This window comes from Faecalibacillus sp. (assembly GCF_047023275.1).
In the GTDB taxonomy this organism is placed as follows: Bacteria; Bacillota_I; Bacilli_A; order Erysipelotrichales; family Coprobacillaceae; genus Faecalibacillus.
On sequence record NZ_JBKYAR010000018.1, the window covers coordinates 1 to 57,671 of the forward strand.

At 28.6% G+C, this 57,671-nt stretch carries 53 protein-coding genes and 1 tRNA gene (1 of these 54 running past the window's edge); 40 read left to right on the top strand and 14 right to left on the bottom strand.

Features of this window, described 5'->3' with window-relative positions; all coding sequences use genetic code 11:
* The first annotated feature begins 173 nt into the window (after positions 1 to 173).
* From dnaE to pyk, 8 genes are all read left to right on the top strand, one after another.
* The gene (gene dnaE / locus ACLVEP_RS07525) at positions 174 to 3,239 is read left to right on the top strand and encodes a DNA polymerase III subunit alpha (RefSeq protein WP_412583929.1); all 3,066 of its coding nucleotides are present in this window, start codon (positions 174 to 176) and stop codon (positions 3,237 to 3,239) included.
* Between the two features lies 1 nt (position 3,240).
* Positions 3,241 to 5,853, top strand: coding sequence for a DNA polymerase I (gene polA, locus ACLVEP_RS07530; RefSeq protein WP_412583931.1), 2,613 nt, complete (start codon positions 3,241 to 3,243; stop codon positions 5,851 to 5,853).
* Between the two features lie 8 nt (positions 5,854 to 5,861).
* On the top strand, positions 5,862 to 6,671 hold the full coding sequence (gene mutM, locus ACLVEP_RS07535; RefSeq protein ID WP_412583933.1) for a DNA-formamidopyrimidine glycosylase: 810 nt from the start codon (positions 5,862 to 5,864) through the stop codon (positions 6,669 to 6,671).
* Positions 6,668 to 7,264, top strand: coding sequence for a dephospho-CoA kinase (gene coaE, locus ACLVEP_RS07540; protein WP_412583935.1), 597 nt, complete (start codon positions 6,668 to 6,670; stop codon positions 7,262 to 7,264). The genes mutM and coaE overlap by 4 nt, the downstream gene beginning before the upstream one ends.
* The gene (locus ACLVEP_RS07545; protein ID WP_320096941.1) at positions 7,242 to 8,495 is read left to right on the top strand and encodes a DnaD domain protein; all 1,254 of its coding nucleotides are present in this window, start codon (positions 7,242 to 7,244) and stop codon (positions 8,493 to 8,495) included. The genes coaE and ACLVEP_RS07545 overlap by 23 nt, the downstream gene beginning before the upstream one ends.
* Before the next feature lie 11 nt (positions 8,496 to 8,506).
* Positions 8,507 to 9,394: an ATP-binding protein gene (locus tag ACLVEP_RS07550; protein ID WP_412583938.1), complete on the top strand. Its 888-nt coding sequence runs from the start codon at positions 8,507 to 8,509 to the stop codon at positions 9,392 to 9,394.
* 98 nt (positions 9,395 to 9,492) lie between these two features.
* Entirely contained in the window at positions 9,493 to 10,452 is a 960-nt protein-coding gene (gene pfkA / locus ACLVEP_RS07555) for a 6-phosphofructokinase (protein WP_022002930.1), read from the top strand.
* Between the two features lie 39 nt (positions 10,453 to 10,491).
* Positions 10,492 to 11,925 carry a pyruvate kinase gene (pyk, locus tag ACLVEP_RS07560; protein ID WP_412583940.1) on the top strand — a complete coding sequence of 478 codons (1,434 nt, stop codon included), beginning with the start codon at positions 10,492 to 10,494 and terminating at the stop codon, positions 11,923 to 11,925.
* A gap of 41 nt (positions 11,926 to 11,966) precedes the next feature.
* Here pyk and ACLVEP_RS07565 read toward each other — a convergent pair whose 3' ends face one another.
* The gene (locus ACLVEP_RS07565; protein WP_318000978.1) at positions 11,967 to 12,590 is read right to left on the bottom strand and encodes a LexA family protein; all 624 of its coding nucleotides are present in this window, start codon (positions 12,588 to 12,590) and stop codon (positions 11,967 to 11,969) included.
* Between the two features lie 377 nt (positions 12,591 to 12,967).
* Between ACLVEP_RS07565 and ACLVEP_RS07570 the strand changes: the two genes are divergently transcribed.
* Positions 12,968 to 13,831: a DegV family protein gene (locus ACLVEP_RS07570; protein WP_320096954.1), complete on the top strand. Its 864-nt coding sequence runs from the start codon at positions 12,968 to 12,970 to the stop codon at positions 13,829 to 13,831.
* 33 nt (positions 13,832 to 13,864) lie between these two features.
* Here ACLVEP_RS07570 and ACLVEP_RS07575 read toward each other — a convergent pair whose 3' ends face one another.
* Positions 13,865 to 14,458 carry an AAA family ATPase gene (locus ACLVEP_RS07575; protein ID WP_412583942.1) on the bottom strand — a complete coding sequence of 198 codons (594 nt, stop codon included), beginning with the start codon at positions 14,456 to 14,458 and terminating at the stop codon, positions 13,865 to 13,867.
* Positions 14,459 to 14,558: 100 nt separating this feature from the next.
* Here ACLVEP_RS07575 and ACLVEP_RS07580 point away from each other — a divergent pair, with 100 nt between their 5' ends.
* Together ACLVEP_RS07580 and ACLVEP_RS07585 are read left to right on the top strand one after the other, a co-directional pair.
* Complete coding sequence (locus ACLVEP_RS07580) at positions 14,559 to 15,848, top strand: alpha-amylase family glycosyl hydrolase (protein ID WP_412583943.1); 1,290 nt, start codon at positions 14,559 to 14,561, stop codon at positions 15,846 to 15,848.
* A gap of 180 nt (positions 15,849 to 16,028) precedes the next feature.
* A complete protein-coding gene (locus ACLVEP_RS07585) occupies positions 16,029 to 17,336 on the top strand; it encodes an IS4 family transposase (protein ID WP_412583945.1) in 1,308 nt (435 codons plus the stop codon).
* 178 nt (positions 17,337 to 17,514) lie between these two features.
* Here the strand turns inward: ACLVEP_RS07585 and def are convergent, their stop codons facing one another.
* Positions 17,515 to 18,084, bottom strand: coding sequence for a peptide deformylase (def, locus tag ACLVEP_RS07590; RefSeq protein WP_412583947.1), 570 nt, complete (start codon positions 18,082 to 18,084; stop codon positions 17,515 to 17,517).
* Between the two features lie 53 nt (positions 18,085 to 18,137).
* Entirely contained in the window at positions 18,138 to 18,326 is a 189-nt protein-coding gene (locus ACLVEP_RS07595) for a hypothetical protein (RefSeq protein ID WP_022002922.1), read from the bottom strand.
* A gap of 124 nt (positions 18,327 to 18,450) precedes the next feature.
* On the opposite strand from ACLVEP_RS07595, the gene ACLVEP_RS07600 reads away from it, so the two are divergent.
* From ACLVEP_RS07600 to coaD, 7 genes are read left to right on the top strand one after another with little or no spacing between them, the layout of a single operon-like run.
* Positions 18,451 to 18,711, top strand: coding sequence for a UPF0223 family protein (locus ACLVEP_RS07600; protein ID WP_412583948.1), 261 nt, complete (start codon positions 18,451 to 18,453; stop codon positions 18,709 to 18,711).
* Positions 18,711 to 19,937 (top strand): FtsW/RodA/SpoVE family cell cycle protein, encoded by a 1,227-nt coding sequence (locus tag ACLVEP_RS07605; protein WP_412583950.1) that lies wholly within the window; start codon positions 18,711 to 18,713, stop codon positions 19,935 to 19,937. The genes ACLVEP_RS07600 and ACLVEP_RS07605 overlap by 1 nt, the downstream gene beginning before the upstream one ends.
* Positions 19,938 to 19,966: 29 nt before the next feature.
* Positions 19,967 to 20,257, top strand: coding sequence for a spore coat protein YlbD (ylbD, locus tag ACLVEP_RS07610; protein ID WP_412583952.1), 291 nt, complete (start codon positions 19,967 to 19,969; stop codon positions 20,255 to 20,257).
* Entirely contained in the window at positions 20,254 to 20,433 is a 180-nt protein-coding gene (locus ACLVEP_RS07615; RefSeq protein WP_412583953.1) for a YlbE-like family protein, read from the top strand. Before ylbD ends, ACLVEP_RS07615 begins: the two co-directional genes overlap by 4 nt.
* Entirely contained in the window at positions 20,430 to 20,777 is a 348-nt protein-coding gene (locus ACLVEP_RS07620; RefSeq protein ID WP_320096955.1) for a YlbF family regulator, read from the top strand. Before ACLVEP_RS07615 ends, ACLVEP_RS07620 begins: the two co-directional genes overlap by 4 nt.
* A complete protein-coding gene (rsmD, locus tag ACLVEP_RS07625) occupies positions 20,774 to 21,322 on the top strand; it encodes a 16S rRNA (guanine(966)-N(2))-methyltransferase RsmD (RefSeq protein WP_412583954.1) in 549 nt (182 codons plus the stop codon). The genes ACLVEP_RS07620 and rsmD overlap by 4 nt, the downstream gene beginning before the upstream one ends.
* 3 nt (positions 21,323 to 21,325) lie before the next feature.
* Positions 21,326 to 21,811 (top strand): pantetheine-phosphate adenylyltransferase, encoded by a 486-nt coding sequence (gene coaD, locus ACLVEP_RS07630; protein WP_318000264.1) that lies wholly within the window; start codon positions 21,326 to 21,328, stop codon positions 21,809 to 21,811.
* Between the two features lie 277 nt (positions 21,812 to 22,088).
* Here coaD and tnpC read toward each other — a convergent pair whose 3' ends face one another.
* From tnpC to ACLVEP_RS07650, 4 genes are all read right to left on the bottom strand, one after another.
* Positions 22,089 to 23,654 (bottom strand): IS66 family transposase, encoded by a 1,566-nt coding sequence (tnpC, locus tag ACLVEP_RS07635; RefSeq protein ID WP_270470625.1) that lies wholly within the window; start codon positions 23,652 to 23,654, stop codon positions 22,089 to 22,091.
* A 44-nt stretch (positions 23,655 to 23,698) separates the two neighbouring features.
* Positions 23,699 to 24,058 carry an IS66 family insertion sequence element accessory protein TnpB gene (gene tnpB / locus ACLVEP_RS07640; protein WP_270470626.1) on the bottom strand — a complete coding sequence of 120 codons (360 nt, stop codon included), beginning with the start codon at positions 24,056 to 24,058 and terminating at the stop codon, positions 23,699 to 23,701.
* Positions 24,055 to 24,318 (bottom strand): IS66 family insertion sequence element accessory protein TnpA, encoded by a 264-nt coding sequence (gene tnpA, locus ACLVEP_RS07645; protein WP_270470627.1) that lies wholly within the window; start codon positions 24,316 to 24,318, stop codon positions 24,055 to 24,057. The genes tnpB and tnpA overlap by 4 nt, the downstream gene beginning before the upstream one ends.
* 94 nt (positions 24,319 to 24,412) lie before the next feature.
* Positions 24,413 to 25,819, bottom strand: a complete 1,407-nt coding sequence (locus ACLVEP_RS07650) for an ISL3 family transposase (protein ID WP_412582684.1) — start codon at positions 25,817 to 25,819, stop codon at positions 24,413 to 24,415.
* Positions 25,820 to 26,086: 267 nt separating this feature from the next.
* On the opposite strand from ACLVEP_RS07650, the gene ACLVEP_RS07655 reads away from it, so the two are divergent.
* The 7 genes from ACLVEP_RS07655 to ACLVEP_RS07685 all read left to right on the top strand — a co-directional run bounded on the left by ACLVEP_RS07655 (position 26,087) and on the right by ACLVEP_RS07685 (position 33,683).
* Positions 26,087 to 26,767, top strand: coding sequence for a LytR/AlgR family response regulator transcription factor (locus ACLVEP_RS07655; RefSeq protein WP_412583956.1), 681 nt, complete (start codon positions 26,087 to 26,089; stop codon positions 26,765 to 26,767).
* A gap of 69 nt (positions 26,768 to 26,836) precedes the next feature.
* Positions 26,837 to 27,952, top strand: coding sequence for a DEAD/DEAH box helicase (locus tag ACLVEP_RS07660; protein WP_412583958.1), 1,116 nt, complete (start codon positions 26,837 to 26,839; stop codon positions 27,950 to 27,952).
* The gene (locus ACLVEP_RS07665) at positions 27,901 to 28,530 is read left to right on the top strand and encodes a ComF family protein (protein ID WP_412583959.1); all 630 of its coding nucleotides are present in this window, start codon (positions 27,901 to 27,903) and stop codon (positions 28,528 to 28,530) included. Before ACLVEP_RS07660 ends, ACLVEP_RS07665 begins: the two co-directional genes overlap by 52 nt.
* A 232-nt stretch (positions 28,531 to 28,762) precedes the next feature.
* Positions 28,763 to 28,966, top strand: a complete 204-nt coding sequence (locus tag ACLVEP_RS07670; protein ID WP_318000268.1) for a cold shock domain-containing protein — start codon at positions 28,763 to 28,765, stop codon at positions 28,964 to 28,966.
* A gap of 112 nt (positions 28,967 to 29,078) precedes the next feature.
* Positions 29,079 to 31,712: a preprotein translocase subunit SecA gene (secA, locus tag ACLVEP_RS07675; RefSeq protein ID WP_412583961.1), complete on the top strand. Its 2,634-nt coding sequence runs from the start codon at positions 29,079 to 29,081 to the stop codon at positions 31,710 to 31,712.
* Positions 31,712 to 32,830: a peptide chain release factor 2 gene (prfB, locus tag ACLVEP_RS07680; protein WP_412583963.1), complete on the top strand. Its 1,119-nt coding sequence runs from the start codon at positions 31,712 to 31,714 to the stop codon at positions 32,828 to 32,830. The genes secA and prfB overlap by 1 nt, the downstream gene beginning before the upstream one ends.
* Complete coding sequence (locus tag ACLVEP_RS07685; protein WP_412583965.1) at positions 32,820 to 33,683, top strand: YitT family protein; 864 nt, start codon at positions 32,820 to 32,822, stop codon at positions 33,681 to 33,683. The genes prfB and ACLVEP_RS07685 overlap by 11 nt, the downstream gene beginning before the upstream one ends.
* A gap of 8 nt (positions 33,684 to 33,691) precedes the next feature.
* Here ACLVEP_RS07685 and ACLVEP_RS07690 read toward each other — a convergent pair whose 3' ends face one another.
* On the bottom strand, positions 33,692 to 34,129 hold the full coding sequence (locus ACLVEP_RS07690; RefSeq protein ID WP_412583967.1) for a hypothetical protein: 438 nt from the start codon (positions 34,127 to 34,129) through the stop codon (positions 33,692 to 33,694).
* 113 nt (positions 34,130 to 34,242) lie between these two features.
* Between ACLVEP_RS07690 and ftsE the strand changes: the two genes are divergently transcribed.
* The 7 genes from ftsE (at position 34,243) to ACLVEP_RS07725 (ending at position 40,509) form a co-directional block, all read left to right on the top strand.
* On the top strand, positions 34,243 to 34,926 hold the full coding sequence (gene ftsE, locus ACLVEP_RS07695) for a cell division ATP-binding protein FtsE (RefSeq protein WP_318000273.1): 684 nt from the start codon (positions 34,243 to 34,245) through the stop codon (positions 34,924 to 34,926).
* A complete protein-coding gene (ftsX, locus tag ACLVEP_RS07700; RefSeq protein WP_412583969.1) occupies positions 34,926 to 35,837 on the top strand; it encodes a permease-like cell division protein FtsX in 912 nt (303 codons plus the stop codon). The genes ftsE and ftsX overlap by 1 nt, the downstream gene beginning before the upstream one ends.
* Positions 35,838 to 35,912: 75 nt before the next feature.
* A complete protein-coding gene (locus tag ACLVEP_RS07705; RefSeq protein WP_412583970.1) occupies positions 35,913 to 37,157 on the top strand; it encodes a deoxyguanosinetriphosphate triphosphohydrolase family protein in 1,245 nt (414 codons plus the stop codon).
* A 15-nt stretch (positions 37,158 to 37,172) separates the two neighbouring features.
* Complete coding sequence (metA, locus tag ACLVEP_RS07710; RefSeq protein ID WP_318001300.1) at positions 37,173 to 38,117, top strand: homoserine O-acetyltransferase MetA; 945 nt, start codon at positions 37,173 to 37,175, stop codon at positions 38,115 to 38,117.
* Positions 38,118 to 38,164: 47 nt separating this feature from the next.
* Positions 38,165 to 38,249, top strand: a tRNA-Leu gene (locus ACLVEP_RS07715).
* Positions 38,250 to 38,301: 52 nt separating this feature from the next.
* Positions 38,302 to 38,577, top strand: coding sequence for a metal-sensing transcriptional repressor (locus tag ACLVEP_RS07720; RefSeq protein WP_318001301.1), 276 nt, complete (start codon positions 38,302 to 38,304; stop codon positions 38,575 to 38,577).
* A 90-nt stretch (positions 38,578 to 38,667) separates the two neighbouring features.
* Positions 38,668 to 40,509 (top strand): heavy metal translocating P-type ATPase, encoded by a 1,842-nt coding sequence (locus tag ACLVEP_RS07725; protein WP_412583973.1) that lies wholly within the window; start codon positions 38,668 to 38,670, stop codon positions 40,507 to 40,509.
* 38 nt (positions 40,510 to 40,547) lie between these two features.
* On the opposite strand, the gene pepV is transcribed toward ACLVEP_RS07725, so the two are convergent.
* Positions 40,548 to 41,915 (bottom strand): dipeptidase PepV, encoded by a 1,368-nt coding sequence (gene pepV, locus ACLVEP_RS07730; RefSeq protein WP_318001344.1) that lies wholly within the window; start codon positions 41,913 to 41,915, stop codon positions 40,548 to 40,550.
* Between the two features lie 101 nt (positions 41,916 to 42,016).
* Here pepV and ACLVEP_RS07735 point away from each other — a divergent pair, with 101 nt between their 5' ends.
* From ACLVEP_RS07735 to ACLVEP_RS07755, 5 genes are all read left to right on the top strand, one after another.
* On the top strand, positions 42,017 to 42,427 hold the full coding sequence (locus ACLVEP_RS07735; RefSeq protein ID WP_318001118.1) for an NUDIX hydrolase: 411 nt from the start codon (positions 42,017 to 42,019) through the stop codon (positions 42,425 to 42,427).
* Positions 42,428 to 42,437: 10 nt separating this feature from the next.
* On the top strand, positions 42,438 to 44,576 hold the full coding sequence (locus ACLVEP_RS07740) for a Tex family protein (protein WP_412583976.1): 2,139 nt from the start codon (positions 42,438 to 42,440) through the stop codon (positions 44,574 to 44,576).
* A gap of 8 nt (positions 44,577 to 44,584) precedes the next feature.
* Complete coding sequence (locus tag ACLVEP_RS07745; RefSeq protein WP_412583978.1) at positions 44,585 to 45,256, top strand: YiiX/YebB-like N1pC/P60 family cysteine hydrolase; 672 nt, start codon at positions 44,585 to 44,587, stop codon at positions 45,254 to 45,256.
* A gap of 68 nt (positions 45,257 to 45,324) precedes the next feature.
* A complete protein-coding gene (locus tag ACLVEP_RS07750) occupies positions 45,325 to 45,534 on the top strand; it encodes a cold-shock protein (RefSeq protein WP_022002898.1) in 210 nt (69 codons plus the stop codon).
* 39 nt (positions 45,535 to 45,573) lie between these two features.
* The gene (locus tag ACLVEP_RS07755; protein WP_412583980.1) at positions 45,574 to 46,431 is read left to right on the top strand and encodes a DMT family transporter; all 858 of its coding nucleotides are present in this window, start codon (positions 45,574 to 45,576) and stop codon (positions 46,429 to 46,431) included.
* Here the strand turns inward: ACLVEP_RS07755 and ACLVEP_RS07760 are convergent.
* The 4 genes from ACLVEP_RS07760 to ACLVEP_RS07775 all read right to left on the bottom strand — a co-directional run bounded on the left by ACLVEP_RS07760 (position 46,428) and on the right by ACLVEP_RS07775 (position 55,947).
* The gene (locus ACLVEP_RS07760; protein WP_412583982.1) at positions 46,428 to 47,558 is read right to left on the bottom strand and encodes a glycerate kinase; all 1,131 of its coding nucleotides are present in this window, start codon (positions 47,556 to 47,558) and stop codon (positions 46,428 to 46,430) included. The two genes, ACLVEP_RS07755 and ACLVEP_RS07760, sit on opposite strands and share 4 nt — an antisense overlap.
* 9 nt (positions 47,559 to 47,567) lie before the next feature.
* Complete coding sequence (locus tag ACLVEP_RS07765) at positions 47,568 to 51,164, bottom strand: UvrD-helicase domain-containing protein (protein WP_412583984.1); 3,597 nt, start codon at positions 51,162 to 51,164, stop codon at positions 47,568 to 47,570.
* The gene (locus ACLVEP_RS07770) at positions 51,151 to 53,934 is read right to left on the bottom strand and encodes a PD-(D/E)XK nuclease family protein (RefSeq protein WP_412583986.1); all 2,784 of its coding nucleotides are present in this window, start codon (positions 53,932 to 53,934) and stop codon (positions 51,151 to 51,153) included. The genes ACLVEP_RS07765 and ACLVEP_RS07770 overlap by 14 nt, the downstream gene beginning before the upstream one ends.
* Positions 53,935 to 54,042: 108 nt before the next feature.
* On the bottom strand, positions 54,043 to 55,947 hold the full coding sequence (locus ACLVEP_RS07775; RefSeq protein WP_412583988.1) for an NAD(+) synthase: 1,905 nt from the start codon (positions 55,945 to 55,947) through the stop codon (positions 54,043 to 54,045).
* Positions 55,948 to 56,050: 103 nt separating this feature from the next.
* On the opposite strand from ACLVEP_RS07775, the gene ACLVEP_RS07780 reads away from it, so the two are divergent.
* From ACLVEP_RS07780 to ACLVEP_RS07790, 3 genes are all read left to right on the top strand, one after another.
* Positions 56,051 to 56,836 carry a ZIP family metal transporter gene (locus tag ACLVEP_RS07780; protein ID WP_412583990.1) on the top strand — a complete coding sequence of 262 codons (786 nt, stop codon included), beginning with the start codon at positions 56,051 to 56,053 and terminating at the stop codon, positions 56,834 to 56,836.
* 12 nt (positions 56,837 to 56,848) lie between these two features.
* Positions 56,849 to 57,064 (top strand): hypothetical protein, encoded by a 216-nt coding sequence (locus ACLVEP_RS07785; RefSeq protein ID WP_412583992.1) that lies wholly within the window; start codon positions 56,849 to 56,851, stop codon positions 57,062 to 57,064.
* A gap of 86 nt (positions 57,065 to 57,150) precedes the next feature.
* Positions 57,151 to 57,671: the 5' portion of a helix-turn-helix domain-containing protein gene (locus tag ACLVEP_RS07790; protein WP_412583994.1), read on the top strand. 442 nt of this gene lie beyond the right edge of the window; only the first 521 of its 963 coding nucleotides appear in the window; it begins with the start codon at positions 57,151 to 57,153; its stop codon lies off the right edge, out of view.

Consider the following 57,671-nt stretch of genomic DNA (forward strand, 5'->3'; position numbering starts at 1 on the left):
TTTATAGATTGTTTGTAATGATTATTTTAACGTATTCTTTTTTTGAAATGTTGTATTTGTTTTTAACGTTATATGTTGGTCTAATCTTAATTTTATTATCTTTGAAAACATTTTTGTAATTCTTTTAATCAAAGATGATTTAGCGTATAATATGGAAAAAAGGTGGTGGCAATATGATTGGTGAATTGAATGTCTATAGTTGTTATAGTTTTCAAAATAGTACGATTTTAATTCAAGATTTATGTAAAAGAGCGAAAGAATTGCACATGGAAGCGTTAGCTTTAACAGATATCAATAATATGTATGGTGCAATTGAGTTTTCTAATGCTTGTCATCATTATGGGATAAAACCTATTTTTGGGATGCAAGGGGATGTACTCATTGATCAAGAGGTTTATCCTTTTTTATTCTATGCAAAAGATCAAATTGGTTATCATGATTTAATGAAAATATGTAGTGATATTAATTTAAGTGAACAAAAGGCGATTGAATTAGAAAGATTATCTTTATATCATGAACATTTATTTATCATTTCTGGATGTAAAGAAGGTATTGTTGAAAGATTAGTTTTAAAAGAATTAGAATCTGAAGCTTTAAAGTATATCGCTTTATTTAAAAAAATGTTTAAAGACAATTATTATATTTGTATTCAAGATCATCATTTAAAAATGCAAACATTTTTAAATGAGCGCTTAAAAGCACTTGCCACTTTACAAGAAGTAAAAGTTTGTGCTTCGAATGAAGTGCGTTATTTATATCCACAAGATGCTTTAGCTATTGATTTAATGCAAGCAAGTATCCATGGAGAAAAAATTGATCGAAATTATAAAGTACAAACAAATCAGCTGTATTTAAAAGATGCTTATGAAATGTCTTTATTATTTGATCGTGAGATAATAGAAAATACAAATGATATTTTAAGAAGATGCAATGTCACTATAGAAACTAATAAAATGCATCTACCACATTATCCTTTACCTGAAAATGTAACAAGTCAAAATTATTTACAACAGCTTTGTATTGTTGGTTTAAAGAAAAGATTTAAAGGAAAAGAAGTTCCTAGAAGCTATATAGAACGTTTAAAAAAAGAATTAAAGGTCATTGCTAAAATGGGATTCAATGATTATTTTTTGATTGTTTTTGATTATGTAAGATTTGCGAAAACACATGATATTCAAGTGGGTCCAGGAAGAGGAAGTGCTGCTGGAAGTTTAGTGAGTTATGTTTTAGGAATCACGAATATTGATCCTTTAAAATATGATTTAATATTTGAACGTTTTTTAAATGAAGAGCGTGTTTCCATGCCTGATATTGATATTGATTTTCAAGATGATAAAAGGGATGAAGTTGTTAAATATGTTACAGAAAAGTATGGACAAGAACATGTTGGACAAATTGTTACTTTTGCCACCTATGGACCTAAGGTTGCTTTAAGAGATTTAGGAAAAGTTGTTTCAGTTCCTTTACCTAAATTAGAAATGATGTCAAAGTATATTCCAACACAAGGAAAAAATAGAAAAACAGTGAAAGAAGTTTATGAATCTTCCTATGCTTTTGCAAGTATGGTCAATCAAGAAGAGATGTTACGAAAAATTTTACCAGCAATCTATCTTGTAGAACGTTTGCCACGTAATATTTCAATGCATGCTGCAGGGGTCGTTTTATCAGGAGATTGTTTAAATGAAGTGGTTCCTCTAACAAAAGGTCCTAATCAAAATGTATTGACACAGTACTCTAAAAATTATATTGAGAGTGTTGGTTTATTAAAAATGGATTTTTTAGGATTGAAGAATTTAACTGTGATTTCTGATATTTTAAAAAATATTGAAAAGTATGAGGGTATTCATTTAAATTTAAATACGATTCCTTTAAATGATGAAAAAACATTTAAGATGTTATCAAATGGAGATACGTTAGGAGTTTTCCAATTAGAATCACCAGGAATGAAGAATTTGTTTAGAAGATTGAAACCAAGCAGTATTGAAGATATTGGGGCAGCCAATGCTTTATATAGACCAGGTCCAATGTCACAAATTCCTCATTATATTGCTAGAAAATTTCATCAAGAAAAAGTAGAGTACCCACATGATGATTTAAAAGATATTTTAAAATCAACGTATGGTATTATTATTTATCAAGAACAATTAATGCAAGTTGCACAAAAGATTGCTGGTTTTTCACTAGCTAAAGCAGATATATTAAGACAAGCAACTTCTAAAAAGACACTTGGATTAATGGAATCGATGAAAGAGGACTTTATAAATGGTGCTTTAAAAAATGATTATGAAAAAAATCAGGCTGAATATATCTTTGGATTAATTGAAAAGTTTGCAGATTATGGTTTTAATAAAGCTCATGCGATTGCCTATGGTTTAATTGGTTATCAACTTGCGTATTTAAAAGCCAATTATCCATTATCTTTTTATGGGGCAATTCTTTCTAATGAACAAAATAGTGATGTTCATAAAATGGAATATATTGCAGAAGCTAAAAAATATCAAATTAGAATTTTACCGCCATCCATTAATTATTCTGAACATTATTTTAAACAAGTAGAAGGTGATTTACGTTTTTCATTGCTAGCTATTAAAAATGTTGGACAAGCAGGTTATCTAGCAATTGTTGAAGAAAGACAAAAGAATGGCTTGTTTAAAGATATTTTTGATTTTGTTTCGCGAATGGAAGGAAAGAAAATCACGAGTTTAATGTTAGAAAGTTTAATTGATGCGGGTGCTTTTGATGAATTTGGACTTAATCGTGCGACTTTAAAAGCTAATTTAGAAAAGATTACAGAGTATGCACATTTAAAAAATATGATTGGTATTGATGAACCACCTATTTTAGAAATTATTAAAGAAAATAAAATGGTGCGTTTAGAATTAGAAAAGAAAGCGTTAGGTGTATATTTAACACAACATCCTTTAGCTTATATGAAACAAAAAATCAATCAACCAATTCTTGCAGTCGCAAATTTAAATGAATATGTTTCAAAAAATGTGAGAGTGTTATTATCTTTATCAAGGGTCAAAGTGATTGTTGATAAAAAAGGAAATGAAATGTGTTTTATTGAAGGATTTGATGAAACTGGAAATGTTGAGGGAGTTGCTTTTTCTTCAACGTATCAAAGATATAAGACATTATTAGAAAAAAATAAGATTGTATGTATTGAAGGAAAGATGAACTATCGAGATAAGCTTTCTTTGGTGGTACAAAATGTTAAAGAAGTGAATGAGGTATAAAATGGAAAAAATAGTTGTAATAGATGGAAATTTTTGGTTATTTAGTTGTTATTATGCAACAGCTGCAATGGGAAATTTAATGGTCAATAAAGATGGTGTACCAACAAATGCTGTTTATGGTTTTGCTAATAGATTAGAAAGTTTGTTAAAACAAAATCCAGAGTACATTGTGGTTGCTTTTGATGCTAAAGGGAAGACTTTTAGAAGTGAGTTATTAGAAGAGTACAAAGGGACAAGAAAGCCAACGCCTGATGAACTTATTTGTCAGTTTTCAATGGTTAGAGAATATTTAGAGGCTCATCATATTCCTTATATTGAAAAAGAAGGATATGAAGGTGATGATATTATTGGAACAATTTCTAAAAAGGCATCAAATCAAGGCATGGAAGTGGCTATTTATACAAATGATAAAGATATGATGCAACTGATCAACCCACAAGTTAAACAATATAAGAAGCCACAAAGAACAAATGATTATGAAATTATTACTGTTGAAAGTTTTAAAGAAAAATATAATTTAGAGCCTGATCAAATGAGAGATCTTTTAGGGCTTATGGGCGACAGTGCTGATAATATTCCTGGAATTCCAGGAATTGGCGAAAAAACAGCTTTAAAGTTATTAAACCAATATGGGACAATTGAAAATCTCAAGGAACATATGGATGAATTAAAAGGCAAAATGGGTGAAAAAGTGAGAACGAATATTGATTTAGGTCTTTTATCTAAAAAAATTGCCACAATCATGACAGATGCACCTGTTGACTTAGATTTAGAAGCTTGGAAATATGAAGGACAAGAATATAATGATGATCTTGCAGAGTTCTATAGACGTTATGATATGAATTCTTTACTTAAAAGAATGTCTTTATCTACAGAAAATAAACAAAGTAAACCTTTAGAATACAAAATTGTTGAAAACTTACCAGTTATTAAAAAAAATACAGCTGTAGTTGTAGGTGTCTATGATACTAATTATCATAAATCTGCTATTTTAGGATTTGGTCTTTATAATGAAGATGAAGCTTATTATATTTCTTTAGAAAATGCTATGCATGATGATAACTTTAAGTCTTTCTTAAAAGATGAAAAGATTGAAAAATATGGTTATGATATAAAAAAATGTATGAATGCTTGTCGTTGGCATGGATTAGAAGTTAAGGGATATACTTTTGATTTACAGCTTGCTTCTTATATTTTAAATCCTTCTTTGAAAGATGAAATTAAAATTGTTTGTGATTATTATCAATATTTTGACTTACAATTTGATGAGGAAGTTTTTGGTAAAGGAGCTAAAAAACATGTACCAGAAGAAGATATTCTTTCTAAACATTATCTTTTACAAGCAAAAGCAATTTATGAATTAAAAAATGAAGCAGAACAAAGATTGAAAAAAGATCAACAATTTGATTTATACAAAAATGTTGAAATGCCTGTAGCGTATATTTTAGCGGATATGGAATTTCAAGGAGCTAAAATGGATAAAGATGTTTTAAAACAATTGGGAAATACATTTAAAGGTCAAATTGATCAATTAGAAAAAGAAATTTATTTATTAGCACATAAAGAATTTAATATTTCATCACCTAAACAATTAGGAGAAGTTTTATTTGAAGATTTAGGATTACCTAATGGTAAGAAAACAAAAACTGGTTATTCTACATCAGTAGATGTTTTAAATAAATTAAAAAATGTTCATCCAATTATTGATAAAGTCTTAAATTATCGTACTTTAAGCAAACTTTATTCAACTTATATTATTGGTTTGCAAGAACAAATTTTTATTGATGGAAAGACACATACCATTTATAACCAAGCTTTAACACAAACAGGGCGTTTATCATCAACTGATCCTAACTTACAAAATATACCGGTTAAAACAGAAGAAGGAAAACTTATTAGAAAAGCGTTTGTTCCTGAATATGATTATTTAATATCTTTTGATTATTCACAAATTGAATTACGTGTACTTGCCCATCTAGCCAATGTTACAAGCTTAATAGAGGCATTTAATCATAATAAAGATATTCATCGTCATACAGCAAGTGTTGTTTTTGGCGTAAGTGAAGATGAAGTTACATCATCAATGCGAAGAAATGCAAAAGCTGTTAATTTTGGAATTATTTATGGAATGTCTGATTATGGTTTGGCTGAACAATTAGGTGTCAGTGTTAAAGAAGCTAAATCTTTTATTCAAAAATATTTTGAACAATATAGTGAGATTCAAGATTATATGAATAAAAATATTGCTTTTGGAAAAGAAAATGGTTATGTTTCAACTGTTTTAAATAGAAAAAGATATATTCCAGAAATTAATGAAAAAAATTATATGAGACAAGAATTTGGTAAAAGATTAGCAATGAATTCTCCAATTCAAGGATCAGCTGCTGATATTATTAAACTTGCAATGATCAAAGTGGATCAATTATTAAAAGAAAATCATATGAAATCAAAGATGATTTTACAAGTACACGATGAATTGATTTTTGATGTTTATCAAGATGAATTAGAAAAAATGATGAAACTTGTAAAAGAAGGTATGGAAAGTGCTTATCAAATGAAAGTTGAATTAAAAGCTGAAGGTACTTACGCTAAAAATTGGTATGAGTTGAAGTAGGTGAAAAAATGCCAGAGTTACCAGAAGTAGAAACGGTTCGTCGAACGTTAGAAAATTTTATTTTAAATAAAAAGATTAAAAATATAAAAATTTTATATCCTAAAATCATTGAAGATGATCAAGAAGAATTTATAAAAGTTTTAAAAAATAAAACTTTTAAAGAAATTGATCGTGTGGGAAAGTATTTGATTTTTAAATTAGAGGATGTTGCTTTTGTTTCCCATCTTAGAATGGAAGGAAAGTATCAAATATGTAAGATAGGTGATGCGCTTTCTAAACATGATCATGTTATCTTTGTTTTAGATGATGGCATAGAGTTAAGATATAATGATGTTAGAAAGTTTGGAAGAATGAAATTAGTGGATCTTGATAATTATAAAAATCAGCTACCTTTAAGCAAATTAGGGCCTGAGCCTTTTGAAATAGATTATTTAGAGCTTTATCAAAAACTAAAAAAGAAAAATAAGGCGATTAAAACAGTTCTTTTGGATCAAACAATCATGACAGGGATAGGAAATATATATGCTAATGAAATTTGTTATCAAATGCATTTAAATCCTTATACAAAGGCAAATGTTTTAAGTAAAAAAAGGGTTAAAGAATTAGTGGATGTAGCTTGTGAAATTTTAAATGAGGCGATTTTACAAGGTGGAACAACAATTCATTCATTTAGTGCAAACGGGATAGATGGTTTATTTCAAGTACAATTAAAAGTGCATATGCAAAAGCATTGTCCATTAGGACATGAGATAAAAAAGGTAATGATTAATGAAAGAGGGACATATTATTGTCCAATATGTCAAAAGGCAAAAAGATGAAAGTATATGGGATAACAGGAAGTATTGCGTGTGGAAAGTCTACAGTAACACGTTATTTAGTTGAAAAAGGATATAAAGTTGTTGATGCAGATCAACTTTCTAGAGATGCTTTAACAATTGATCAAGAAAGTATTTTGAAAGTTCAAAATTTATTTGGTTGTGTAAATGAGGGTATTGTTGATCGAAAGGCATTAGGAAAGATTGTTTTTCATGATACAAAAGCTAAAAGACAATTAGAGGGGATTATACATCCTTATGTTATTTCTAAGATGAAAGAAGAAATTGAAAAAAATAAAGATAAGGATTGTATCTTCTTAGATATTCCTTTATTATATGAATCTCATTTGGAATATTTATGTGATGAAATTATTGTTGTTTATTTAAATGAAAAAAAACAAGTTCAAAGATTAATGACAAGAGATCATATTGATGAAAAATATGCTTATACGATTATGAATAATCAAATTTCTTCTTTAAAGAAAAAAGAAATGGCGGATATTGTTTTTGATAATAATCAAGAAGTAGAAGATTTATATAAACAAATCGATGAATTTATAGAAAGGATCAGTCATGAAAGAATTATTAACGAGTGATATTTATCAAGTAAGAAGTAGTTATATGTTAGATGTAATAGGGTATAAAACGTTATTACAACTTTATCAACCATTATTAGGAATGGAAGCTACTGCTCTCTATTTGACACTCAATAGTGAATTAGATCAAATGACACTGACAAAAAGTCCTGCCTTGATTTCTAGATTATGTAAGATATGTGGTTTTTCATTGAATTCTTTACAAGATGCATTTAATAAATTAGAAGCAGTAGGACTTGTTTGTTCATATGTTAAACAAAAAAATGATAATCGTTATCTCTTTGATTTGCAAATGCCTTTATCACCTCAAGAATTTATGAATCATCGTATTCTAAATAGTTTATTAAAAGAAAGATTGAAAGATGAATATGAAAAGACAGTTGCAACTTTTCAAGTGTATAATGTTAATTTAAATGATTATCAAGAGATCACATCATCGTTTACAGATGTTTTTGAAATTCATTTACATGATAAAAATGTTTTACAAAATAAAAAATATAAACAAAAGATACACCAATCTATCGAAAATAATTATGATTTAACTTTATTTTATCAAGGTTTAGAAAACTTACAGTTATCAAAGAAAATGTTTACAGCTGATGATGAAAAAGTAATTCAACAACTAGGAATTTTATATCATGTTAACGCTTTAGATATGCAAGATCTTGTTAAACAGTCAATGGTTGATCAACATTTAAATAGTCGACTTTTAGCGCAAAATTGTAGAAATTACTATGATTTGAAAACACCAGAGAAATTTACAGAGGTCTTTCATAAACAATCTCCTTTACTTCAAAGTGAAAAACAGGGAGACTCTTCTTTGCAACAACATATTTATTATTTAGAAAACATTTCACCTTATGATTTATTAAAAGATAAAATGGGTGGTAAAGAACCTCTTAAAAGAGATCTTCAGGTAATTGAATCTGCTTTATCAACATTGCAATTAGAACCTGGTGTAGTTAATGTTTTAATAGAAACAACATTACAAAAATGTGATCAGTCATTACCTAAGAATTTTATTGAAGCATTAGGTAGTCAATGGAAAAGAAAGAAAATTAAAACAGTACAAGAAGCTATTGAAGAAGGAAAAGCGTATTTGAAATATCAAAATCAAAAACATCATGATTGGGATGATTTTACAAAAAATATTCAAATTGTTTCTCAAGAAAAATCATCACAAGAAGAAGTTGATGAGGATGCTTTAGCGATGTTAGAAAAATATGACTAGGAGGAAATAAAATGCAAAATTTACAAGATTTACATCTATTTGATGATAATCAAAGCTTTCAAAAACAAAAAGAAGAAAGTATTAATGAACTCATGAATGATCCATATATTATGAAAGTTTTATCTGATGGTAAAGTTGGACGTGATTTTGTAGAAGATAATTGGGTAGAATTTTTGGATTTTCAAGAAGATATGCAAAAGTGTAAAAATTGCACTGGACTTCATCAATGTCATAAGGTTTCTAAGGGAATGAAACAAGCAGTAAATGTAGAAAATCAACATTTAAAAACAGTTCTTTTACCTTGCAAGTATGGTAAAGAAATATTAGAAAAGCAAAATATATTAAGTCATATTACTGTTTCAAATGTGAGTGATGATTTATTGTTGTCTGATTTAAAATCAATTAAGGATATTATGAATAAAGAGCTTGCAAGTACAATTGATCATTTCTTATCAAATACTTCAAAAAAAGGGTTGTTTATTTATGGACCATCAGGTTGTGGAAAATCTACATTAGCTGGTTTTTTAACGAGATCACTTGCTAAACAAGGATATCGTTTAGGATATATTCATTTTCCTACATATTTAATAGATTTGAAGAATTCTTTTAGTGAATTTGGAAATGATAATAATATAGAGGAACTTCGTAATGTAGATTATTTAGTGATTGATGATCTAGGTGGAGAAAATGTGACGAGTTGGTCAAGAGATGAGGTATTATCTGCGGTCTTGACTTATCGTAGTCAGAATAAAAAAATCACATTATTTACAAGTCAATATGGGCAAGATGATTTAATAAAAATTTATACTTTGAAAAAAGATGCACGTGAAAAAATAAAAGTAGAGCGCTTACTTAACACAATATTTACAATGAGTATGCCAATTATGATAAAACAATAAGATTTAGCATAATAAATGTGTAAAAATTCTTGTAGAAAAGTCATGATTTGTGCTAAAATCACTATGTATGAAATGTTATGAAATAGGGAGTGAACATTATGGTTAAATGTATAGGAGTTTTAACTTCTGGAGGAGATGCTCCAGGAATGAACGCTGCTGTTCGTGCAGTAGCGCGTACATGCTTAAATAAAGGAATTGAAGTTTATGGTGTAAAACTTGGTTATAAAGGTTTACATGATGGAGAATTTATTAAGTTTGATCGTCATAGTACACGTAATATCATCAATATCGGTGGTACTATGTTAAAATCAGCAAGATTTCCTGAATTCAAAGATCCTGAAGTAAGAAAAGAAGCAATTGAAAAAATGAAAGAAGTAGGAATGGAAGCTTTAGTTGTTATCGGTGGTGACGGAAGTTACAATGGTGCATTAAAGTTAACTGAAATGGGAATCAATTGTATTGGTATTCCAGGAACAATTGATAATGATATTCCTGATACTGATCATACAATTGGATTTGATACTGCATTAAATACAATTGTTGATGCATTAGATAAATTAAGAGATACATCAAGTTCTCATCAAAGATGTACAATCCTTGAAGTTATGGGACGTAGATGTGGAGATTTAGCTATCAATGCTGGTATTGCTGATGGTGCTGAAATGGTTATCACTAGTGAAATCGGTTTTGATGAAAATAAAGTAATTGAAGTATTAAAAGCTTCAAAAGCATCTGATAAAAAACATGCAATTGTTGTTATTACAGAACATATTACAGATGTACATGAATTAGCTAAAAAAGTTGAAGCTGCAACTGGTTTTGAAACTCGTGCAAACGTTTTAGGACATATGCAACGTGGTGGTAGACCATCTGCAAGAGATAGAGTTCTTGCTTCAAGAATGGGTGTTTATGCCGTTGAATTACTTGAAGCTGGAAAAGGTGGTTTATGTGTAAGTGAAGTAAATGGTCAAATCAAAGGATTACCAATTACTGAAGTATTAGGACATAAACGTGAAACTGATTTTAGTATTTACGAAGATGCTATTAAACTTCGTTAATATAAACTTAAATGAAAATATGATTGTGAGGATATTAGGATGGTATTAGAAAAAGAAAGAAAAAAGAAAACACGTATTGTGTGTACAATTGGACCAGCTTCTGAAGATAAAAAAGTCTTAACTAAATTAGTTCAAGCTGGTATGAATGTAATGAGATTAAACTTCTCTCATGGTGATTTCGAAGAACATGGGGGAAGAATTAAAACTTTAAGAGAAATCAACAAAGAATTAAACAAAAACGTAGCTATCTTATTAGATACTAAAGGACCTGAAATTAGAACTGGTGATTTCGTTGATGGAAAAACTGAATTCAAAAAAGGTCAAGTTTCTACTATCTGTGTTGAAGATATCGTAGGTACAAGTGAAAGATTCACTATCACTTATAAAGATTTATATAAAGATGTTAAACCAGGTGGTTTCATCTTAGTAAATGATGGTCAAGTAGAATTATTAGTTGATCATGTTGAAGGTACTGATATCGTATGTATCTGTGCTAACGATGGTGTTGTTAAAAACAAACGTGGAATCAACGTTCCAGGAATCAAATTAGGATTCGATTACTTATCAGAAAAAGATATCGGAGATTTAACTTTCGGTTGTCAACAAGGTGTTGATTTCATTGCTGCATCATTTGTAAGACGTCCACAAGATGTTTTAGATGTTAAAAAATTATTAATTGAAAATGGTCGTCCTGAAATTCAAATCATTGCTAAAATCGAAAACAGCGAAGGTGTTGAAAACATGGATGACATCTTAAAAGTTGCTGACGGTATCATGGTTGCTCGTGGTGACTTAGGTGTAGAAATTCCTGCTGAAGATGTACCTTTAATTCAAAAAGAATTAATCAACAAATGTCGTGCTGCTGGTAAAATTGTTATCACTGCAACTCAAATGTTAGACAGTATGCAAGAAAACCCAAGACCAACACGTGCTGAAGTATCTGACGTTGCTAACGCAATCTATGATGGTACAGATGCAATCATGTTATCTGGTGAATCTGCTCAAGGTAAATATCCAGTAGAAGCTGTTGAAACTATGACTAAAATTGCTTTAAAAACTGAAGGAACTTTAGATTATGCTTCATTACAAAGAAAAGCAATCAGAACTGCTCCATTAGATCAAAGTGAAGCTATCTGTATGTCAGTTGCTGAAATTGCATCTAAATTCAATGTTGCTGCAATTATCGCTTTCACTGATTCAGGATTCACAGCTAGAAAAATGTCTAGATATCGTACAAAATCTATGATTATTGCTGCTACTCCAAATGAACAAACTACAAGAGCATTAGCTATCAACTGGGGTGTTAAATCAGTATTATGTAAACAAATGGATACAAGAGCTGCTATGATTGAATATGCTCAAGTTATCGCTAAAGAAAACTTAGTTGAACCAGGTGAACAAATTATTGTTACTGCTGGTACACCAGGTGTTGCTGGAACTACTTCTTACTTAGAATTAATTACAGTAAAATAATTGAATAAAAAAATTCTCCGTTTCAAATGAAACGGAGTTTTTTAATTTCTTTTAGAAATAACAAGAGACAATTTACCAATAATTTTAAATTCATGATAATTATACTCGTTAATTATGATTGGTGAATATTTATCATTTGCAGGTTGTAAAATGATACAATTTTGCTTAGAATCATTAAAATACTTTTTACATGTTGCAATATTATCTTCAATTCCAAAACAACCTATATCACCATTATTTAATTGATTAGTTTTTTCAAAAATAATTAAATCACCAGAATGAATATTTTCATCCTCCATACTATCTCCATCAGCATATTGACAAAAATATTCTTTTCTTGAACTTAATAAAGATTCAGGTAATGAAATATATTCCTCAATATTATCATCTACAAAAATTCCATCTCCACAACAGACATCACTATATAAAGGAATATCTATATTATGGCTATGATGTAAAGGTAATATTTCATCAATCCCAAGTAAATAGTTAGGACTTACATTAAAAATTTCTGCCAGTTTTGTAATTGTTTCCTTTTTCAAATTAGGAACTCTACCATTTTCATATTTTGCAATTGCTGATTTTTGAACGCCTAATAATTCACCGAGTTGTTGTTGAGTTAGACCTTTTTCTTTTCTTAATTTTTTTATTCTTTCGCCAGTCATTAAATCACTCCTTGTGTCTTAATATTACCATATAATCATATAAATAGTAAATAAAATATCTAAAAAAGACACAAATACATTGACAGAGATAAGAATAAGGTTTATATTAAAAATGTCTTAAAAAGAAACAACAAAGATAAATAATGTTAAAAGTTGAAATTAAGGAAACAAAGGAGGAACTATTATGGAAAATTTATCAAATAAAGGGTTAGTGACAATCATTGTTGGAGCATTAATGGTGGGATCAATAGTAGTTCAATGTGTTTCACATATTATAGATGCAATCATTATTTTTTAAAAAATATTGCATTTTATGAATATATAGTTATAATTAGCTCTATTAGTATGAAGTTCAAAGTAAATTTAAGGAGATATTAATGGAAAAAGTAGCGATTATAACAGATTCATGTAGTGATATAAAAAAAGAATATAGAGAATTGTATGATATACATATTTTACCAATACAAATTCAATATGACGGAAAGTGTTATAGAGATGGTATAGATATTACTTCTAAGGATATATATGCTATTCAAGATGAAAAATTAATTAAAACTTCTTCACCAGTTGGAGAGGATTTATTCAGTTTGTTAGATCAACTTAAAGAAAAGGGATATACACATCTTATTGGTTTATTTTTATCTGGTGGTATTTCAGGGACAAGTAATCAAATGAGATTGTTTTGTCAAACTTATGATAGGTTGACATGCCATGTTGTTGATAGTCAAAGTGCTTCTGTAGGTTTGGGTATTATTGCAATAGCACTTGCAAAATATAGAGAAGAAGGAAGATCTTTTGAAGAACTCGTTAGAATAGCTGATGAATTATGTCATCAAAATTATGCGTATTTTTCAATTGATGATTTAAATTATCTTCAAAAAGGTGGACGTATTGGTAAAGCTTCAGCCTTTTTGGGAACAACCTTAAAAATTAAACCAATCTTATCTTTTGAAAAAGAAAAGGGAGAAATTTATATTCCATCTAAAGTAAGAGGTTCAAAAAAAGTAAAATCTAAACTTATTGATTTAATAGAAAATCAGGTTAAAGAGAATCCTCATCAAAAGTTTGCTCTTGCGATAGCAGATGCTGATAATTTAGAAGAAAGAAACGAATTAGAAAAAATGTTAAAAGAACATTTTCCTCAATTGACATATATAATTGATGGTCATGTTGGTGCTGCATTATCTTGTTATTTAGGTTCAGGACTTTTAGGTGTAGCAATTCAATTTTTACCAGAATAAAAAACATTCAGGATACCCCTGAATGTCTTTTTATTATTTCCATAATTTTCCATTTTGATAAACTTTTACAATTAATTGGGCAATTTCATCTATTCCCATATCACTATTGATGCATAAATCATAATCTTTCATATTTGCCCATGTATTTGTTGTGTAGTAGTTATAATAGCTTTTTCTTTGTTTATCTCTTTTTTGTACATACTTTTTAGTATTTTCATGTTCTTCTTTATAATCATTTTCTACACGATTAATTCTTGATTCTAAAGGTGCATAAACGAATATTCTTAAAACATGAGGATAATCTTCTAAAATGTAGTTTGCACATCCATTTACGATGATACAATCTTCTTTTTCTGCAAGATGTTTAATGATTTTTGCTTGTGTTGCATAAACTTGATCATTAATTGGTAAAACGAGAGGACCATTATTGAGTGAGTAAGCAAAGCTTGATGATTTTTCTTGAGATGCTTTACGAATAGTATCAATATCGATACCTAGTTGTCGAGCTGTTTCATCAATAAGTTCATTATCATAGAAAGCAATATTTAATGCTTCTGCTACTTTTTTAGCAATCAGTCTTCCTCCAGAACCATATTCTCTTGTAATAGTAATAATTTTTTGAGTCATAATAAGAACCTCCTTATATAGTATATTATAGCATATTTTTTTAATAACTCTATCTAAATAGTGTATAATAATAGATAGATGTATAAGGAGGTTTTTTATAATGTGGTTTAATGAAAGTGTATTTTATCAAGTTTATACTCTAAATTTTTGTGGAGCACCTTTTGATAATGATGGGGTTGTAGAACATCGTATTTTAAGATTGAATGATTTTATGGATTATTTTGAAGATTTAGGAATAAATGCTATTTATTTTAATCCTGTGTTTTCTAGTGATCATCATGGGTATGATACAAGAGATTATTGTAAGATTGATGAACGTTTAGGTACGAATGATGATTTTGCAATGGTTTGTAAAAATTTGCATGATAGAGGTATTAGAGTTGTTTTAGATGGTGTTTTTAATCATGTAGGAAGAGGTTTTTTTGCTTTTCAAGATGTTTTAAATCATAGAGAAAATAGTCAATATAGAGATTGGTTCAGAATTGATTTTAATGGTAATTCACCTTATAATGATGGTTTTTATTATGAAGGATGGGAAGGACATTATGAATTAGTTAAATTAAATTTAGATCATCCAGATGTTCAAAATTATTTATTAAAAGCTGTTGATTATTGGATAGATGCCTTTGATATTGATGGTATTCGTTTAGATGTGGCTTATAGTTTACCAAGATGGTTTATGGCAATGTTGAAAGATCATTGCAGACAAAGAAAAGCAGACTTTTTCTTGTTGGGAGAAGTATTAGGTGATAATGCGGGTTATATGTTTAGTGAAGCTCATTTAGATAGTATTACAGATTATCCTGGGTTTAAAGGATTATGGTCGTCATTTAATTCTTTAAATATGTTTGAAATGGCACATACAATAAAGCGTAATTATGGAGAAATGTACAGAGGACAAACATTATTTAGTTTTGTAGATAATCACGATGTAGAAAGAATTGCTTCAAAATTAACAGATTTAGATAAGTTACCACTTATTTATGGCATGTTATTTTCTTTACCTGGAATCCCATGTATTTACTATGGAAGTGAATGGGGACAAACGGGAAAAAAAGAACAAGGAAGTGATAATTCTTTAAGACCAGAGTTTACAAAACCAATGCCTAATGAATTAACAGAATATATTAAAAAATTGATTTCTATTAGAAATCAATCATCAGCTTTACAAAAGGGTGATTTTAAAGAGCTTGTTTTAACAAATAAACAATTTGTTTTTGAACGATTTGATCAACAAGAAAGAATTATTGTTGCTTTGAATTTGGATGAACAAGAATATACACTTTCTTTAAATGAAAATCTTTTCTCATTAATAGATCAACAAGAAATTAATAATCAAGGTCAAATAATATTAAAACCAAAGACAATTCAATATTTTAAAGTAAAATAAAAGGTTCTAAGTGACAATGTCATTAAGTTAAGACTTGATGACTATAGGAGGTTTACATAAAAAGGTAGACCTCTTTTTTATTTTTGATATTGACAACACAATAAATGTATGCGGCCTATTATCAATTTCTTTTATTGATAATAGGCCTATTGTTTATAGATATCGTCGGAGGTACTTATTATGGACAACTATAAACATTTAAAAAATATTTTATATCACATCATTGATGATATGAATAATTCACGTTCTCTTTTTTGTGAAAACCCTGATACTGATTTTATTCGTTCTCGTAAACTTGATTTCAAAACAACCATCTCTTCTATCCTTTGTATGGAAAATGGTTCTTTAAAAGATGAACTCTATAAATTTTTTGATTACTCTTTGACTACTCCTACTTCTTCTGCCTTTGTACAATCTCGAAGCAAAATTAAAATGGAAGCTTTTCTTCATATCTTCAATACCTTCAATACTGAAACATATGATGAAAAGCTCTTTAAAGGTTATCGCCTTTTAGCTGTCGATGGAAGTGAACTTCCTATCGATAATACTTTTCAAGACGGTGAAACAACTGTTAGAAACTGTAATAAATATGGCAAATCATATAGTGCTTTTCATTTAAATGCTTCCTATGATTTGTTGGAATGCACTTATGATGACCTTATCATACAAGGTCAGGTTAAAATGGATGAAAACGATGCCTTCTGTCAAATCGTTGATCGTTATCGAGGTAATAAAGCTATCTTTATCGCCGACAGAGGTTATGAATCCTATAATGGTTTTGAACATGTTGTAAAGTCCAATAATAAATATCTGATCAGGGTAAAAGATATTCATTCAAAAACAAGTATGGTCAGATCATTAGGACCATTTCCTGATGAAGAATTTGACTTAGATGTAAGCAGGGTCCTTACATTAAAAAATACAAAGATGGTAATGGCATGTCCTCATTACTACAAATGGTGTCCTAAAAATATGAGATTTGATTATATGTCCAAGGATAATCCATGGTATGAATTCAATTGCAGAATTGCAAGATTTAAAATCACTGAAAATACATATGAATGCATCATTACTAATCTGGACAGAGATGAATTTCCTATAGATGATATCAAAGAACTCTACAATAAACGTTGGGGGATTGAAACATCTTTCAGACAGGTGAAGTATGCCATTGGATTGAACGCACTTCATTCAAAGAAAAGAAAACTTGTCCAGCAAGAAATCTATGCTCGACTTACACTTTACAATTTAACACAAAGAATTGTTCAAAAAATAAAGATACCAAAGAAAAAAAGAAAATATACATATCAGGTAAACTTTACAAGAGTATGCCATTTGATAAGAAAATTTCTAAACAAAAAAGATGGAAAGAATCCATCTTTAGAGAATCTGATAGTTAAAGAGATCCTGCCAATCCGACCCGGTAGATCCCACGAGCGAAATGTCAAATCAAAAACATTTGTCCATTTTAACTACAGATTTGACTAGTCGAAAAGATTATATAACAATAATGCAATAAAAACGAGAATATTTTTAAAAAGTCATGAAAATGACACTTTTTTAGCTACAACAAAATAAAAATCAGAAGAATCTATCTGATTGATATTTCTTCTGATTGAATTTATGTCATATTAACTTAATGACATTGTCTAAGTGAACCTTTTATTTATTCAATAACCATAGCATTTTCAATTGGTACTAATGGATATTCTTTATTAATATGATCATAATATAAAACACCATCGAAATGATCAAGTTCGTGTTGTAAACAAATAGCTAAGAATCCACGAGCAACAATTTTTACATCTTTTTTTGTAAGAGCATCAAACCCTTCAACAGTAATTTTTGCATGACGTGGGACATATCCTTTAACATCATCAGGAACTGAAAGGCATGCTTCACCAGTTTTTAAATAAGATTGTTTTGGTGTATAAGAAACAATCTTAGGATTTGCTAGAGCATAATCAGTAGATTTTGTTACATTTCCATCTTCATCATAATCTAAAACATGAATAGCACACATTCTTTTTGGAATACCAAGTTGAATTGCGGCAATACCAACAGCGGGTCTTAAATCATATTTTTCAGAAAGTTCTTCGTCTTGGCTTGCTACTAAAAATTCATGCATTTTCATGAGTAAATCATGATTTTCTTGAGATAAAGGAAGTTCTACCTCTTTTGATACAGTTCTAATTAATTCATTTGAATCATCTATAATATCTTTCATTAATAACATTTTTTTCACCTCATTCGTGGTTATTATAACATATTTTGAGGTGATTGAAATATCTAAGGTCTAATTCTTGAATTACCACAAATGATTAACAATAAAAAAACGACTAAAACAATCGCAAACCAGCTACATCCTGTATTATTGCAACCGAATCCACCCATGATAGGTGTATAGCCACATGTGTTACATCCGCCACATCCAAATGGATTATTAACATATCCATTACAGTTATAATCACAGTTCATTGTTTATCCCTCCTTTACTATTACCATATTATGTTTTCAAATAATTGTATGGGGGATTTATCATAAGTCATTTATTTTTATAGTTTTTTAAGTTATAATGTTTTACTGAAATGAGGTGTAAATAATGGACTATAATTATCCACTAGACTATACATGGTCAACAGAAGATATTATTGATGTTATGTCTTTATATAATGCAGTAGAAAAAGCTTATGAAGAAGGAATAAGTAAAGCTGATTTTTTAAATGCATATAGAAAATTTAAAAATGTTGTTGGAACAAAAAGTGAAGAAAAACAAATTGATAAAGAATTTCAAAATATTTCTGGATATTCTATTTATAAAGTATTTAAAGCAAGTCAAGAAAACGATTGGATTAAATTATAATGACTAGAAAAATAAAAGCTTTTTTTAGAAAAAAAGGGGCTGATAAGCCAATCTTTTTTGCAGTTTTTGTGTTAATTTGTTTAGGAATCGTAATGATTGGTTCTGCATCTATTGGTGCAGTTTCTTCAAAAGGGACAGCATTTGCAATAAAAAATATGATTACACAATCTATTTATGTTGCTATAGGTCTTTTTGTAATGATGATTCTTACAAAGGGTTTTAAATTAAAAATGATCAATTATAGAAGTTCTATAGCTATCTATATTGTAGGAATTATTTCAATGTGTTGTTGTGTTTTTTGGACGACAAAAGGATCTCATGCTTGGATTCATTTAGGACCTTTTACTGTTCAACCTGCTGAATTTATGAAAGTTGCGATGGTTCTTATTTTATCTTATATGCTTACTGAAACAGATTCAGCCTTTGTTGTAAAAGGAAAATTTAGAACGGCTGAATTAAAAAGTAAATTTTATAAAGATAAATTTAAAAAATGTGTATTGTTACCACTTGCTTTAATGATTTTTGCTTTTGGTATAGGAGTATTTGTTCAAAAAGATTTAGGAAGTTCGCTTATTTTAGCAATTATTTGTTTTATTTGTTTTATGTCAACACCAAGAGATTATTATAAAAAATATAAAAAACTAGTTTGGATTGCATTAGCAGTATCAGTTGTTATTTTAGGATTTTTAATTACTGCTGTTTTACAAAGCTATCAGTTACAACGTATTAATTCTTGGTTAAAGCCTTTAGAAATAAAAAATATTTATAGTAGTTCATGGCAACTTGTCAATTCATTGATTGCTTTTGCTGATGGTGGTATTTTTGGTTTAGGGTTGGGAAATTCTATTCAAAAATATGATTATATTCCAGAAGCACATAATGACTTTATCGGTGCTATTATCTATGAAGAATTAGGTGTTTTTGGTTTGGCTTTGATCATTATTCCTACAGCAATTATTATTTTTAGATTATTAAAATATGCTGATCAAATTCAAGATAATAAATCTAGAGTTATTTTAATAGGAATTTCTTCTTATTTTATGTTACATTTACTTGTTAATTTAGGTGGTGTTTCAGGATTGATTCCTATGACAGGTGTTCCACTTTTGCTTATTTCAGCTGGTGGTTCTTCTACGATTGCTTCATTAATGGCTATCGGTATTGCCCAGGCAATTATTTCTAAATTTAATAAGGAACAATTAGAAAAAACTGACACGCATTCATAAATATGTCATAAGATATATTAGGTGATTTGATGGATAATTTAAAAGAGTTTAAAGCTTTTTTAAAGACAATACCAAGTATTAAAGAGGATGTGTTAAATCATCGTTATACTTGGCAGGAAATATATGAAATCTATACGATGTATGGAGAAAATGACGCCTTTTTTAAACCATATAAAGAACATCCTATAGAAAATATGAATGTTTTAGAAATTATCAAGAATCTAGATTTAGAAGCTTTATCTTCATCTTTACAATCAATAGAAAAAGTTTTGGGAATTGTTTCTAATTTATTAGATAAAAATAAAGAAGGAAAATTATGAAACAAGATGTTCTCGAATATATTCGCAAACATCCAAACTGGTATGTTATATTATGCCAATATCCAGAAAGGTATGATGATTTATTAGATGAGATACATCAAAAAAAACAAAGTACAGTTTTAGAAAAGTTAGAAAGAATATCGATACTTATGAGTATGTTGGAGATGTTACAATGAATGAAACAGTGTACGATTTAATAGACGCTATTAAAGATGATAGGCGTTATATCCAATTTAAAGAACAATCTTTAAAATTATTAGATCAAGAAACAAAAGAATTGTTAGAAAATTATCAAAATCTTTTAAAAGAATTGGATGATTTAAAAAAATATGAAAAATATATTGATTTATCAGAAAAAAAACAAGAATTAAATGAAATAAGAAAAAGAATGTCTCAAAATGAAAACATTCAAAAATATTATCAAAGTTATTATAAAATTAATGAATTATTTGATGAAGTAACAAAAATAGTTTTTGAAAATATTAGTGATTCATTAGATACATCAGGGTATAAATTATGAGAGTGATTGCAGGAAAATATAAAAAAAGACAATTAAAAGTACCTAAAAGTCAATTAACAAGACCGACAACTGATAAAAATAAGGAAAATTTGTTTAATATGATTGGTCCTTATTTTCAAGGAGGAACTGTTTTAGACTTGTTTGGGGGAAGTGGTGGACTAGGTATTGAAGCCATTTCTAGAGGATGTGATGTACTTTATAGTGTAGATCATCAATATGAAGCATTTAAAACAATTAAAGAAAATTTTTCACTTTTGAAGTTAGAAAATTGTTTTCCATTAAAAATGGATTATAAAAAAGCATTGAAATACTTATTTGAAAAAGGAATAAAATTTGATTATGTTTTTTTAGATCCTCCTTATGGAAAAGGACTTGTTGATGATATTCTTCAATATTTAGTGGATCAACAAATGTTGAATCCACAAGCATGTGTTGTTGTTGAAGAATTAAAAGAAGTAGAATTTAAAGAAATAAGTGGTTTGGAATTAAATAGAAGAAAAGAGTATGGTATTACAGCTCTTAATATCTTTTACTATGAGGTTTAAATAATGAAAAAAATAGCTGTATATAATGGATCGTTTGATCCAGTAACTAATGGACATTTAGATATTATTGAACGTGCTGCTAAGATATTTGATGTTTTATATGTCACAATAGCAATTCATCCTACAAAAGTAGGACTGTTTACAATTGAACAAAGAAAAGAATTATTAAAAGAAGCAACTGCTCATTTAAAAAATGTAATTGTAGATTCAACAGATGAATTGTTTATGGATTATGTCAAAAAAGTAAATGGTCAAGTTCTTATTCGTGGATTACGTTCGACAACAGACTTTGATTATGAATTACAATATGCACAATCAAATCAATATTTAAATAGTCAAATTGAAATTATGTATTTAATGACTAAACCTTCACATTCTTTTATTTCATCTTCAGTTGTTAAAGAAATAGCAAGCTATCATAAACCATTAACAGGTCTTGTACCTGAATGTGTAGAAAAAGCATTAAAAGAAGTATATCAAAATCAATAAAAGGGTAACCAAATAATTTAGGGGGAAAGCCAAATTATTTAGGGGACAACTTTAGAGGTTTTAAGAAAACCCTGTTGAAAGTTAGGGGGCACTTTAGGGGGCAACCTAAAAATTCATAGAAAATAAGTTTAAAGGAACAATCAAATAGGTTGTTCCTTTAATTTTGTCTAGATACATTTAACGTAAGCGTCAAATAACGAGCATAAAAAGTACTGGATGAAAACCAACCAGATAGGATCATTCTGTTTTTTAATTGATGCTCAAAAAGGACATATCGCTATGCCTTTTTGTCCCTATATAATGTTTTTGGTAATTTCTTTGACCATGGCATGATTTCTTCCAGCATGTTTTCTGTTAATTTATTTCCTGCCATTTTTGTAAGTATGTATTCTATGTAGTCATAAGGTTTTAACTTGTTCATTTTTGCACTTTCAATAATGCTGTATGCCGCACCACTTGCCTTGGCTCCATTGATACTGTTACTGAATAGAAAGTTCTTTCTTCCTATGACAAAGACTTTACAACATCTTTCCGCTGAGTTGTTAGAAATTTCAACACGTCCATCTTCTATGTAATATCTTAAATATTTTTCATTGTTGATGGCATAGGTCAAAGCAGTATGCAAATGTGTTTTCTCAACTGAATGAGGATAGACAGCTTTGACTTTTTGATAGAACTCATCAAGAACTGGCAATGAATTCTTTTTTCTTTCCTCAGTTATACGATCAAAATCATTTCTGTATTTTTTATCATATACCTTTTCCAGGTGGAACAGTTTGTTAAGCATCTGATACATTTTATATGTTTCTGTTTCTTTTATTTCTGTTCCTTTTGGTGCTACATCCATGACTTCTACAAACTTCCTTCTAAGATGTGCAAAGCATCCCATGTTTTTTACATCTTCCACATTTGAATATGCCTTATAGCCATCACTTTGTATAATTCCCTGATATCCTTCTAAGAAGTTGCTCGCTCTTTCATGTTTTCTGTCATTTTCAAACTGATAGAGAACCATTTGCTTTTCTTCGCTTCTTCCTGTTTTATAAACCCATACGTAGCTGTCCTGTCTTCCTTCACTTTTTTTAAGTTCCAGTACTTCCAGGGTTGTTTCATCTGCATTGATATAGCTGCATTTGAGAAGTTCCTTATGCATATAGTCAACAAATGTCTGAAAATAAAGATCATAGAGCTTTATGATCCAGTTGGACATTGTCTGTCTTGACAGCGTGATTCCAACTCTTTCAAGTGCCTTTTCCTGTCTGTATAGCGGCAATGACAGATTGAACTTTTTATCCAGAATAGATGCAAGCAGTGATGGTGATGCAAAGCTCTTTGGAATAACAGATGCTGGCACATCACCCTTATACATTGGAGTTGTTTCTATTTCTTCATCATAATCTGCACTGTAGACATACTGAACATGTCTGATGACTTCATAGTATTCCTTATGATGAACAAGTTCTTTTCTTTCATTCGTTCCAATAAGTCTTAATGGTTTCCCTGTTCGAGGGTCAGTTTTATCTTCTATATCATGTTCAACAACTGTTTCAGGAAGATCATCAATATTTCTTTTTCTTGATTTCTTTCTTGAATGTGATGACACCCTTACCTGAAGTTCAGGTTCTGCTTTTATGGGTGTTTCTTCAGTTTCAGCTTCATTAAAAATATTGAGTGTCAACTGATTAGGAATTTCAGTCTTTTCAGTTCTTGAGCCATAGAGAGTCTTTTTATAAAGTACAAGCTGTTCATGAATATAATTCAGTTCCTGTTTGAGACTTTCTATGACATTGTTTTTAGCTTCAAGTTCTGCTTCTAGCTGACTGATTCTTTCTTCATTTTTCATTGATCATCACATCCTTAAAACACAAAAGATTATACCATAAAATACTAGACAATAATACGATTGGAAACCGTATTTTCACATATCATGTCTTCAAATTCCAACCCTTCAATCAGCCAGTTGAGCTGTTGAGGAGTAATCATCAGAACACCAGATTCTTCATGCATTTTAAGTTTAAATTTTCCATTTTCCAGTCTTCTGGTAAAAAGCCAGAATCCATTGGCTTCATAATAGAGCATCTTGATTCGATTGCGTGAAGCATTGGTAAAGATAAACAGACTGTGATCAAGAACATTCATCTTAAATTCGGATGTGACAATCAATGAAAGACCCGCAATCTGTTTTCTCATATCACAGTATTTTTTGGAAACATAGATATTTTTGATCTCATCGGTATTGATAATCATAGCAGACTCTCCAATATTACTCTGACATGTTGCTTTGAACACGAAATATGATGATGATCAATTTCAAAATCAATCATTTCATCATCTTTATCAACAACGACAGGAAGAAAAGAAGATTCTTCTTTAATAATCAGTGACTTATATTTATAGAAACTGGAAACACAGATATGGCTCTGTTGACAGTATTTTTCTATTGACAGTCCACTTGCTTTTTGATCTTCTATAACTTCTTTCCATTGTTCCCTGGTCTTTTTCATCATAAAGATGCACCTCCTTGTTTAGTACATCCTTATTGTATTGAATTATTCTATTATTTATAAGTGCTTAATTATTTGTCGCTTACCATTTAACAAGTTATTTTTTAAATTTATATACTTCTTTTTTTGATTTAGGAGTGGCTAAAATAGGTTCGTTTTTCCTGTTAGCCCAAATCAATCTACTTCTTGCATATTCAAAATTGCTTAATCCTCTTGAATTTCTTTTGAAATCTTTAGGAGTCCTATTATATCCTTCCATAGGCCCGTTAGATAGTCTTCGTTCATTTCCATTATTATCAGTTATATAAATAAATGAATTGATGATTTCTTGTTTATGATCTTTTAATAATTCAGGAAATTCTTTAAACATGATTAATGTTGAATGAGAATAACAATCAATAATATAGCTTAAGAGAGTATTGATTTTTTCTAGATTCCTTTCTTTGGTTTTATTAAACTCGATATATTTTTCTTTTAGACGTCTGATTTGTATAAGATTATCGTCCAATTGGAAAAACATTTTTTCATAGTCATAAGTATTTAAATAAGCTTTTAATTTGTGGTTGTATCTAACATTACTTTGATAGTCTATATTTTCTACATTTTGTAATATGAGCCATTTAAAATTATTAAGAAGATAGACCTCTTTAGATGTTGGCATATTTTTAAAATCTATAGGTTTATTATTTTTTATACAAGTGTCTTCGTAAAGCTTTTTATCTCTTATTTGGAATTTCTTTTTTAGATCGTTGATATAGTTATTTATCTTTCTTATGATCCAAGAAACAACATGAAAGCTGTCAATGATAGCAATACTGTTAGGAAAATAGCGTTTTGTATAGTTGATATAGGGGTTATACATATCACATATAAGGTATTTAACGTTTTTTCGTTCTTCCAATGGAATGGATAAAAAGTAGGCATTTGTTGTTTCCTCCCATCTGTTGGGAAGGATATCAACGATTTCTAGAGTATTGAAATCCATAATGACCAGAGCATAACGATGCTTATAGTCAATATCTAAAAATACTTCGTCGACAGAAATTATTTCAGGTAAAGGAAGACGTTTTATGTTCAAATATTGTAGAAATATATAATGTACGGAAGTATCAGAAATATTATATTTTCTAGCGACATCTGCAGTAGTGATATGTATATTCTTCATTTCATTAAGGATCATATAAGGAGTAATATTAGATGACTGTTTATATTTACTAATAAAGTTAAACTGATCATTGAAGTAAAGATTACATTGAGGGTTGGTACATCTCCATTTTCTTTGAGTTACAATAAGTTTTAATTGATAGCCATCCTGTAGGATAGGATGATTTATTTTTCTAATATATTTTCCTTTTGAATGCATTCTAGAAGAACAGGCAGGGCAATATTCGACTTTGAGAGTCTTTTCTAAATAAATTATCTTAGTATTTCCATCAATTAAAATCTTAGAGATAATTATGTCTTTATCTTCAATGTTTAAAAATTTCATGATATCATTATTCATATAGTTCCTTTCATAGTATCTAGACAATATAAATGATAAATGAACTATAAAAAGAAACAACAGCCAGAATCCTAGCTGTTGTTTTTCAATGGCAATTATTAGAAGTTCATCCCCCTAAAGTTGCCCCCTAAAGTAGACCCCCAAAGTTGAGGCCCCTAAATTATTTGAATAGCCCAATAAAATCGCTTAGGCGATTTTTTTAGTCCAATTTGTTCTAAAAGACAAACTTATTAAAGAATTCATATAAACTAATAAAGAGGTGGTAAAATGAATATCTTTATAGGTGAAAATAACTTAAAGGACTACTTGGCTTTAAAAATAATTATTGAAAAATGGAGTAAACGTAATCAACAAAAAGTACATTTTTATTGGTATAAAGAACTTTATTATCAATTACCAAAATGTTTAAAAATATGTGATATTGTTTTTTTAGAATTGGATATAAGTATTAATGGTTTTGAGTTTTCTAAAATACTTAGAAAAAATGATGCTAGAATTCCCATTGTTTTTCAAACAAGAAATATTCATTATGGAATAGCAAGTTATCAAGTAAAAGCAACACATTATTTATTAAAACCGGTTAATGATCAAGAAATATATAAAATACTTGATCAAATTTATCTTCAGCAATGTCAAAAAAATATTATTTATCAATTTAAAAAACAAATTCAAAAAATACCCTTTGAAGAGATTATTTACATAGAGGCTTATCAACATCATATTATGATTCATCAAAAGCATACTTCTAAAAGGAATCCTATGAGTTTAAAAGAAATTTCTTTTAAACTAGATAGTTCTTTTTATCGTTGTCATAGAAGTTATATTGTCAATTTAAAACATATTGATCATATTGAAGGAATGAATTGCATTATGATTAATCAACAAGTTATTCCAATTTCTAAAAATTGTATAAATGAATTTACTAAAAAAGTTTTAGGACAAATATGAAACAAATATGACACAAATTTGAGACAAAAAATCACTTGAAATATATTAAAATAAGTGTGGGTGAAGAAGATGAAATGTGAAAGATGTCAAAATGAAGATGAAAGTTTTTTCTTTGAATGTAATGGACGAATCTATTGTCGAAAATGTATTGCCTTTTCGACAAAAACAGTAAAGATGCCACCTATAAATAATGAAAGAAAAATATACTATCATTTAAATTATTCATTAAACTTAGAACAAGAAAATACTTCAAAAATACTTATTGAAAGGTATAAAAATCATCAAAATACAATATTGAAGGCTGTTACAGGAGCAGGAAAGACAGAAATGATATATGGTGTTATTGAATATGCATTAAATTTAGGACATCATGTGTGTTTGACAATGCCAAGAAAGGAATTGGTTATTGAATTAGCAAAGAGAATTCAAAAACAATTTTTAAATATTAAACCTACAGTTGTTTATGGAGGACATAGTAGACAATTAGATGGACAGTTTATTATTTGTACAACACATCAACTGTACCGTTATCCTCAAACTTTTGATTTATTGATTTTAGATGAATATGATGCTTTTCCATATTATCATAATGAAGTTTTAGAAAATATATTAATGAATAGTATAAAAGGAAATTATGTATTGATGTCAGCAACGGTTGAAAAAGGTGATGTAGAAATTTTAAAAAGATTTCATCAACAACCTTTACCATTGCCAAAATGTAAAGTAATGACAAATTCAATGATTTTATGTCATCTCATTTATCAATTAAAAAAGTATCAAAAAGAAAAAAAGCCGGTATTTCTTTTTGTTGCGAGTATAGAAAAGACAAGACAAATACAAAAATATCTCCAGTTATTTTTCATTAAAAGTCAGTGTGCAACATCTAAAGACAAGAATATTCAACATTCTCTAGAAAAACTACAAACCCATGAAATAGATGTTATTGTATGTACAACAGTTTTAGAAAGAGGAATGACTGTTGAAAATGTACAAGTTATTATTTTACATGGAGAACATCCTCTTTTTGATAAAGAAACTCTTATTCAAATTGCTGGTCGAGCAGGTCGAAAAATACCTTATACTAGTGGAAATATTCTTATTTATACAAATAGGCAAACAAGAGCTATTAAACAGTGTATAGAGGATATCAAGCGAAGCAATGCCGCATATGCCATGAAGAGTTAAATCAAAAACAAGATCTTTTTCACTTAGTGAATGAATCTGCTATTTGTATAAAATGCATAAAGAAATTCCAAATAATTGACGAGGATGTAAAAATTAAAGGATATAGCGTTAAAATACTCTATGAATATAATGATTTCTTTAGACAATTACTTTATCAATATAAAGCATTAGGGGATTATGCTTTAAAAGATTGCTTTATTGAACAATTTCAAGAGTTAAAAAGACTATATAAAAATTATATAATCGTTGTTATTCCTAGTAGTCAAAAAGATAATGAAAGAAGAGGCTTTTGTCCAAATGTAGAAATTGCAAAGATATTTTCTCAACATGTTTTTACAGGTTTGTATAAAAAAGTAGAATACAAACAAACAAAACAAAGCGATCGAAGTCAAATAAAAAAAGTATTATCTATCAAAGATGGGACATTTCTTTTTAAAAAGAATGTTTTAATATTTGATGATGTTATAACATCATCAAATACTTTACAAGCAGCATTTCAACAAGTAGAAAGATATCATCCTAAAAAAATAAAAGCATTGGTACTAGCTTGCCCACATCTTGATTATTTCAAAGAATAATCTTGCTATTGTAGACACCCAAGAAACCACTAACCAATAGCAGGGTAAGCTTTTATTGATGCTAAAAATGTTTTTTATCGCTTTTTCAACATATATATGGAATAGTAGTTACTATTTGACAATAACAAGGACATTTTTTTACATTAAAAGACATGTAAAATTTATTTGTCGAATGAAAATAATAACTTTTTTATAAAATATTCAATATACTGAAATAGACAAGGAAAGGATGATGAAAGTGCAAGGAAGAGTCAAATGGTTTAATGCCGAAAAGGGATTTGGATTTATTGATCGAGGAGAAGGAAAAGATATCTTTGTTCATTATAGCCAAATTGTTCAAAATGGATATAAGACGCTTAATGAAGGCGAATTAGTTGAATTTGAATTGTACCAAAGTGAACGCGGTATGCAAGCAAAACATGTTGTAAAAATCTAGAGAAACCCTCTAGATTTTTATTTTATGTATATACAATTAAATTTTACTTTTAATAATCGAAATTATTTGATATAATTAAGTTCGATTACAAGCGTAAAAGGAGCGTGTATGTATGGCTAGTAGAAAGCAAGAAATAAGAAAAGAAATTAAAAAAAGAAACGCTAAATTAGGAATCGATGTTGAAGCAGCAAAAAATATTGTTGATTTACAAGATCAACAAGGTGAAGATATACATGTAGAAGATTTCAAAAATGAAGAATATACTGGGCAAGTTATTCCATTTTCTACAACACCACAAAAAACTAAAAAAGGATTTGTTACAAAAATCAAAGGTGTTTTTGATGATGAAAGAAAACAACTTAAAAAGTTAGATAAGATTGCTCAAGAAATTCTTTCTTTAGAAGACAAATACAGTGCAATGTCTGATGAAGAATTAGTGAATCAAACAAATGTTTTAAAAGAAAAATTGAATAATGGTAGTGATTTAGATGATATTTTAGTAGATGCTTTTGCAACTGCTCGTGAAGCAGCATGGCGTCAAATTCATTTAAAAGCATTTAAAGTGCAATTAATGGGTGGTATTGCATTACATAATGGTGATATTGCTGAAATGAAGACAGGTGAAGGTAAAACATTAACATCTATCTTCCCAGTTTATTTAAATGCATTAACAGGAAAAGGTGTACATGTTATTACAGTTAATGATTATTTAGCTGAACGTGATGCTAGAAATAATGGTAAAGTTTTTGAATTTTTAGGATTAACTGTAGGTTTAAATAAAAGAGAATTGACACCTCAACAAAAACAAGAAGCACATGGTTGTGATGTTACTTATACAACAAATGCTGAATTAGGTTTTGATTATTTAAGAGATAATATGGTAACTTCAATGGAAGATAAAGTATTAGTTAAAGGTCTTAATTATGCTTTGATTGACGAAGTTGATTCTATTTTAATTGATGAATCAAGAACACCATTAATTATTTCAGGTGGAAAGAAAAATACTGCTGCTTTATATTTACAAGCAGATCGTTTTGTTAAATCTTTAATTGCTGAAAAAGATTATGAAGTTGATGTTGAAACTAAAACAGTTTCATTAACTCCAAAAGGAATCGAAAAAGCTGAAAAAGGATTTAAAATTGATAACTTATATGATATTCAACATACTTCATTAGTTCATCATATTAATCAAGCTTTAAAAGCAAACTATGCAATGACTCGTGATGTTGAATATATGATTGCTACAGAAGATGGTACAAGAGATATTCGTAATGCTAAAATTATGATTATTGATCAATTTACTGGACGTGTGATGCCAGGACGTGCTTATTCTGATGGATTACATCAAGCAATTGAAGCTAAAGAAGGTGTACCAATCAAAGAAGAAACTGAAACAAGAGCAACAATCACATATCAAAATTTCTTCAGATTATTTAATAAATTAGCTGGTATGACTGGTACTGCAAAAACTGAAGAAGAAGAATTTATGATGATTTATAACATGCGTGTTATTGAAATTCCTACAAATAAACCTGTTATTCGTGATGATAGAAATGATAAAATTTATTCTACAAAAACAAATAAATTCAAAGCATTATGTGATGAAGTAGAAGCAAGACATGCTTATGGTCAACCAATTTTAATTGGGACTGTTTCTGTTGAAACATCAGAAATTTTATCAAAAATGTTAGATAAAAGAGGAATTAGACATAACACATTAAATGCTAAAAACCATGCTAAAGAAGCAGAAATTATTGCTAGAGCTGGTCAAAAAGGTGCAGTTACAATTGCAACAAACATGGCTGGTCGTGGTACTGATATTAAACTTGGTAAAGGTGTAGCTGAAATTGGTGGTTTAGCAGTTATTGGTTCTGAAAGACATGAATCAAGACGTATTGATAATCAGTTACGTGGACGTTCTGGACGTCAAGGAGATCCTGGTTATTCAGTATTCTATGTTTCATTTGATGATGAATTAATGCAAAGATTTGCTGGTGAAAAATTACAATCATTTAGTAATTATTTAGATGATGATATGGCTATTGAAAATAAGATGGTTTCAAAAGCTATTGAAAATGCTCAAAGACGTGTTGAAGGTCAAAACTTTGATTCACGTAAACATATTCTTGAATATGATGATGTTATGAGACAACAACGTGAAATTATGTATAAAGAACGTGATGAAATCATGTCATTGGATAATTTGGATGATATTATCAAGGGTATGTTTAATCAAGCAATTGAAATGACAATCAATAGATGTACAACTCATGGTAAACATGATGAAGTTGATGTTGATGCTGTTTTAGATTTTGTAGCTAAAAATTATATGTTACTTGCTGAAATTGAAGCTAAAAATAAAGATGTTGTGAAAAATGATCCTAAGAAATTATTAGAAACATTAACTGAAATTTGTTTCTCTCAATATCAAATGAGATTAAATAAAGATATTGATCATGAAAAAATTGTTAATTATGAAAGAAGTGTTTTATTAGGAGTTATTGATTATACTTGGATCAATCATATTGATGCAATGACTAAATTAAGAAATGGTATTTATTTACGTGCATATGCACAAAAGAATCCACTTTCTGAATATACAGAAGAAGCATTCTATATGTTTGAACAAATGAAACTTTCTATTGTTGATATGATTTCTAAAAATATTGTGCATATGGGTATTCGTCCTGGAAGTTCGGCTGAAGAAAGTATTCCACATTTAAAATTAGAAGTAGAATTTAAATAATGGAACTATATGAAATAAAAAATGGGCTTGATAAAGCCCATTTATTAATAGACGAATATAAAAAATCAGCACATATTGATGAAAAATTAAGAGAAATAGAAGGTCTTTCATATCAGACAATGCAAGATGGTTTTTGGGATGATACAAACAAAGCCAAAAAAATATATGATGAGTTAAATGATATGAAAAAAATAACAGATGAATATGAAAGTCTTTGTCAATCATTGAACTCATTAGACGAAACCTATTCGTTAGTTAAAGAAACAGATGATCAAGAATTTCAAACAATTTTAGAAAGTGATTATCAAGATTTTGAACAAAGATTAAATGAATTTGAAAAAATACTTCTTTTATCTGGAAAATATGATGCCGCTAATGCAATCGTAGAAATTCATCCAGGTGCCGGTGGAACTGAAAGTCAAGATTGGGCAGAAATGCTTTATCGTATGTATCAAAGATACTGTTCATCAAAGAATTTTAAAATAGAAGTTTTAGATTATTTAGATGGAGATGTTGCTGGAATTAAATCAGTTACTTTCTTGGTTAAAGGTAGATATGCTTATGGACATTTAAAAGCTGAAAAAGGGGTTCATAGACTTGTTAGAATATCTCCATTTGATTCGTCTAAAAGACGACATACTTCATTTGCATCTATTGATGTTATTCCTGAATTAGATGACACGATTGAAATCGATATTAAACCTGAAGATTTAAGAATTGATACGTATCGTGCAAGTGGAGCTGGAGGACAACATATCAATAAAACTGATTCTGCAGTAAGAATTACACATATTCCAACGGGAACAGTGGTCACTTGTCAAAGTCAAAGAAGTCAAATTCAAAATAGAGAACAAGCAATGATTATGTTAAAAAGTAAGTTATTTGCTTTAATGGAAGAAAAACAAGCAAAAGAATTAAAAGAAATACAAGGTGAACAAAAAGAAATCGCTTGGGGTTCACAAATTCGTTCATATGTTTTACATCCATATTCTCTTGTAAAAGATAATCGCTCATTATATGAATCAAACAATCCTAAAGATGTTTTAGATGGACATTTAGATGATTTTATTTATGCTTATTTAAAATCCTCTATACAGGAGGAAAATCATGAAGAATAAATTATTTAAAAAGTTTTTAGAAATAGCAATTATTATAATTGGTAATGCTATTTTAGCTTTTGGAATTTGTGCTTTTATTACGCCTCATGGAATTATTGTTGGTGGTGCTTCAGGTCTTGGTTTAATTGTTAAACAAATAACAGGAATACCATTATCATTAGTTGTTTATGCTATCAATATTGTAATGTTCATTATCGGATATTTCTGTTTAGGAAAAGATTTTGCGGCAAAAACATTACTAAGTACAATTATTTTCCCAACATTTTTAACAGTTTTTGAAAATACACCAGGAGTAACACATCTAACAAGTGATTTATTATTATCATCTGTTTATGCTGGAATCTTTGTAGGTGGTGGCTTAGGTCTTGTTTTAAGAATGGGAGCGAGTACTGGAGGTATGGATATACCACCATTGGTTTTAAATAAAAAAACAGGTATTTCTACAACTGTGCTTATTAATGGTTTTGATTGTGTTATTTTAGCATTACAAGTACCTTTTTCTAATGTTGAACAAATTCTTTATGGAATCTTGGTTGTTTTAATTACTGCTTTAGTTATGGATAAAATGATATTATTAGGTGAATCTAAAATACAAGTTTTAGTTATTTCACCAAAATGGAATGAAATTCAAGATATGTTATATGATCAAATAGATCGAGGATGTACCCTAATGAATATTACGACAGGGTATAAAAAGAAAGACATGTATGCAGTTATGTCTGTTGTTAGTCGTCGTGAATTAGTAACACTTACTAATGAAATATTAAAAATAGATGAGGCAGCATTCATTATTAGTAATGAAACACATAATGTAAGGGGAAGAGGTTTTACATTGCCTAATATAGATTTATAAAAAAAGTGCTATTTTCTTAGCACTTTTTTTAATAGTTGAGTTTTACGTAGTGTTTTTTTACGTTTCTTTTTTTTATCATTTTGTATACGTAATCGATAATTAAGAAGTTCAAGTTCTCTTTTTTTATCTAAAATTTCTTTTTCTTCAGCTTTTTTTCTTTCTAGTTCCATACGTTGATGATAATCAATAGCATATTGTTTAACACTTTGTCTTAAAGTGTTTAAATCATCATCTTTATGTAGTTGTTGATTTTGAGAAACAACATCTACATAAAGCTCTACATAACCACATGTTTTACAATAACATGATTTAATTTCTTTATGTTCTTTACTAAACTGATCATTTTTAATAATTAATTCTAAATAACTTAAAGTATTGATTCCTTTATCTTTTACATAACAATTTGTAGATAATTCACTGTTACATCTAGGGCATATTCTTTTCATTTAGCCACTCCTTCAATAAACATATTATAACATGAAAAAACATAATTAATAGACTCAATATTCAAACAAAAGCTACAAATTGTGCTATAATACTCCTGGGAGTTGAATAGAAAATGATAAAACTAACAAATGTTACAAAAATTTATAAGACAGGAGTAAGAGCACTTAATGATGTAAATCTTACAATTGAACCTGGCGAATTTGTATATGTTATCGGTACAACTGGTGCTGGAAAATCTACTTTTATTAAGTTATTATATCGTGAAGAAAAACCAACTTCAGGAACAGTTGAAGTTGTTGGTCAAGATGTTTCTAAAATCAAGAATAGCAAGGTACCTTATTTTAGAAGAAATATTGGTGTCGTTTTTCAAAATTTTAGATTATTACCTAAAAAAACTGTATTTGAAAATGTTGCTTATGCTTTAGAAGTTATTGATACACCACGTGTAGAAATCAGAAGACGTGTTAGAGCAACATTAGAACTTGTTGGCTTAGAAGATAAAGTCAATGCTTTTCCTCATGAATTATCAGGTGGACAACAACAAAGAGTTGCTATTGCTAGAGCAATTGTTAATCGTCCAAAAGTATTGATTGCTGATGAACCAACTGGTAACTTGGATCCAGAAACTTCAAAAGAAATTATTAATGTATTAATGCGTATCAATGAAGAACAAGGAACAACTGTTTTAGTTGTTACTCATGACCAAAAAATTGTTCAAGAACATAAAAAACGTACAATTTTAATGGAAGATGGTTGCATTAATGCAGATACATCTTTAGGAGGTTATGATTTATAATGAAAGAATTAATGAGTTGTATAAAGAATTTACCAAAGCATTTTAAAGAATCGCTGGTTAATTTATGGAGAAATGGTGCTATGTCTTTTTCTTCTATCTTTGCCGTAACAATTACTTTATTACTTATTGGTGTTATTAGTGTTTTAGCGTTAAATGTTCAAGATATTTCAGCTAATATTGAAGATGGTGTTCGTATTTATGTTAAGTTGGAAAGATCTATTGATGAAAATGCTGAAAAAGAAGTAGGAACTCAAATCAAAAAAATTAAAGGTGTTGGTTCTGTTACATATTCATCAAAAGATGAAGAATTAAATAAACTTATTGATAAACAAGGTAAAGATGGTAAAGAATTATTTGAATCTTATCGTGAAGATAATCCATTAGGTTCTGCTTATGAAGTAGAAGCTAAAGATCCAACAAAACTTGCAAGCTTAGCTAAAAAAATACAAGATATTCCAAATGTTAACTCTGTTAACTATGGTGGAGATTCTACTCAAAGTATGGTTTCTACATTGAATACTATTCAAAAAGCTGGTTCAGTTTTTATTGTAGGATTAATTATTGTTGCTTTATTTATGATTTCTAATACTATTAAAATCACAATTACTGCGCGTTCTACTGAAATTTCAATCATGAGAATGGTTGGAGCAAGTAACTGGTATATTCGTATTCCATTCATGTTAGAAGGAATGCTTATAGGTTTATTTGGTGCCATTATTCCAATTTTAGTTCTTATTTATGGCTATGGAGCGTTATATAGCTATACAGGTGGTTCATTGATGTCATCAATGCTTGTATTAAAAGCACCAATGCCATTTATTAGAAATTTCTCATTTATTTTAGCTGGTTTAGGTGCTGGAGTAGGTTTGATCGGAAGTTTTGTTTCAATTAGAAGATTCTTGAAATTTTAAAAGATTATCGAAAGATAATCTTTTTCTTTATCTTTTTTTTTAATTTTTATATAATAAAAAAGCGAGGTATAAAAAATGTCAAAAAATAGTTTTTTAAAAGAATCGATGAATGAAAATCATCCTCAATATCAACAAGCAATCTCAAGAAATGAAACATTATATCAAAGAAAAAATGATTTAAGAAGTCCTTTTTCTAGAGATTATAATCGTATTATTTTTTCTTTAGCATATCGAAGATTAAAACATAAAACGCAAGTCTTTTTTGCGGTTGAAGATGATCACGTTTGTACAAGAAGTGAGCATGTTAATTTAGTTGATTCTGTAAGTTATACCATTGCTCATTATTTAGGATTAAATACTGAACTTACAAAAGCTATTGCTGTTGGTCATGATTTAGGTCATGCACCGTTCGGTCATGGTGGAGAAAAAATTATTAATCAAATTTCTAAAGAACATGGTTTACCAGATTTTTGGCATGAAAAAAATAGTTTATATTTTGTAGATCAAATTGAAACATTAGAAGATGATCATCATATTCGTAGAAATTTAAATTTAACATATGCTGTAAGAGATGGCATCATTTCTCATTGCGGAGAAATGAATCAAAAAGCAATTATTAAAAGAGATGAATATATTGATTTAAATGATTATTTATATCCAGGACAATATAATCCTTATACTTGGGAGGGATGTGTTGTTAAAATGTCAGATAAAATTGCTTATCTTGCTAGAGATATAGAAGATGCGTTACGTTTAAATATTATTGATGAACAACTTGTAGAAGATTTAAGAAATCATTTAAATAAACTTACAAAAACACATTTTGATGCTATTAATAATGGAACAATTGTTAATTATTTTATTCTAGATGTTTGTCAAAATTCTTCTCTTGAAAAAGGTATTTGTTTATCAGATGAAGCTTTTGAAGTGATGAAGTATATTATGAAATTTAATTATCAAAATATATATCTTATTGATCGTGTTGAAATACATACAAATTATGTACAACTTATTTTAAATTCTATTTTTCAATTTTTATATAAATATGATAAGATAGCAAATGATTATCACATAAATGTTTTAGAGGCTTTAAAGAAAGATCAAAAAAAATATCCTCTAACAATTCAAGGATATATGCATTGGTTAGAAAAATATAGTCAAATGAAACATTTTAATCGAAATCCATTGTATCAAAATCATATTATTTATGATTTTGAACATGATTCTAATGCAATGGCTAAAAGTATTGTAGATTATTTATCAGGAATGTCAGATGCTTATATATTAAAAATATTTAATGAATTTATTTCATTTTCATAGAGAGGAAGTTTACATATGCCAATAAAAATACCAAATGATTTACCAGCTAGTAAAATACTTAAAGAAGAAAATATCTTTGTTATGGATGAAACAAGAGCTTTGTCACAAAGAATTCGTCCATTAAAATTAATTATTGTCAATATTATGCCAACTAAGATTGTTACAGAAACACAATTATTAAGATTACTTTCTAATACACCATTACAAATAGAAGTAGATTGGTTATGTATGGAAAGTCATAATTCTAAAAATACACCACAAGAACATTTAATGGAATTTTATAAAACATTTAATGAAATTAAAGATAACAAATATGATGGTTTAATTGTTACAGGGGCACCTGTTGAAAAATTAAAATTTGAAGATGTAGACTATTGGGAAGAACTTACAAAAATCTTTGATTGGGCCAATACAAATGTTTTTTCTTCATTCTTTATTTGTTGGGCTTCTCAAGCATCTTTATATTATTATTATGGTGTTGAAAAATACCAACTTGAAGAAAAGCTAACAGGAGTTTATCATCATCATACAAATCCAGATAAAATGCAAAGACGTATCCTAAGAGGCTTTGATTATCAATTTTATGCACCTCATTCAAGATATACATCTGTAAAGAAAGAAGATATTGAAAAAATAGATTCATTAGATATTTTAGCTTCTTCAGAAGATGCAGGAGTATACTTAGTCGCTGAAAAAGATGGATCAAGATTTTTTGTTACTGGACATCCTGAATATGATCCTGATACATTAGATAAAGAATATCATCGTGATTTAGCTAAAGGTGGAGATTGTGTAATGCCTAAAAACTATTATAAAAATGATGATGTTAATGATGAAATTTTAGTTAAATGGCGTAGCCATGCTTATTTATTATTTTCTAATTGGCTTAACTATTATGTATATCAAAATACACCATATAACTTGGATGATTTATTAAAAATGAAGACGACTAACAAATAGTCGTCTTGTTTTTATCATCAAAATGTGGTAAATTAAATATGTTAGATGCGGCCGTGGTGAAATTGGTATACACGTAGGTTTGAGGGACCTATGGCTTATGTCGTGCCGGTTCAAGTCCGGTCGGCCGCACCATAATAAAGATAACTTATTTTTAATAAGTTTTTTTATTATAGGAGGGTTATTAATGAAACAATGTATGGATTCTGATAATCTACATAGAAGATTAAAAAAAATTATAGGTCAGGTACAAGCAATAGATCGTATGATTGATGAAGATATTCCATGTGAAGATATTTTATCCCAAATCAATGCTGCTAAATCGGCACTTCATAAGGCTGGTCAAATTGTTTTAGAAGGACATATTAAACATTGTGTTAAAGATGGAATTGAACATGGAGATGTTGATCAAACAATAGAAAATTTTACAAAAGCAGTGGAAAGATTTGCTAATATGAAATAAGCAGGGGTAACTGCTTTTTTTATTTATTTGTTGACAACCTATACCCCTATAGGTATATACTATACCCATAGGGGTATAGGAGGAAGAAAGATGGTTAAAATAAATGAAATGAAAAAAGATATACTTTTTCTAATAATAGCCGGTATTTCATTATTATTGAGTATTTTTAAATGTACGTTGTTTTCTATTGATTTAGCATGGATTGCTATTATATTATGTGGTATTCCAATTATTAAAGAAGCTGTTGAAGGTTTAGTAACGGAATTTGATATTAAAGCAGATGTTTTAGTTTCTATAGCTTTGATTGCTTCTGTTTTTATAGGTGAAATTTTTGCAGCGGGAGAGGTTGCTTTTATCATGCAATTAGGCTCATTATTAGAAGAGCTTACAGTTGCTAAAGCAAGAGCAGGAATTGAAAAATTAGTTCATCTAACACCACAAACAGCTAGAAAAATTATTGATGATAAAGAAGTTATTATCGATGTTCATAAAGTTTTAAAAAATGATATTCTCCACGTTTTACCAGGTGAAACAATTCCTGTAGATGGTGTTATTATTGAAGGAGAAACATCTATTAATCAAGCGGTTATGACAGGTGAAAGTATCCCTGTTGATAAAACAGTAGGAGATAACGTTTCAAGTGGAACGGTTAATCAATTTGGTAGTTTTAAAATGAAAGCATTAAAGGTTGGAGAAGATAGTGCAATTCAAAAAATGATTAAGCTAGTTCAAAGTGCAGATGCAAATAAAGCTAAAATTGTTGGTTTTGCAGATCATTTTGCTACGTGGGTGGTAATTATTGCTTTATCTGCTGCTTTACTTACATGGTTGATTTCAGGACAAATTATTAGAGCTGTTACAATTTTAGTTGTCTTTTGTCCTTGTTCATTAGTTCTTGCTACACCAACTGCTATTATGGCAGCTATTGCAAATGCAACCAAACATGGTTTTTTAGTAAGAGAAGGTGATGCTTTAGAAAGACTTGCTAAAATAAGTAAAATTACTTTTGATAAAACAGGAACATTAACTTATGGAGAGCCGGAAGTAATAGCTATATGTTCGACTGATGAAAAAATATCTGATGAAAAGTTATTTCAATACTTTGCAAGTGCAGAGTTTTCTTCTGAACATCCAATAGGGAAATCAATCGTTCGTTGTTATCAAGAAAAATATCATCAAGATTTATTAGCTACAGATCAATTTAAATTATATTTAGGGAAAGGAATCAAATGTTACTTAAATAATCAAGAAGTATTAGCTGGAAATGAAAAATTATTTAAGGAATTCAATAATTTTTCTGATTTGAAAAAACAAACAGAAATTTATGATTTAAAAGGCTATACAATTATTTATCTATCAATAGATCAACAACTTAAAGGATATTTGGTTTTAGCGGATACTTTAAGAAAAGAAAGTAAAGCAATGATACAACAATTATATAAAATTCCCGTATCACCTGTTTTACTTACAGGAGATCATCGAAATGTAGCGTATACAATGGCTAAAGAATTAGGAATTAAAGAGATTTATGCAGATTGTTTACCTGAAGATAAAATCAAAACAATTCGTATGTTTCAAAATAAACAACAAGATGTTTGTATGATAGGTGATGGTATTAATGATGCACCAGCGTTAAAGTGTGCAAATGTGGGTATTGCCATGGGGAAAATAGGAAGTGACATTGCTGTAGATGCTGCGGATATAGTTTTGGTAGATGATGATATTAAAGAATTGCCACATCTTGTTTTACTTTCAAAACATATGATGAAAGTTATCAAACTCAACTTAACATTCTCTATGACATTGAATGTTATTGCAATTATTTTAGCAATTGTAGGTATTTTAAACCCTGTTGTCGGTGCTTTGGTTCATAATGCAGGTTCTGTTTTAGTTATTGTTAATTCAGCATTTTTATTAAATTGGAAAAAATAAAAAGGGTGTTAGTTTCAAAACTAACATCCTTTTAGTTACTATTCTTTAATTAAATCATAGATTGCTTTAGCAAAGATTTCTGTTGATTTTAATAATGAATCAATCTTTATATTTTCATTGTTACCATGAATTGCATTATCTTCATCCTTGAACTCACATCCAAAAGCTACACAATTTGGCATTGATTTAGCATATGTTCCACCACCAATTGCTTGTGGTTGACTTTCTGTATCACCTGAAACTTCAACATAAGCTTTATGAAGTTTTTGAACAAGTTCACTGTTTGGATCAATATAAAGTGGTTCATGAATATCACTTTCTAAGTTTAATCCAAGAGATTGACATAATTCTTGAACACCATCACACATTTTCTTTAAATCAATTTCATGAGGACAACGTAAGTCTAATTCAATATCAGCATCTTCTTTAACATATTTAACAACCCCTAAATTCATTGTTAATTTACCCATTAATCCTTCACGATTAATTTGTAAACCTTTTCCATAATAATCATTTAAGTAAGTTGCAATAAAATGAACAAGTTTATTATTAATGACAGTATCTAAATAAGTTGCAAGTAAACTTACAGCATTAATTCCTTCTTCTGGTAAAGATGCATGAGCACTTTTTCCTTTTAAAACTAATTTTGTACAATTTCCTTCTTCTTCAATAATACCAGTTACATGATGATCACTTAAGAATTGTTTAAATGATTCTTCATATTGTTTATGATTTCCTTCAATGATTGCTTCACATTCACCAGGAACAATATTTACGCGGTCTCCAGCAACCATTGCAACTAAACCATCTTTTTTGACATTACCTGTTATATGAAAACGAACAATTCCTTTTTCACCATAAACAACAGGGAATTCAGCATCAGGTGTAAATCCCATAGATGGGTATGGGTTTTTAGTAAAATAGTGTGCCACACAAGATGAACCACGTTCTTCATCACAACCAAAAATAACACGAATTTTCTTTTTAACAGGTAAGTTTAAATCATGAATAATTTTAGCTGCATAATATCCTGCAAGTAAAGGTCCTTTATCATCAGCAACACCTCTACCATAGAGTTTACCGTTAGCTTGAACAACTTTAAATGGATCACTATCCCATCCTCTTGTATCAACAGGAACAACATCTAAGTGTCCTAAAATACCAAAACTTTCTTCTTGATCACCAATATCTATATGTCCAGCATAACCATTTTCATCATGTACAACAAAGCCATCTCTTTTTCCAATAGCTAACATAGCATCAAGAGCTTGTCTACATTCACTTCCGTAAGGTTGGTTTTCTCCAATTGTTTTTTCATTATAAACAGAAGGAATGGCACATAATGTTTCAATGTCTTGAATAAGCTGGTCCTTTCTTTTTTCAACTTCTTCTTTAAAGTTAATCATATTAAAATCACCTCAGCACATATTATACATTTTTCATAATAATTTTTAAACATATTTGATAAAATAATGTTATGATAAAGACAGTATAGGGGGAAATATCGATGGAAAATATAAGATTTCATATTACAGTAAAGGGAATAGTTGTTTTTGAAAATAAAGTATTATTGATGAAAAGAGTTAGACCATCTAGTGATGGATTAGGTTATTGGGAGCTTCCTGGTGGTGGTTTAGAATATGGTGAGACACCGAATGATGCTTTAAAAAGAGAACTAAAAGAAGAAACAGGTTTAATGATTGATGTTGTTAAACCAGCATATACTTTTACTAAAATAAGAAAGGATTATCAAACAGTAGGTATTGGCTATTTAGCCACTACTAAAAATGATCAAGTTTCTATTTCTTTTGAACATACTGATTATAAATGGTGTTCAATTGATGAATTAAAAAACTATTTATGTGACGAGATTTACCAAGATATTATCTATACTTTAAAAGAATATACGAGTATTTAAAGAGGTTTATATGAATCAAGAAATTATTAAAACAATAAGTGAAGAATTGAATGTAAGAACATATCAAATTGAGGCAGTTTTATCTTTATTAGAAGAAGGAAATACAGTTCCTTTTATTGCCCGTTATCGAAAAGAAAAGACAGGTGCTTTAGATGAAGATCAAATACGTACAATTGATAAATATTATCAATATCAAGTGAATTTATTAAAAAGAAAAGAAGATGTTATTCGTTTAATTGATGAAAAAGGAATGTTAAATGAAAAGTTAAAAGCAGATATTTTAAAAGCTACACAATTAAGTGAAGTTGAAGATCTTTATCGTCCTTATAAAGAAAAAAGAAAAACTAAAGCAACTATAGCCAAAGCAAAAGGATTAGAACCTTTAGCTAAATGGATCTTAGCTTTAAATAAAGGGGATATTTTAGTAGAAGCTAAAAAATATTTAAATGATGATGTTTTAAATATAGAAGATGCTATTCAAGGAGCTTTAGATATTATTGCTGAAGATATTGCTGATGATATTAAATATCGTAAGTTTTTAAAAGATATGCTTTATAAAGGTGGTATTTTAAAAACAAGCGAAAAGAAAAAACATGATGATGAAAATAAAGTTTATGAAATGTATTATAACTATCAAGAAAAAGTAAAAACTTTAGTATCACATCGTATTTTAGCAATCAATCGTGCTGAAAAAGAAAAAGTAATCAATGTAAGTATAGAAGGAGATAAAGATTATTATTTACAATACATTACAAGAGGTGTTACAAAAAACAGAGAAACAAATCTTTTACCTTATATTCAAAAAGCCGTAGAAGACAGTTATCAAAGATTATTATTTCCTTCTATTGAAAGAGAAATAAGAAAAGAATTGACTGAAAAAGCTAATGAACAAGCATTAAAAGTATTTTCAGTTAATTTAGAAAATCTTTTATTACAAGCACCATTAAAAAATAAAATGGTCTTAGGTGTTGATCCTGCTTATCGAACAGGATGTAAATTAGCGGTTGTTGATCAAACAGGTAAAGTTTTACACATTGATAAAGTTTTTATTACGTTACCTAAAGATAATTATGATAAAGATATTAAAACTTTATTAAATATTATTTCAAAATATAAAATTGAAATTATTGCTATTGGAAATGGAACTGCTTCAAGAGAATCAGAAGCCTTTATTGCTAAACTTATTCAAGAACATCATTTGAATGTAGAATTTGCTATTATTTCTGAAGCAGGTGCTTCTGTTTATTCAGCAAGTCAAATTGCTAAAGAAGAATTTCCAGATTATCATGTAGAAGAAAGATCTGCGGTTTCTATAGCAAGACGTTTACAAGATCCACTTGCAGAACTTGTTAAAATTGAACCTAAAGCAATTTCAGTTGGACAATATCAACATGATATTCCTGAAAAAGATTTAGAAGAACAATTGGATTTCGTTGTTGAAAAAACAGTTAATAATGTTGGTGTTGATATTAATACTGCTTCTAAATCATTACTTAAATATGTTGCAGGATTAAATGCTGGTGTAGCACAACAAATTGTTTTATATCGAAATGAACACGGAAAATTTCATAATCGAAATGAAATAAAAAATGTAAAAAAATTAGGAGCTAAAACATATACACAAGCAATTGGATTTTTACGTATTTTAGATGGTGACCATCCATTAGATGCAACTGCTATTCATCCTGAAAACTATCAACAAGCCTTAGATTTATTAAATTTATGTCAATTATCATTAGCTGATTTAGGAACAGATGAACTTAAAGAAAAATTATTAAAAATTAATAAAAAAGAAGTTATAGAAACATTAAAAATTGACCAATATACATTAGATGACATTATTGATTGTTTAATTAAACCCAATCGTTCAATTAGAGATCAATACCAAACACCACTTCTAAAAAAAGATATTCTTCATATAGAAGATTTAAAACCAGGAATGGTTTTAGAAGGAACTGTTAGAAATGTTGTTGATTTTGGGGCTTTTGTTGATATTGGATTAAAAAATGATGGTTTAGTGCATATATCAAAAATGTCAAAACAAAGAATAAAACATCCATTAGATGTTTTAAGTATTGGGGATATTGTAGAAGTTAATGTCATAGATGTTGATTTAAATAAAAAAAGAGTTAGTTTAAGTATGATCTAGGTGATGATGTGTATAAAATATATACTTTGATATTATGTTTATGTCTTGTTGGATGTACACAAAAAAAAGATATCGAGGTATCAACTCAAAAAGAAAATTTTAGTTATGAAGAAGTTTCAAAAAATTTTTCAAAGTTACAATGTGGGGATATTGTAAACATTGAAAATAGTCATTATATTTCAAATATTGCGATTCCTGGTAGGTGGAAACATACACTTATTTATCTAGGAAGTTTAAGACAAGTTCAAGAATGTATAGATTCTTCTTTTCCGTATTATAAAAAAATCATGGAGATGTATAAAACTCAAAATGAAATTCTTGTTTTGGATGCGAATGTAGGTGGGGTACAATTACGTACTTTTGATCAGATGGCTAATTTAAAAAATGAATCTTATTTAAAAGCAATGACTTGTTTTCGCTTTTCAAAGGGCAATGATTTTATTAAAGAGTTTTTGAAAAATGCATTAGATTATTTAAATTATCCTTATGATTATCAAATGGACTTATCGAGTGATCAAGCATTATATTGTAGTGAGTTAGTAGCTTGTTCATTAAAAAAAATGAATATCACTATTTCTAAACAGACACAGGTCTTTAAATATCACATTATTTCACCAACAGATTTAATAGATGATTTAGTGGAACAAAATTTAGTGAAAAATGTTTTAATTTTAGAATAATGAGGTTGTCTAGATAAGCAATATGATGTAAAATAGTAGATAGATAAAAAGAAGGAGAAGAAGTGTTCATGGCTATTGGTATTGTAAAGAATTTTAACAAAGATAAAGGTTTCGGATTTATCAACATGGAAGGTGAAGAAAGAGATATTTTCTTCCACTATTCACAACTTGTTCAAGAAGGATTTAAAACAATTGATCCTGGACAAAAAGTTGAATTTGAATTAGTTGAAGGAGATCGCGGTCTTCAAGCACATCAAGTTGTTAAAATTACTGAATAAGGACAGTGTCCTTATTCTTTTGTTTTAAGGGGGTATTTTATGAATGATACAAAAAAGGGAATGCTATTTATTATGATGGCAGCATTCTTTTTTGCAAGTATGAATGTTTTTGTTAAGTTATCAGGTGATTTATCATCTATTCAAAAAAGTTTTTTTCGTAATTTAATTGCAGCACTTTTTGCATTTATTATTTTAATTAAAAGTAAAGAAGGTTTTACCTATCAAAAAAAAGATATACCGATGTTGCTTTTACGTTCTACTTTTGGAACGTTAGGTATCTTATGTAATTTTTATGCAGTAGATCATTTATTAGTAAGTGATGCATCTATGCTTAATAAGTTATCACCATTTTTTGTTATTATCTTTTCTTCATTATTTTTAAAAGAAAAAGCAAATACGATTCAAAAAATAACAGTTGTGATTGCTTTTATAGGAAGTTTATTTGTAATTAAACCTTCTATTCATTTTGTAAGTAATATCAATTCATTTATTGGAGTTTTAGGAGCGATGGGAGCAGGAATCGCTTATACATGTGTTAGAAAATTAGGACAACAAGGTGTAGCTGGAGCAAAAATTGTTTTCTTTTTTTCATGTTTTTCGTGTTTGTCTGTAGTCCCTTATTTGATCTTTCATTTTCAACCTATGACACTTCAACAAATTGGTTGTTTACTCATGGCAGGATTAATGGCTGCAGGAGGACAATTTTCAATTACGAATGCCTATACGTATGCACCTGCTAAAGAAATATCGATTTATGATTATACACAAGTTATTTTTGCAGCTCTACTTGGATTTTTCTTATTAAATCAAGTCCCTGATTTTTATAGTGTAATTGGTTATATAATTATCATTGGAGTTGCTTTTTGGAATTTTATGAAACAAAAAAGATGCGTTTAGTGACGCATCTTTTGTCCTAATTGGATACTTCTTGCAAGCCTAAAAGCAGCTTTATAAACATTTTCATTGGCATTTTCTAAAGCATTTTCTAAAGAACAGCAATGATCAATACAACTTTCAATCGTTGTAATACAATCATAAATATCACCAACATTTTCTCCAATAGAGCCAACAATGCAAACTGTGTCAACACCATATTTTTTTGCTCTTTGACTCACCCCAGTAGGTACTTTTCCATACATTGATTGATGATCAATACGTCCTTCACCACTAATAACAAGATCACATTCTTTAACGTATTCATCAAAATGAACAACGTCTAAAACAGTTTCAATTCCACTTTGTAGTTTAGCATTTAAAAACGTCATTAAACCAAATCCTAAACCACCAGCAGCCCCAGAACCAGCCTCTTCACTATAATCTTGATAGCCTTTTTTTATACATATTTCTACAAGATGTTTTAATCCTTGATCTAAAAATTGAATATCCTTTTCATTAGCTCCTTTTTGAGGGCCATAGATAGCACTGGCACCTGTTTTACCACAAAGTGGATTTGTTACATCACACATGACGATGATTTGTGTATCTTTTATTCGAGGATCAAGGCGATGAGTATCAATATCTTCAATGAAAGGTAAGTTTTCAGGAATAGGGTCTAAAACTTGGTGATTTTTATCTAAAAAACGAATTCCTAAATGATGAGCCATTCCAATCCCACCATCATTGGTAGCTGAACCGCCAATTCCAAGATAAATCTTTTGACAACGATGATCTAGTGCATCTTTAATAAGTTCACCAGTTCCTTTTGTATTTGCTTCTCTAATTTTCTTTTCTTTAACAAGAGGCAGTCCAGAAGCACTTGCCATTTCAATAATAGCTCCTTGACTAGTGATACCATAGCTTGCTTGAATAGGTTCTTGTAAAGCATTATGACAGTTAATTGTTATATATTGACCATTTAAGGATTCAACAATAGCTTGTGTTGTTCCTTCTCCTCCATCAGCCATTGATAGTATTTTAAAAGAAACATCTTCAAAAACTTCTTTAAATCCTTTTTGAATACTTTTAGATACTTCTAAAGAAGATAAACTTCCTTTATAAGAATCACTTGCAATTAATATTTTCATAGAAACCTCCTAAAGTGTAACATAACGATGAATGTGTAAATAATAAACAATAGCTTCCACTTCTTTGTTTGGAAACATTTGTTTCATAATCTTTTTATAATAATACATTTGACCTTGATGAAGTTCTTTTAAGAGTTCATCAGAACTATTTTTAGCTAATGTATCTGTCTTATAATCAATAATTGTTATTTTATCTTCATTAATACATAAAACGTCAAAAATACCATGAATAATTTGTTTATTTTCATTTAAAAATGAAAATTCTTTTTCTTTATAACAATATGAACTTTTTAACATCAATTGATAAACTTCACTTTCAATAAAGCTTTCTAAATGAACCTTATATTGATTTAAAAGAGTTCTCGCCTCTTCATTAAATAAAGATCTTTGTATAATATTTTGAAAACACTCTTCAAAATTTAATTCTTTATCCAAAGGATACAATTCCAAAAATAAATGAACAAGAGTTCCTCGATCAGTTGCTTTCATTGATGATTCATTTTCTTCATCATCTCTTTCAAAAAAACGATTTCCATCATCAATAATAGAAGTAACTGCTACTGTTTTATCAAAAGGTGCTTTGTTTTGATAATTAAATTGACTATTTTTTAAATAAAGTTCTTGATCATTATTTTCTATTTGATTTGTTGGATAGATATATTCATCAATTGTATGAACATCAATAATTGATGTATGAAATTTAGAATGACAGGTATTAAGTTGCATCTTGTTTTCTTGATAAAGTTTTAATTGTAAAGCGTTATTTTTTACTTGATCCAAATCATAATAATTTTTAATTTTTTCATCAAATAATGATAAATCAATACATTGTTGAATAAAATCAGGATGACGTATTAAAGCAAGCATGATCCAATTCAACATTTGATTTGATTTACGAATCGTTGCAGGTAAAAGATGACATGAAGCATCCAGAGCGTAATCAATGACTTGCTTTTGCCATTTTTCAATCATATTAATTTCTTTTAAACCACCCGTTAAAATCAACTTTTGAGATGCTCTTGTAAGAGCTACATAAAGAATACGCATTTCTTCATTAATAGTTTCATTATCAAGAACTGTTGAAAAGATACCACGTAAAGGATGTGGATATTCAATAAGGACATTTTGAAAATCTCCTAAATCTTGTTTTTGATGAGGATTTAAAATGATTCCTAAATTTTTATCTTGAATTAAAGGTGCTTTTCCATCAGCAAAATTAAATTGATGGTTCATTTGATTAACAATCACGATAGGAAACTCAAGACCCTTTGATTGATGAATCGTCATAAAAGTAACAGCATCACCATCACTTGAAAGGGTAGCAGGTTTATAATCAATTCCTAAAGTCATTGTTTGTTCAAATTTATGAACAATTTGATATAAAGAAAGTCCTTCATCTGTTTTCAACATTTCAATTAAGAGTTGAACATTGGCATAGCGTTGTTTACCATTATAAAGAGAACTGATAAATAGATCATATTCGTTTTCTTTAATAAATCTCTCTAAAACTTCATACACTGGATGATTTCTAGCAAATTCTTGCATTTCATGATAATAGTTTAAAAAATCAATAGCTTCTTGATCCGTTGCTTGTTTTAAAGATTCATACATTGACATATTTTCTATTTTATGAAGATAAAGCCAGTTTTCATCAAAGTGTGTTTTTTTATAATTTCCTTTAAGTAAAGAAATCAAAGCCAAATCATCTAAACAATTATCAAGTGCTTTTAAAAAGTAAACACAGTCTAAAATTTCATTGCTTTCAAAAAATCCTTTAGTAAGGACAATTAAATTAGGAATAGAAATAGCATCAAAAACTTTTTTATAAGTTATAAAATTTGCTACATTTCTCATTAAAACAACAACATCTTGATATTTTGCAAGACGATTTCCATTATAAAAATCAAGTTCAAGATGACCAACCATTTCATGAATCTTTTTACCAATCATTTTTGCTTCATATTCAATCATATCAACAGTTTCATCTTCTGGTTTTAAAACAAGCATGATTTCACTATCAAAACGTTTTTCTTGATCATAGCGTAACATAGCTTGTTGTAATTTTTCATCATTATCACATTTTTCTTTTCTTAAAAAGTCATAATTTAATTGAGCATGAGGATCCTTGTCATATTCAAGACCACCATAACGGCTATCCATAATTGCATTAAAGATATAATTGATACTATCTAAAACGATTTTATTTGAACGATAATTGAATTTTAAATCGATTCTTTGATTATTATCTTCAAGACCATAAGTGAGATATTTTTCATTAAAAATATCTAAATCAGCTTTTCTAAAACGATAAATCGATTGTTTCATATCTCCAACCATAAAGCGATTGATTTCAGGTTCTTGGAAACGAGAAATTAATAAAATCAAGTTTTCTTGAATTTCATTTGTATCTTGATATTCATCAATCATAATTTCATGAAATTGTTGGTAAAGAGTTTGGGCAACTCCTTGATTTTCACTTAATAATTGAAGGGTATATTGTTCCAAATCATTAAAATCTAAATAAGAAAGTGATTTTTTATAAGCTTGATAAGCTTCTTGAAATTCTTTAAGATATTTTAAATAGATTTCTAAATGGTGATAAGAGATTTTTAAGACTTCACTTAATTCTTCAATAGAAGAAGGCATACATTTTTGATAAGCTTTAATAAATGTATTTTTTGTTTGATCTAATAAAGATTTATAAGTTTCTTTAATAGAATCATCAACATCTTTATAACTAGCTGCGCGATGTTTTTCAATTTCTATTCCCATTGAAAAATATTTTCCTTGGTTAAAGCATTCTTTTAAATTTTGAAAATAACTTTCTAAAACAGTATGTGGTGCAGGTAATTTCTTTGTTTCTTCAAAGTAAAAACCTAAACCATATGTTTGACAATAATCTTCAAGCTTTAAATAACTATCATAGGCTTCTTGAAAAGCTTCTTGTAATATTTTTTTTAATGGTTTTTCAAAAGGTGTATCTTCAATTGTTTGATCATTGATGACACGATCATAAAGTTTTATTTTCACTTGATTTAAATAATCATCAAAATGATAAACAGTATGAGATAAATTATCTAATTGAAAAAGAATTTCTTTAAAAGAATTAAATTGATAACCTGTATAGTTTTCTTGATAAAAATCATAGAATTCCTTTTCTTGAACCCATTTTTCAAGACATTGATCTAAAATGTTTTCTTTAATTAAAGTAGGGTTTTCAAGAATTTCAAATTTAGAATCTAAATGAATTGTATAACCATATTGACTTAATAAATCACTACAAAAAGAATGAAAATTTGTAATATAAGCATCATTTAATAATAATTTTTGTTTTTCTAAATGTAATTTTAAAGAATCATCAACAACTTGAATTCTTTTATTTAAACTTTCTACTAATCTTTGTTTCATTTCTAAAGCAGCTGCTTTCGTAAAAGTTAAAACAAGTAAAGAATCTACATTTACATGATCATCTTCAATTAAAGACATCATACGATTAACAAGAATTTTTGTTTTTCCAGAACCAGCAGGTGCTGAAACTAAAATAGAACTTCCACGACTATAAACAGCGAGGTTTTGTTCATCATTTAAACTTTTATCTTTCTTCATTTTGACCTCCTAATTCAATTTGATGATCTTCATTATAGAAAATATCATAATTACAAATAGCTTTATAATGACAAAAACGACAAGGATTAATGTGCATATCAATATTTGGATTATCACTACGTGTTGGATAAATACGAATATCTCCAGTAATCATTTGTTGGTAAAGACTTTGAATGTGTAAAGTGATTTCTTGTAAAAGGCTATCCAATTCATCATGAGAAATAATTTTAGCATTACTATAAGGACTACCATTTTTTTTTAGCTTGACCTTGATAATATCACTCTCTTGTTCCATTTCATGATCAATTTCTAAATAAGTATCATCTACACTATAGCCATCCATTTTATAAAGTTTAAAGAAACTTTCAGGATCTTGTTTTTCTAAAATAGAAATCTCACTTTTTAACATTCTTTTCTTTGTATTAAAATACAAAACAGCGCCTTTATCGTAGTTTTTATTTTTAGATAACATTTCTAAATAAATCAACATTTGCATATTAAATCCTAAACGTGCTAGTTCTAAATTCAATTCTTTATTCGAAGATTTATAATCAATGACTTTTAAATAATTTTGATATAAATCTACACGATCAATAAAGCCTTTAAGTTCAATATCTTGAATCTTATCATAAACTCTTTCTTCACAAGCAGAGAGTTCAAATAAACCATGTTGCATCTGTTTTGCTAGAACAATAATTGTATTATATAAATCATCTTCAATCAGTTTTAAAAAGAATTGATTTTTTTTCAAAGTATATTTCTTTAACATATGAGTCTTTAAATAGTTTTGAATACTTAAATGAATATCTTCTTTTAAGGAATCAAAGTTTTTAGCTTGATAGTTATTGAAATAATGATGATTTTTTTCTAAAACATAATGAACTAAAGTACCGATTTCATTACTTTGTATTAAAGAATTATTTATAGAATCTACTTTTAACATATATTGTAGATAGTATTTATAAGGGCATTGGTTATAGACCTCTAATTTACTTGCTGAAAGAGGATTATGTTGATGATTGATATGCATTGGTAATACTTGATGATGGGATTGTTTGTAAACCAATAGATGATGATTTAAAACAGATAATGAATCATCTTGATGTCCTTTTAAATAATAATCTTCTTTTAATGAAGGATGAATAAGTATATGTTTTTTAAAAGCAGGAATTGTAAATAATTTTGTTAATTTTTGAATAATCGATGAAACAACTAAATCTCCACCATTTAAATCTCTTAATGCATAACTTAAAATGATTTTTTGATGGTGACAAGAAAAAAGATGTCTTAAAGTATTTTGATGTTTATTTAATGCATCATAGGTTGTAGGATACTTTAATGCAAGTGCTTCTTGATTTAAAAGTAAATTGGTATTTTTAAATTCTTGAGGAATAATTGTTTCATTTAAACCTAAACAATAAACATATTTTGTTTGTAAGAGTTCACTGTAAGGTTGATTGTAATTAAGTAAATAAAGACTGTCATAGCTTTCTTTAATAAAGTGTGTTTTTTTAGAAAACATTTCTTGAAGTAAGCTTAAATATTCTTTTAAAGAAAGAGGTTCAGTTCCTTCAAGGTTTAAACTTGAAAGTAAAGCATAAACAAGTTCATTTTTACAAAAAGAATGTTCAATAAAATCACTTAAAGATAAAGAATATGACGATAAATCATGACCTTGAATCTTTAAAACTGCTTTTTTTAATGCTAGATAATTTTCATCATCAATAAAACCTTGTAAAGTATATAAGTTTTTTAAATAAGATACATATTGATGATCTTGAAAATTTAATAAATATAAAGAACTGATAGCATCTAAAAGATATGTTTCATCTTTACTTAGGCAATATTGTAAAAGCATATTAACGACTTGAAAAGCTTGATTAGTGGTTGTTTCTTTTTGATTATACGCAAGGTTAAATTGATCTAAAATACGACAAAGATGACGATAATAATCATCATTTGGGTAATAGATCACAAAATCACGTAAAGTATTTTCCTTAAGTAATGTATTAATATCAAAAATAACTTGTTTGACTTCTTCTTGAATCGTTGATGCTTTTAAGATTTGATAAGGATGTTCAAAATCACTTTTTGTATGTGATGAATCAAATAAATGATTTGTGACGTAACCTGTATAATCAAGAATTTCATTTTCTTTTGTATCTTGATAAATAAAGACATGACCATATTGATCAAGCTTTTGAATAAGTGCTTGATTTTTAGGAATTGTTATTTGATTTGTTAGAAAATAATAATAATTATGGCATTTTTCATCAATAAGTGAATAAATAAGATCGTGTTCTAAAAAATGAGTTTGATCAAATTGATGATATAAATTGAAAAGTGTTTTAATTTTTTCTTTTGATAGATTTGGTAACTCTTTTGTTGTTTCTTGAATATTATAAAGATAGAAATTTTTAAAAATCTCTAATATTTGTTTAGCTGTTAAAACATGATTAGCGCTTAAATGAAATAAAGAAGAGGTATCTTCTTTATTCATTTTAATAATTTCTAAAAGATTTTGAATAGTTGTTTTCTTTTTAAAATCTTGTTGATATATTTGCAGAAGCTTTTGATAAAACGACGATAATGTCATGATTTCAATATTAAAAAGGGTATCTGTATGTTTTAAGAAAATTTCTTCATAATATTTAGGGTCATCAACAATGACGTAATGAATAGTAAAAGGATTTTCTTTTGCAGAGTGTAAACAATCATTTATGATTTGTTTCATTGTTGAACTATAGTGATTTGAGTTATAAATATGCATAATGTCACCTCTTGCTTTATTTTATCATAGATAGATTTAAATATTTAGTGAAAACTCTTATTAAAAGGATAAAATAAGGAGTTAATAAAAAAAGAACTGCAAGCAGTTCTAAATTTTTTCTACTTCATCAAGCCATATTTGAACATTGGCATCACTTGGCATACGCCAATCACCACGTGGAGATAAAGCGACAGATCCAACTTTTGGACCATCTGGGATACAACTACGTTTAAATTGTTGACTAAAGAAACGCCAGTAGAATAAACGTAACCATTTTTTAATTGTATCTTTATCATATTTATCTTTGAAGGCAAGTTTTGTCTTTTTATAAAGTTTACGAGGTTCATCACCAAAACGTACCATATGATAAATAAAGAAATCATGAAGTTCATAAGGACCAACGATATCTTCTGTCTTTTGAACAATTTTGTCATCTTCTTGAGGAAGAAGTTCAGGAGATACAGGTGTATCTAAAACATCTTGTAAAATTGTTTCAAGAACTTGACCTTTATAAAGAGAAGAAACATAGTCTACAAGATAGCGTACAAGTGTTTTAGGAACCGAAACATTGACAGCATACATGGACATATGGTCTCCATTATAAGTTGACCATCCTAATGCAACTTCACTTAAATCACCAGTTCCAATGACAAGACCACCAATTTGATTTGCTTTATTCATTAAAATTTCAGTACGTTCACGAGCTTGGACATTTTCGTAAGTGACATCATGAACATTTTCATCTTGATCAATATTTTTAAATTGCATTCTTACGACCTCAGCAATATTGACTGTTTGACTGGTAACACCTAGTTCTTCCATGAGACCTAAAGCGTTATTTTTTGTACGTGACGTTGTTCCAAAACAAGGCATAGTAATTGCATAAATATTCTTTTTATCATAACCTAATTTTTCAAATGCCATGACACAAACAAGGAGTGCAAGTGTTGAATCTAAGCCACCTGAAATACCAATGACGACTTTATTTATATGAGTAGCTTTTAATCTTTGCATTAAACCTCTTGTTTGAATTTCAAAGACTTCTTTACAACGTAATTCTCGAAGAGCAGGATTACTTGGTACAAAAGGATGAGGATCATAGTAATGATTTGTTTCAATATCAATAAGATCCATATCAAAGTAAACATAGTCATAATCATGATGGGATTGATAAGTTGTCATCTTTCTTCTTTCACTAATAAGTTTTTCAACATCTAAATCACCATAAATCACTTCAGCATCAAAACCAGTACTTTCATTAATAACTGTTCCATTTTCACAAATTAAATGATGCCCAGAGAAAACCACATCGGTTGTACTTTCTCCACTTCCTGCATTACTATAAACATATCCTGAAACAAGTTTTGCTGATTGCATTGAAACAAGGTTTCTTCGATAATCTTTTTTAGCAGTTAATTCATTACTGGCAGATGTATTACAAATGACCGTTGCCCCATTTAAAGCAAGTTCATTACTTGGCGCATTTGGAAGCCATAAATCTTCACAAATTTCTACACCTAATGTAAAACTTGGTAAATTTTGACAAGCAAAAACTACTTTACGACCAAATAAAACAATTTGTCCAAAAAGCTCAATTTCAATATTATCTTCAAAACAAGGTGTAAAACGTCTTCCTTCGTAATATTCATTATAATTTGGAATATGATATTTAGGAACAATTCCTAAAATATTTCCATTATATAAAACAGCAGATACATTATATAAATTATTTTGATAATGAAAAGGTAAACCAATAACGACAATTTGTTGGTGTCCTTTTGTATCATGCATAATTTCTTCTAATTGAACAAGACATTCATTTAAAAGACGATTTTGTAAAAATAAATCTTCTAAAGTATAACCACTTAAAACAAGTTCAGGAAAAACAACCACTTGTGCTTTCTTTTCTCTTGTTTCTTTTAAGACCTTTTTAATTTCACTAGCATTATGTTTAACATTACCAATAAGTGTATCAATTGATGCACTGGCAACTCTTATATATCCATCTTTCATAAAATTCCTCCATTTGTCCTTATTATAACAAAAACATAATTATTTTAGCATATCATTATGCAAAATATTCAAAATCTTTATAATAAAAGAAGAAGGGGGATTTATGAATACAATACTTTATCCATTACTTGGAACCTTATTTACATTTTTAATGACTACTTTAGGAAGTGCGTTGGTTTTTTTCTTTAAAGATGAAATCAAAGATTTTTATCAACAACTTTTTTTAGGATTTGCGGCAGGAATTATGATTGCAGCCTCTGTTTGGTCTTTATTGATTCCTTCCATGGAAATGGCAGAAACTAATGGTCAAAATAGTGCGCTTATTTTAGGTGGAGGATTTATCATTGGAGCTTTATTCTTGCTTTTTTTAGATCATGTGATTCCTCATCAACACTTAAATGAAGACAAGCCAGAAGGACCTAAAAGTATGTTGGGGAAAAATACGATGCTTGTTTTAGCAGTCACTTTACATAATATTCCTGAAGGGTTTGCGGTAGGTTTGACTTTTGCGATTGCAGCAAGTAATTCAAGTATTACATTTGCTTCTGCACTTGCTTTAGCTCTTGGAATTGGACTTCAAAACTTACCTGAAGGAGCAGCTATTTCTCTTCCTTTAAAACAGGAAGGAATGTCACGTACAAAGGCTTTTGTTTATGGAAGTCTTTCAGGAATTGTTGAACCCATTGCAGGAATTATTGCTGGTTTTACAATTCATATTATGCAAACAATATTACCTATTTGTTTATCTTTTGCTGCAGGAGCGATGATGTATGTTGTAGTAGAAGAATTAATTCCAGAAGCACAGCTTGGTAAACATAGTCATGTTGGAACTTTTGGCGTTTTGAGTGGTTTTGTGATCATGATGTTAATGGATGTTTTTTTAGGATAAGAGGAGATTAAAATGTTATATTTTTTATTTATGATTTTAATGTTTTACATTTTTGGAAAATTATTTTTCTTTGGGTTAAAAGCAGCCTGGGGACTTTCAAAGTTTGTTTTAACGATTATTTTATTGCCAATTTCTTTAATGGTAATGGTCTCATGTGGTTTGCTTTATTTTGCCTTTGTTTTATTAATTGTTGTAGGAATTATGAGCTTTTTTAAAACAAATATCTAAATGTCAACTGATAGTTGACAAAACGAAAAGTAGAGTTGGTAGTGCTTTTTAGATAATTATTCTATGATAGAAACAGGAGGGAAGTTATGAACTTATCAGAAAAAATAATGATGTTAAGAAAAAAAGAAGGGTGGTCACAAGAAGAACTGGCTAACCATCTTCAAATCTCAAGACAAGCTGTTTCAAAATGGGAATCAGGTCAATCGATGCCTGATACCGATAAAATTATTCAACTTAGCCAACTCTTTCATGTAACAACAGATTATCTATTATTAGATCAGGAAAATGAAGGGAACATTCAAACAGGGATTTATTTATCTTTGGCACAAGTACAAGAATATTTAAAGATTAGAAAACAATCATCTTTAAAAATTGCATTTGCAACCTTTTTATGTGTGATTTCACCTATTCCATTAATTAGTTTTACAACGCTATGTCAGTACCAACGATTTCATATGACAGAAAATTTAGCAATAAGTATAGGTCTTAGCTTTTTAATTATTTGTATTACAGTAGCAGTTATTTTATTTTGTTTATGTGCTTTTAAAGTTAAAAAATATGATTTTTTAGAAAAAGATGATTTTATGATTGAAAATGATGTTAGAGA

Coding starts and splice junctions, on each gene's coding strand:
- dnaE (WP_412583929.1), top strand. CDS start 174: ATGATTGGTGAATTGAATGTCTATAGTTGTTATAGTTTTCAAAATAGT.
- polA (WP_412583931.1), top strand. CDS start 3,241: ATGGAAAAAATAGTTGTAATAGATGGAAATTTTTGGTTATTTAGTTGT.
- mutM (WP_412583933.1), top strand. CDS start 5,862: ATGCCAGAGTTACCAGAAGTAGAAACGGTTCGTCGAACGTTAGAAAAT.
- coaE (WP_412583935.1), top strand. CDS start 6,668: ATGAAAGTATATGGGATAACAGGAAGTATTGCGTGTGGAAAGTCTACA.
- ACLVEP_RS07545 (WP_320096941.1), top strand. CDS start 7,242: ATGAAAGAATTATTAACGAGTGATATTTATCAAGTAAGAAGTAGTTAT.
- ACLVEP_RS07550 (WP_412583938.1), top strand. CDS start 8,507: ATGCAAAATTTACAAGATTTACATCTATTTGATGATAATCAAAGCTTT.
- pfkA (WP_022002930.1), top strand. CDS start 9,493: ATGGTTAAATGTATAGGAGTTTTAACTTCTGGAGGAGATGCTCCAGGA.
- pyk (WP_412583940.1), top strand. CDS start 10,492: ATGGTATTAGAAAAAGAAAGAAAAAAGAAAACACGTATTGTGTGTACA.
- ACLVEP_RS07565 (WP_318000978.1), bottom strand. CDS start 12,590: ATGACTGGCGAAAGAATAAAAAAATTAAGAAAAGAAAAAGGTCTAACT.
- ACLVEP_RS07570 (WP_320096954.1), top strand. CDS start 12,968: ATGGAAAAAGTAGCGATTATAACAGATTCATGTAGTGATATAAAAAAA.
- ACLVEP_RS07575 (WP_412583942.1), bottom strand. CDS start 14,458: ATGACTCAAAAAATTATTACTATTACAAGAGAATATGGTTCTGGAGGA.
- ACLVEP_RS07580 (WP_412583943.1), top strand. CDS start 14,559: ATGTGGTTTAATGAAAGTGTATTTTATCAAGTTTATACTCTAAATTTT.
- ACLVEP_RS07585 (WP_412583945.1), top strand. CDS start 16,029: ATGGACAACTATAAACATTTAAAAAATATTTTATATCACATCATTGAT.
- def (WP_412583947.1), bottom strand. CDS start 18,084: ATGTTATTAATGAAAGATATTATAGATGATTCAAATGAATTAATTAGA.
- ACLVEP_RS07595 (WP_022002922.1), bottom strand. CDS start 18,326: ATGAACTGTGATTATAACTGTAATGGATATGTTAATAATCCATTTGGA.
- ACLVEP_RS07600 (WP_412583948.1), top strand. CDS start 18,451: ATGGACTATAATTATCCACTAGACTATACATGGTCAACAGAAGATATT.
- ACLVEP_RS07605 (WP_412583950.1), top strand. CDS start 18,711: ATGACTAGAAAAATAAAAGCTTTTTTTAGAAAAAAAGGGGCTGATAAG.
- ylbD (WP_412583952.1), top strand. CDS start 19,967: ATGGATAATTTAAAAGAGTTTAAAGCTTTTTTAAAGACAATACCAAGT.
- ACLVEP_RS07615 (WP_412583953.1), top strand. CDS start 20,254: ATGAAACAAGATGTTCTCGAATATATTCGCAAACATCCAAACTGGTAT.
- ACLVEP_RS07620 (WP_320096955.1), top strand. CDS start 20,430: ATGAATGAAACAGTGTACGATTTAATAGACGCTATTAAAGATGATAGG.
- rsmD (WP_412583954.1), top strand. CDS start 20,774: ATGAGAGTGATTGCAGGAAAATATAAAAAAAGACAATTAAAAGTACCT.
- coaD (WP_318000264.1), top strand. CDS start 21,326: ATGAAAAAAATAGCTGTATATAATGGATCGTTTGATCCAGTAACTAAT.
- tnpC (WP_270470625.1), bottom strand. CDS start 23,654: ATGAAAAATGAAGAAAGAATCAGTCAGCTAGAAGCAGAACTTGAAGCT.
- tnpB (WP_270470626.1), bottom strand. CDS start 24,058: ATGATTATCAATACCGATGAGATCAAAAATATCTATGTTTCCAAAAAA.
- tnpA (WP_270470627.1), bottom strand. CDS start 24,318: ATGATGAAAAAGACCAGGGAACAATGGAAAGAAGTTATAGAAGATCAA.
- ACLVEP_RS07650 (WP_412582684.1), bottom strand. CDS start 25,819: ATGAATAATGATATCATGAAATTTTTAAACATTGAAGATAAAGACATA.
- ACLVEP_RS07655 (WP_412583956.1), top strand. CDS start 26,087: ATGAATATCTTTATAGGTGAAAATAACTTAAAGGACTACTTGGCTTTA.
- ACLVEP_RS07660 (WP_412583958.1), top strand. CDS start 26,837: ATGAAATGTGAAAGATGTCAAAATGAAGATGAAAGTTTTTTCTTTGAA.
- ACLVEP_RS07670 (WP_318000268.1), top strand. CDS start 28,763: ATGAAAGTGCAAGGAAGAGTCAAATGGTTTAATGCCGAAAAGGGATTT.
- secA (WP_412583961.1), top strand. CDS start 29,079: ATGGCTAGTAGAAAGCAAGAAATAAGAAAAGAAATTAAAAAAAGAAAC.
- prfB (WP_412583963.1), top strand. CDS start 31,712: ATGGAACTATATGAAATAAAAAATGGGCTTGATAAAGCCCATTTATTA.
- ACLVEP_RS07685 (WP_412583965.1), top strand. CDS start 32,820: ATGAAGAATAAATTATTTAAAAAGTTTTTAGAAATAGCAATTATTATA.
- ACLVEP_RS07690 (WP_412583967.1), bottom strand. CDS start 34,129: ATGAAAAGAATATGCCCTAGATGTAACAGTGAATTATCTACAAATTGT.
- ftsE (WP_318000273.1), top strand. CDS start 34,243: ATGATAAAACTAACAAATGTTACAAAAATTTATAAGACAGGAGTAAGA.
- ftsX (WP_412583969.1), top strand. CDS start 34,926: ATGAAAGAATTAATGAGTTGTATAAAGAATTTACCAAAGCATTTTAAA.
- ACLVEP_RS07705 (WP_412583970.1), top strand. CDS start 35,913: ATGTCAAAAAATAGTTTTTTAAAAGAATCGATGAATGAAAATCATCCT.
- metA (WP_318001300.1), top strand. CDS start 37,173: ATGCCAATAAAAATACCAAATGATTTACCAGCTAGTAAAATACTTAAA.
- ACLVEP_RS07720 (WP_318001301.1), top strand. CDS start 38,302: ATGAAACAATGTATGGATTCTGATAATCTACATAGAAGATTAAAAAAA.
- ACLVEP_RS07725 (WP_412583973.1), top strand. CDS start 38,668: ATGGTTAAAATAAATGAAATGAAAAAAGATATACTTTTTCTAATAATA.
- pepV (WP_318001344.1), bottom strand. CDS start 41,915: ATGATTAACTTTAAAGAAGAAGTTGAAAAAAGAAAGGACCAGCTTATT.
- ACLVEP_RS07735 (WP_318001118.1), top strand. CDS start 42,017: ATGGAAAATATAAGATTTCATATTACAGTAAAGGGAATAGTTGTTTTT.
- ACLVEP_RS07740 (WP_412583976.1), top strand. CDS start 42,438: ATGAATCAAGAAATTATTAAAACAATAAGTGAAGAATTGAATGTAAGA.
- ACLVEP_RS07750 (WP_022002898.1), top strand. CDS start 45,325: ATGGCTATTGGTATTGTAAAGAATTTTAACAAAGATAAAGGTTTCGGA.
- ACLVEP_RS07755 (WP_412583980.1), top strand. CDS start 45,574: ATGAATGATACAAAAAAGGGAATGCTATTTATTATGATGGCAGCATTC.
- ACLVEP_RS07760 (WP_412583982.1), bottom strand. CDS start 47,558: ATGAAAATATTAATTGCAAGTGATTCTTATAAAGGAAGTTTATCTTCT.
- ACLVEP_RS07765 (WP_412583984.1), bottom strand. CDS start 51,164: ATGAAGAAAGATAAAAGTTTAAATGATGAACAAAACCTCGCTGTTTAT.
- ACLVEP_RS07770 (WP_412583986.1), bottom strand. CDS start 53,934: ATGCATATTTATAACTCAAATCACTATAGTTCAACAATGAAACAAATC.
- ACLVEP_RS07775 (WP_412583988.1), bottom strand. CDS start 55,947: ATGAAAGATGGATATATAAGAGTTGCCAGTGCATCAATTGATACACTT.
- ACLVEP_RS07780 (WP_412583990.1), top strand. CDS start 56,051: ATGAATACAATACTTTATCCATTACTTGGAACCTTATTTACATTTTTA.
- ACLVEP_RS07785 (WP_412583992.1), top strand. CDS start 56,849: ATGTTATATTTTTTATTTATGATTTTAATGTTTTACATTTTTGGAAAA.